Raw genomic sequence first — 57,671 nt, 5'->3', positions numbered from 1 at the left:
GCCCCCGCCGCCGTGACTCAGCTCAGTAGTAACCCTTGGCCTGCGAGTGGTTCCAGGCTGCGCAGGGCGTGCTGTAGCGACCCTTGATGTAACCGAGCCCCCACTTGATCTGGGTGACCGGGTTGGTCTCCCAGTCGGCACCGACCGAGGACATCTTGTTCCCCGGGTACGCCTGCGGGATGCCGTACGCCCCGGAGGAGCTGTTGCGGGCCTTGTGGTTCCAGCCGCTCTCCTTGTTCCAGAGCTTGTCCAGGCAGGGGAACTGGTCGATCTTGAAGCCTGCGTCGATCATGAGCGCGCAGCCGACCTTCCGGTTGCCGCTGTATTCCTCGCAGGACTCGGGGACCGGGCCGTCGTACGGCTTGGCGGCTCGCGCCGCGGCCTCCTTGGCGGCCTCCTCGGCGGCCTTCTCGGCGGCCGCCTCAGCGGCCTTCCTGCGTGCCTCCTGCTCGGCCTTGCGGGCCTTCTCGGCGGCGGCCTTGGCCTGCTTCCGCACCTCGGTGGCCTGCTGCCGCGCGGTGCGGACCTGGCGGGAGACCGTCTCTTTCTGCCGGTATTCGACGTTGACGTCGATCTCGCTGACGCTGCCGGCCACCTGAGCGCCGGGGCCTGAGCGCTGGGACTGGCGGTCCTCACTGAGGTAGAAACCGCCGGCCACGCCCGCCGAGAGCAGCGCGACGGCTGCGGTGCGGGCGGCGAACCGGCTCCACGGCCGACTCACGAAGTGATCCCTTCGTCGGGTTCAGGGACGCGGCGTGCTGCTACCGCAGAGCGGTCGTAGCGCGCCACGGGCGCCCGTGGCCGGCGTGCCGGCCACGGTGGACGCACCACGGCACCTCGCGGCGTCGCCCGCTCCGGTGTTGGAGCGACGAACGACCACCAACGATGCGTCGGGTGCGTGAGCGCCCGTGGGAAACCATCGCGCACAGTGAGGCCGATGGGAAACCACCAACCCTAATTGTGGCGTGCGTCACGCAAAAAATCAAACTCAATCCACCCAAAACGGTCGTCAGGTTGGCACGTCCTCCAACAGGTCCGTCACCATCGCAGCGATCGGCGACCGCTCCGAGCGGCTGAGCGTCACGTGCGCGAAAAGCTGATGGCCCTTCAACGCCTCGATCACCGCAGTGACGCCGTCGTGCCGCCCGACCCGCAGATTGTCCCGCTGGGCGACGTCGTGGGTGAGTACCACCCGGGAGCCCTGGCCGATCCGGGAGAGCACGGTCAGCAGCACTCCGCGCTCCAGCGACTGTGCCTCGTCGACGATGACGAAGGCGTCGTGCAGGCTGCGACCCCGGATGTGGGTCAGCGGCAGCACCTCCAGCAGGCCGCGCGAGGTGACCTCCTCCAGCACGTTCTCGTGCACCACCGCGCCGAGGGTGTCGAAGACCGCCTGCGCCCAGGGCGACATCTTCTCCGACTCCGAGCCGGGTAGATAGCCCAGCTCCTGCCCGCCGACGGCGTACAGCGGGCGGAAGACGATCACCTTCTTGTGCCGGCGACGCTCCATCACCGCCTCCAGCCCCGCGCACAGCGCCAGGGCGGACTTGCCGGTCCCGGCCCGACCACCGAGCGAGACGATGCCGATCGACTCGTCGAGCAACAGATCCAGCGCGACCCGCTGCTCGGCCGAGCGCCCGTGCACACCGAACGCCTCCCGGTCGCCACGGACCAGCCGCACGGTCTTGTCCGGCAGTACCCGGCCGAGTGCCGAACCCCGGGACGAGTGCATCACCAGTCCGGTGTGGCAGGGCAGACCGGCTGCCGCGTCCGCGTCGATGACCTCTCCCGCGTAGAGCCGGGAGATCTCGTCCTCGGCGAGATCCAGCTCGGCCATCCCGGTCCAGGTCGGGTCGCTGGCCTGACCGTGCCGGTACTCGTCCGCGCGCAGCCCGACGGATGCGGCCTTGACCCGCAGCGGCATGTCCTTGCTGACCAGGGTCACCTCCCGGCCCTCGGCGGCGAGGTTCAGCGCGACGGAGAGGATCCGAGCGTCGTTGGACTCGTTGCGGAAGCCGGGCGGCAGCACCCCGTCATCGGTGTGGTTCAACTCCACGCGCAGCGTGCCGCCGACATCGTTGGCGGGCACCGGCCGGTCCAGCCGACCGTGGCGCACCCGCAGCTCGTCCAGCATGCGCAGCGACTGGCGGGCGAACCAGCCCAGTTCCGGGTGATGCCGCTTGCCCTCCAGCTCGGAGATCACCACCAGTGGAAGCACCACCTCGTGCTCGGCGAAGCGGTGGAACGCCGCCGGATCGCTGAGCAGTACCGAGGTGTCCAGAACGAAGGACTGGCCCGCTGGTCGGGGCTCCCTGGGGTCGGCCGAACCGGCGGCCGCCGTACGGCGGCTCCGGGTGCTGCGGCGGGTCGTGGTAGTCGCGGCCGAGCCCTGGTCGGCACCGGCGGTCGTACGGCGAGTCGTCACAGGCCTGCTCCGGCGGATGGGCACCCGGCCACCCGCGGTCCGCCTCCTCCGGATGCCCGGCTGACACGGGATCGGATGCGGGCCCCGTGCGCGAGGTCGCAGGCCGGGCGGGCCGGTTGGCTCGGGACAACCCCGCGCCATGTCTAGACGCTAGCTCCCCGCACCCGTCCCGGCTAGAGGTTGTTCATGAACGGCCACTGGCCGGGGGCGCGAAGGTCAGGTAGCCGCGTGCGCCCACGACATGAACCGGCCGGGATGCATGCCCCCTGCGCGCATCCCGGCCGGTGGTACCACCGCCACCGGTCTGACGTGGCCCCGGCGGCGCCACCCGCAAGGGGTGTGCGCGCCGCGTCTGTGGACGGGTCCGGAGCCCGTCGACCGGTTCAGCCGGTCCGTCGGACGAGGGTGCCGGTCGGGTGCCGCCCGGTGACCGAGGCGGCCGGCTCCGCGAATGACGATCCGGTGTACGTGGTGCCCGGGCGAGCCGTGGCAGCCTTCTCGATCTCCCCCGGTGGACCCTCGCCGCGCAGAGCCGGAGGTGGCGCGCACGCGCCACGTGGCGTCAGTGGGTTCACGGTGGCCGGAACCCGAGCGGGAGTCGATGAGGGCGCCGTGACGGCGAGGGCGGAGGCGATGGCCGCCTGAGCCTCCCGACGACGTCGGTTCCATGCCCCGCGGTCCCCGTCGAAGTAGCCCTGCCGGTAGCCGAAGCGGTAACCGATCCGGTAACTGAGCTGCCCATGCAGCCGCCCTGCGGCGTAGCTCGTCGCGGCGAGCACGAGCACCAGGAGGATCGCCAGGAACGGGCTCATCCGGCGGCTCCGGTGCGCGATGCCCTCATCGTTCCTCCGGTTCGACAGTGGTGGGGTCGGCGACCAGCAGCCGGTCGAGGTCGTCGGTGCCGATCTCCTCCACCAGTTCCACGCTGATTCGGCAGCCGTCCATGACCACCTCCGCCATGGAGGAGCGGCGGATCTCGCCGCCGGCGTCGTAGACCCGGACACTCAGCTCCGGGCAGCCGAGATGGGTTCGCCAGGCGTTCCACTCGGCCCGGTCAGCGACGCTGAGCGACAGGTAGCGGCAGCCGCGGGCGAGGTAGAGGCGCCACGGCGCACTCAGCCCGGCGGCGACTCCCTCGGCCACCAGGCTGAACGCCTGAGCACGGGTTGCGAGTTCGGTCACCGCGTCCACCTCGCACCGGGCGCGTGACGCAGGTGAGCACTGATCGTCTCATGCACGTGACACACCGTAGGTTGTCCCATGAGCGTGACAGTATCAGCTTTTCGTTTGTTTACCTCCGCACCTACGTACATCTATCATGCCCAGGTGAAACCCCTCATTAAGAGTGCCGGACCCCCCTCCGGCCACCCGTCGATGACGTCACGCAAGCGTGACAGACGCGTGGCAGGCACCGTTACCCAGGCTCGACGGCCGTACGGTCACGAGGTGACCGAGACGGCCAACGCGCGGAAGATCGCCTTCGCCACCTTCGTCCGGCGCGCCCTCGACGAGGCCCGCGCGACCCGGGCGTGGAGCGGCACCGAGGTCTCCCGGCGTACCGGCGTCTCGCGGCAGACCATCAACCGATGGGTACGCGGCGACTGGGCCAGCGACCCGGAAGCCGAGCGGGTGGTGGCCTTCTGCGAGGGCCTCGGGCTCGACCCGGCGGTGGCCTTCGCGGCGCTGGGCTGGGACCGGACGGCCTCCCGCCGCACCCGATCGGCGCCACCACCGATGGATCCGGACGTGGAGGCACTGCTGCGTCGGCTGGTCGACCCGGACGTCTCGGACGCGGAGAAGTTCCACATCCGCGAAACTATCCGTTACCTCGCATATCGCCCGACGCTGCCGCTCGATGTCCGAAAACGAGGCGACGCCGCCAGCTAGTTCCTCAGATGGCGAAAGAACGCCAGGTCAGCCTCATTCGTTTCGCTACGGGGCGGGATCGGGCGCGCTAGCGTCCGTGTTTGTACTGCTTGGGCTCGTCGTCGGCGGGGGGACGGAACAAGGCCGAACCCAGCCCTGCGGGACAGAAAGGGGTCTCTCCATGACCCTGAAATGGTTGGCTGTCGTGGTCGCGACGGTCTCGGTGACGCTGTGCATCACCGGCAACGCGGTGACCCTGGCCCTGAACGGCGGGCAGCTTCCGCTGCTCGTCAACCTCTTCGCGCTCGCCACCGCGGGCACCGCGATCGTGCTGGCCGTCGTCGCCGAACTGCACGACCGGCTCAACGACCGGCTCACCGCGCTCACCGAGTTCCTGGTGGAGCGGCTACGGGAGATCGAGGCGCACACCGGCGACCGGAACTCCGGCTTCGTGGAGGGCTACCTGCTCAGCCACGGCCAGGAGGCGGCGGTGGTGCCGATCGGCCGCCGGGGACGTGGGGCCGCCGAACGCTGAGTCACGCTGAACCACACCTGTCGCCCACACCGGATTCACGTCAGGATTGACCGGTGGAACCCGGGGTACGCTTTCGCGCGTGCCGCCGTTGAATCTGGGCAACCAGCAGCCGAAGACCCCGCTGAACGCCGACCGGGCCTGGCGGGCAACCGCCGACCGGGCGGCCGAGACCGTCCTCTTCTTCGACTTCGACGGCACCCTCGCGCCGGTCGCCGACGATCCGACACAGGTACAGCCCGCCCCGAAGGTGCTGGCTGCCATCGAGACACTGGCCCCGATCGTGCGGCGCATCGCGATCGTCTCGGCCCGGCCGGTGGAGTTCCTGCGCGAACACTTCGGCGGGCTCACCGGCGTCGACCTCTACGGCCTTTACGGCCTGGAACACAGCCATTCCGGCGGCGACACGGTCACCGAACCGGCCGCGCTGCCGTGGGTGCCCACCATGGCCGAGCTCGCCGAGCGTGGCCGCGCCGAGCTGCCACCCGGCACCCTGGTGGAGTACAAGCGGCTGTCGGTGGCCCTGCACTGGCGTACCGCACCGCAAATCGCCGCCACCGTCGAGCAGTGGGGCCGGGATCAGGCCGAGCGACTCGGCCTGCGGGTGCAGGTCGGGCGGATGGTCCTGGAGATCAAGCCGCCGGTCGACCGGGACAAGGGCATGGTGATCGACGAACTGGTGCAGGAAGTACGCGGGGCCTGGTACTTCGGCGACGACGTCTCCGACATCAAGGCCTTCGCCGCGCTTCGGGCCCGGGCCGCCGCCGACCCGGATTTCCTCGGTGTCTGCGTCGCCGTCGCCAACCCGGAGACCGGCGACGAGGTCGCCGAGGCCGCCGACCTCACCATCGACTCCCCCGCCGCCCTGGGCGACTTCCTCACCGAGGCCACCCACCGCCTCAGCTGAACGACCGCCCCCGTCCCGCGCCGCGCTCAGACTCCGTAGCGGCGCTGGCGGGTGGCGTACGAGCGCAGCGCGCGGAGGAAGTCGATGCGGCGGAAATCGGGCCAGTTCAACTCGCAGAAGTAGAACTCCGAGTGCGCCGACTGCCAGAGCATGAAGCCGGAGAGGCGCTGCTCACCGCTGGTCCGGATGATCAGATCCGGATCCGGCAGACCCCGGGTGTACAGATGCTCGGAGATGTCGTCGACATCGAGCGACCCGGCCAGTTCCTCAAGCGTGCCGCCGTTCGCCGCATGCTCCAACAGCAGGGAGCGCACCGCGTCGGCGATCTCCCGCCGCCCGCCGTACCCGACGGCGATGTTGACCTGGGCGCTGCCGGCGCGTTCCTGGGTCCGCTCCTCGGCGGCCTTGAGCGCCGTCGCGAGGCGCGTCGGCAGCACGTCGAGCGCGCCGACCATCCGCAGCCGCCAGGGATTGCCCTCCTCGGCCAACTCGGTGGTGAGGTCCTCGATGATCTGAAGCAGCGGATCCAGCTCCGCCGCCGGGCGCGAGAGGTTGTCGGTGGAGAGCAGCCACAGGGTCACGTGCCCGACGCCCGCGGCGTCGCACCAACGCAGTAGCTCCTTTATCCGCTCGGCACCCATCCGGTGCCCGTCGTTCGGATCGACGAAGCCCATCTCCCGGGCCCATCTACGGTTGCCGTCACACATCACACCCACATGGCGGGGCACCGGCCGACCCGCGAGCTTGGCCGTGAGCCGCCGCTCGTAAACGGAGTAGAGAAGTTTCCGCAGACTCATCACCTAGCAGGGTAGCGAGCCGCCGTACAGATCAGTACGCCGGTGGCCGATGCCGAACCGACAGGCCGAGGGCGATCAGGCCGAGTGTCCGTCCGTCCAGCAGACCATCGCCCAGTCCCAGCTCCGTCACCCTGCCGAAAACGCGTTCGTCACGACCGGCCGCCCGCACCGCCGCGTCCACCACCCACCGACGCCGGGCCAGCCAGGCCGCCGTCGAACTGTGCCGCAGGTGCGTGCCGAGCCGGCGGCGCAGCGCGGTCCCGTACCGCCGCGCCGCATCCTCCGGTGCCCCGAACGCGGCGTGGCCGGCGAGTGCCCCGGAGCGCAACGCGTAGAAGATCCCCTCGCCGGTCAGCGGGTTGATCAGCGAGAGCGCGTCGCCGGCCAGCACCACTCGACCCCGCCCCGGCACCGGCCGGAAGGTGGACAGTGGCAGATGATGAGCGCGCAGCGAGCTGACCGCCGCCGGATCCGTGCCGGGCAGCAGCGCGGCCAGCCGGTCTAGCAGGTGCGCGCGGGTCAGCGACTCGCCCCGCAGCACCTCCCCGTACCCGACGTTCGCGCGGCCGTCCCCGATCGGGAACGACCAGGCGTACGCCGGCCAACGGGCGGACGAGGTGGCGATGAGCTGCGTGGGTGGCCCGGGCGGCGCGGGCGCGTACCCCCGGATGGCCAGCGCCAGGTGACGGTCCGGATTGCCCGGCTCACCCAGCGCACGACGCACGATGGACCCGGCGCCGTCGGCACCCACCACCACCCCGGCGGAGATCTCCCCGTCCAGCACCACCCGGTCGGCACGCACCTCGACCCGGCGCACCGCCCGCCGACCCAGCGGCACGCCGTTCCGGACCGCCGCCGCCACCAGGCGCGCGTCGAACACCTCCCGCGGCACGGTGTACGCGGGCCTGGGCAACGTTCGCGCCACGGCACCGCCGTCCGGCGCCACCAGCCGCAGCGCCGGCACCGGCGCGAAACCGGCCACCGCGTCGGGCACGCCCAGTTCGGCGAGTACGTCCAACGCGTGCGCGGCGATACCGTCACCGCAGGCCTTGTCCCGGGGAAACTCGGCCCGGTCCAACAGCAACACCTCGGCGCCCGCCTGGCGGGCCGCCAACGCGGCAGCAGCCCCCGCCGGCCCCGCCCCGACCACCACCACGTCGAACTCGTCCCGCACAGCCCCTCCTCCGCCATTTCCCAGCACCGGCCCCCTCTCACAGCGTTGATGGACGCCGGTACCCGTCCCGCCGCTCACACCCGGCAGGGAGGCCAGCCAGCGCGCTGACCCCCACGCACCCGACCCGCCGCACTCCACCCACGCTGCTCTGCTTCACCCAACGCACTGCGATCGTCCCGGATCCTGTGCGCCAGGTGAAGCAGAGCAGCGTGGCCGGTCCGGCAGCGTCCGCCGCACTCAAGATCCGGGCAACTTCCCTGTTGTTGCTCCCTCAGACCGGGCTCAGGCAGCAACAACCCTGATGTTGTCCGAATCTTGGGGTGGCGGGGGCGGGCACGGAGGGGGGCGGGCACGGAGGGGGGCGGGCACGGAGGGGGGTGGGGCGGGGGGGTGGGGCGGGGGGGGTGGGGCCGGGGGGGGGTGGGGCCGGGGGGGGTGGGGCCGGGGGGGGGTGGGGCCGGGGGGGGATCAGGTGGGGGTGGGGTGGGTGGCGCGGTGGATGCCGTAGACGGTGAGTCCGGCGGCGACGACCAGGGGTGCGCCGTCGCGTATCAGACCGTCGACACCGAGCAGCCACCAGCACAACGGAAGGTCGACGGCGAGCACGGCGACCGTGACGACGACGAGCAGGGTGCCCGCCCAGCGCCGGCCACGTAGCAGGAACGCCGTGCAGAAGAGCACCAGATAGCTGGTCGCGATGCCGGCCGCCAGCCAGAGCAGCACGGCGGGCACGGCGAGCAGTCGGCCGTCCAGGATCGCGGCCGTGGCGACCAGGGCCGGCACCAGCATCAGCGGGCTGTAGGTGAACGCCGCCACCCGGGCGGTCAGCAGCCAGGCGCTCGCCTCCGGGCGGCGCGGTGGCGTCTCCCGCCAGGAGATGCCGGCGCGGTCGATCACCAGCCGGGGTCGGTGCCGCACCAGGTGCTCGGCGAGCGCCGGTGACCGGTACAGCAGCCAGACCACTGTCGCGCAGAGCGCGGTGAGCAGAGCGAAACCGAGCAGACCGGGCAGCGGCGGTACGCCCTGGCGGGGCACGATCAGCCGCCCGACCGCGAAGACCGTGGTGACGGCGAGGATCAGGCCGAACGGGCGGGCCACTGTCCGGCCGCGCCGCACATGCCCGATGAGCAACAGGAAGCCGAACGAGCGCAGCATCGCCCAGCCGGTGCGTACGGCGAGTCCGAAGCCCTGCTCCGGCGCGTACCACCAGTTGAGCACCTCGACCACGACGGTGGCCGCAGCCGTCACCGCCAACAGTGCGGTCAGGGCCCGGACGGCGGACGGCCGCCGGACCTCGGTCTCGGCGGCCGTCCTCATGGGATCAGATGATGCCCGGATCCGTCGTCGATCACACCCCCTGCTGTGGCTGCTCCGCGTCGAGTCGGGCCCGCAGCGCGTCCAGCTCGGCCCAGAGGACACCGGGCAGCTTGTCGCCGAACTTCTCGAACCACTCGGTGACCAGCGGCAGCTCGTTGCGCCACTCGTCCGGGTCCACCTTCAGCGCGATACGCACGTCCTCCGGCGTCATGTCCAACCCGTCGACGTCCAGTGATTCCAGGGTCGGCACCATGCCGATCGGGGTCTCCACGGCCTCCGCCCGGCCCTCGATCCGCTCGACGACCCACTTGAGCACCCGCGAGTTCTCGCCGAAGCCCGGCCAGAGGAAACCGCCCTCCGGGTCCTTGCGGAACCAGTTGACGTAGTAGACCTTGGGCAGCTTCGACTCGTCGCCGTCGGCGCCCTTGCCCATCTCGATCCAGTGCCGGAAGTAGTCGCCACCGTGGTAACCGATGAACGGCAGCATCGCCATCGGATCGCGGCGGACCACACCTACCGCGCCGGAGGCGGCGGCCGTGGTCTCCGAGGAGAGCGTGGCGCCCAGGTAGACGCCGTGCACCCAGTCCCGGGCCTCGGTGACAAGCGGTACGGTGTCGCGCCGCCGGCCACCGAACAGGATCGCGTCGATCGGTACGCCGTTCGGGTCGTAGTAGTCCTCGGCCAGGATCGGGCACTGGGTGATCGGGGTGCAGAACCGGCTGTTCGCGTGCGAGGAGAGGTTCTCGCTCTCCGGCGTCCAGTCGTTGCCCTTCCAGTCGATCAGATGGGCCGGCGGCTCGCCCATGCCCTCCCACCAGATGTCACCGTCGTCGGTGAGGGCGACGTTGGTGAAGATGGAGTTGCCCCGGTCCAACGTACGCATGGCGTTGGCGTTGGTCTTCCAGTCGGTGCCCGGGGCGACGCCGAACAGGCCGTACTCCGGGTTGATCGCGTAGAGCCGCCCGTCCGGGCCGAACCGCATCCAGGCGATGTCGTCGCCGATCGTCTCGACCTTCCAACCGGGAATGGTCGGCTCCAGCATGGCCAGGTTGGTCTTGCCGCAGGCCGACGGGAAGGCACCGGCGATGTGGTAGACCCGCCCCTCCGGCGAGGTGATCTTCAGGATCAGCATGTGTTCGGCGAGCCAGCCCTCGTCGCGCCCCATCACGCTGGCGATACGCAGCGAGTAGCACTTCTTGCCGAGCAGCGAGTTGCCGCCGTAGCCGGAGCCGTAGGACCAGATCTCGCGGGTCTCCGGGAATTGGGAGATGTACTTGGTGTCGTTGCACGGCCAGGCCACGTCCTGCTGACCGGGGGCCAGCGGCGCGCCGATCGAGTGCAGGGCGTGCACGAAGTCGGCGTCGTCGCCCATGGCCTGTAGGACGGACCTGCCCATCCGAGTCATGATCCGCATCGAGGCGACCACGTACGGGCTGTCGGTGATCTCGACCCCGAACATCGGGTTCTCGGCCTCGACCGGGCCCATGCAGAACGGGATGACGTACATCGTCCGGCCGCGCATCGAGCCGCGGTAGAGCTCCGTCATGGTCCGCTTCATCTCGGCCGGCGCCATCCAGTTGTTGGTGGGCCCGGCGTCCGCTTCGTCCACGGAACAGATGAAGGTGCGCTCCTCGACCCGGGCGACGTCCGTCGGGTCGGTACGCGCGTAGAAGGAGTTGGGCCTCTTCTCGGGGTTCAGTCGGATGAGCGTGCCGGCTTCGACCAGCTCGTCGGTGAGGCGACGCCATTCCTGGTCGGACCCGTCCACCCAGACGACCTGGTCAGGGGTGGTCAGTTCAGCGACCTCACGGACCCAGGCGAGGAGTTTCGGGTGGGACGTAGGGGCCTGATCGATACCCCGAACGGTAGCCGGAGCAACCATGACACATCTCCTTGTGGTCGACGCTGACCGGTCTATGGAGTGCACGAGTCTCGGCGCCGCGATGCGCGTCGCCTCCGTGGAAACCTGGGATTGGCCTCAGCGTAAACCGAGGGACCTCTTCAGTCAGTGGGACTGGTTGTGAAGAACTGCACAAGGTGCGGTCATGCTGCGGTATCACGAGCCTTTACCCGCTTTCACGCGCAGTTTCACGCAAATCCTTCGGTGGACCTCCTGCTGACGGCACCCGCAGCGGCGTTTTCCAACCGGCAGCGCCGAAGCGGCGAACAACACCTGATCGCACGGATCCGGTTACCCTCCGTTCGTGCGCGTCCGTGCGCGGTGCCGGTGCACCCTGGTGCCCGTTGCTACCCGCTCCCGAGGCCGCCAACCGGTACGCTCGCACGGTGGCCGCCACGATGACCGGGGAGCCAGGCTCCCGGCAGACCCGCCCGGGTCTGGTTCACTCCCTGATCGACCGTTTCGGTCACCTCGTCCGGGAGATGGGCAAGTTCGCGACCGTCGGCGGGATCGCCTTCCTCATCGACTTCGCCCTGTTCAACTATTTGATCGGCCCGCAGGGCGTGGAGCAGATCACCGCCAAGACGATCGCCACGGTCATCGCCGCGACCTTTGCCTTCCTGGGCAACCGGTTCTGGACCTGGCGGCACCGCAAGCGCTCCCACCCGGCCCGGGAGTACGCCCTGTTCTTCTTCTTCAACACCGTGGGGCTGGGCATCGCGGTGGCCTGCCTCGCCATCAGCCACTACGGGCTCGGCAGCATCTGGCCGTCCGTCTTCCAGACCCGGCTGGCCGACAACATCGCCAGCTTCATCGTGGGCACCGGGTTCGGCACGCTGTTCCGATTCTGGTCGTACCGACGGTTCGTCTTCGTCGAAGCGGGAACGCCACCCGTCGCGGAAGCGAACCAGGACCGCCGGGCGTGACCTGCCGCCCACTCGTTCGGTCGGAGCCAGCCGACCCCGACCCACTGCCCTAAGGTGTTGCGCATGCCTCTCGTCCGTCTGCTACCTGAGCGCTGGCAGAAGTTCATCCACGAGGCACTCAAATTCGGCCTGGTCGGCGGCATCAACACGGTCATCAATTACGCCGTGTTCAACGCACTCGCGCTCACGGTTTTCGTCGATGGTCAACTGAAAGCGACAGTCGTCGCCACCATCGTCGCCACGATCACGTCGTATCTGATGAATCGGCACTGGACGTACCGTGATCGACCAAAATCGGCGATGCAGCGGGAATACGCCCTGTTCTTCCTATTCAACGGAGCCGGCCTGCTGATCGAACTCGGTGTGCTCGCCGCCGCCAAGTACGGGCTGGGCGTGACCGGGTTGCTCGCGCTGAACATCGCGAAGACCGGCGGCGTGGTGCTGGCGACGCTGTTCCGCTTCTGGTCGTACCGGACGTTCGTCTTCCAGCCCGCCACGCCGGTCGAAACCACGCAACGGTGGCACGGCCTGCCCCGCGACGAGTGGGACACGATGGCCGGGATGGACCCGGTGGCCGAACTCGCCGAGTCGGTGACGGAACTGGAGGAGGAGCAGCCCGCCGCCCAACCTGACGTGACCCCCCGACCGCTCCAGCCGAGGCCCGCGCCGCTGCCCGACGAGGCCCGACTGAACGCCGAACTGGAGGCCGAGTTGGCCGCCCAGTTGCAGCCCGCCCCGGCTCCCCGCCGTCCTCGTCGCCGCTGAACCGATCGCCCTACGGGCCGGGCCGTGCCGGATCGGGCCGGCGGTTACGCTCCGGAGCTCTTGTCCCGCTCGCCGAGTATCTCGCGCAGTTCACCGTCGCCGAGCGAGTGCCGGTCGTGGAACGCCTCCACGAGTTCGTAGAGCTTCGTCTGGACCCGGTCGACGTTGGGCACGTGGTGCAGCACGGACTGCCCACGCTCGCCGGCCGACTCGATGGTGAGGGTGCCGTAGCCCAGCACCCGTCCGGCGAACTGCTGGCTCATCGAGTGGTCGTTGACCCGACTCAGTGGGATGTCCCGGCGCTCCCGGGCGAACACGCCGTGCTGGAGCACGACCCGTTCGTTGGTGAAGAGGTAGTGCGTGCTGCGCCAGGAGACGTACGGCCACACCGCCAGCACCAGCACGGCCAGCAGGGCCAGCCCGCCGATCACCGCAAGCGTCACGGAACCGCCCCCGCCCGACGGCAGGAACAGCACGCCGGCCACCACCGCGGCAACGGCGAGCACCAGCACTGCCACCGGCCGGATCAGCCCCTTCCAGTGCGGATGCAGGTGCAGCACGACGTGCTCATCCTCACTGAGCACGTCCTCGGGAAACGCCACGGAACCCTCCTCGCCGAAACGGACGCCCAGACCGTAACCCCCACTCCCACCGCCCCGCATCCGCCACGCGGCTCGTACCCCTACCCCTACCCCGCCCCGCACCGCGCCCCGCCGATCATGAAGTCGTTGTCGCCCAGGCGCGATCCACTCGACAACAACTTCATGATCAACTAATCAGGGGTGGGAGTCAGCGGAGGTGGTGGAGGTCGGCGGCGGCTAGGGGGCGTTGGCCGGTGGGGGTGGAGAGGAGGAGTTGACCTGTGGGGTCGACGCCGGTGGCGGTGCCGGTGAGGGAGGTGCCGTCGGGAAGCAGGGCGCGGACCTCGCGGCCGATGGTGCCGCACGCCGCCAGGTATGCCTCGCGCAGACCGCTGGCGGCCGCGTCCCCACCGGCGTCACGCCATCGGGCGTACCAGTCGGCGACCGAGCGGAGCAGGGCCCGTAGCAGCGGATCCCGGTCGGTGGCGGCCGCGCCGACCAGTTGCAGCGAGGTGGCCGGCAGACCGGTCGAATGCTCGGGCAGTTCGTCGGCGCGCAGCGTCACGTTCACCCCGATACCGACAACGACCGCAGGCGGGTCGCTCAGCCCCGGCCCGGGCACCCCCTCGGCGAGGATCCCGGCGCACTTGGCACCCCCGATGAGCAGGTCGTTCGGCCACTTCAGAGTGGCCTCCAGCTCGGCCAGCAACGCCACCGCCTCGACCAGCGCCACACCGGCCAGCAACGGCAGCCAGCCGTACCCCGCCGGTGGTGCCGGCGACCAGCCACGGGCCGGCACCGCCTCGCCGGGCCGCAGCAGCATGCTGGTGGCGATGCCGGCGCGCGGCGGCGACTGCCAGACCCGTCCGCGTCTGCCCCGGCCGGCGGTCTGCCGCTCGGCCACCACGACCAGGCCCTCCGGCTCCCCGGCCCGCGCCGCCTCGGCGACGTCGGCGTTGGTGGACCCGGTCTCCGTCCGCAACTCCAGCCGGGACCACGGACCGTTCGGCGCGACCAACGCCCGACGCAGCCGGGCCGCCGACAGCGGCGGACGATCCAGATCGGTGTACGGAGAACCCGGCACGCCACCAGCCTACGGGTAGCCCGGTGAGTCGGAGTGCACAGCGGCGGCGACCTGAACCGTCGTTATATTCCCAGGGTGACTACCGAGACCGGGACCAACGTCCACAGCACCGCGGGCAAGCTGGCGGATCTGGCGAGACGGGTCGACGAGGCGGTGCACGCCGGGTCGGCGCGCGCCGTGGAGAAGCAGCACGCGCGCGGCAAGAAGACCGCCCGCGAACGCATCGAACTGCTGCTCGACGAGGGGTCGTTCGTCGAGTTGGACGAGTTCGCCCGGCACCGGTCCACCAACTTCGGGCTGGACCGGACCCGCCCGTACGGCGACGGCGTGATCACCGGTTACGGCACCGTCGACGGCCGGCAGGTGTGCGTCTTCGCCCAGGACTTCACCGTCTTCGGCGGTTCCCTCGGCGAGGTCTTCGGCGAGAAGATGGTCAAGGTGATGGACCTGGCCATGAAGATCGGCTGCCCGGTCATCGGCATCAACGACTCCGGCGGCGCCCGAATCCAGGAGGGCGTGGCCTCGCTCGGCCTCTACGGCGAGATCTTCTTCCGCAACGTCCGGGCCAGCGGCGTCATCCCGCAGATCTCGCTCATCATGGGCCCGTGCGCCGGAGGCGCGGTCTACTCCCCCGCGGTCACCGACTTCACCGTGATGGTCGACCAAACCTCACACATGTTCATCACCGGACCGGACGTCATCAAGACCGTCACCGGCGAGGACGTCGGCATGGAGGAACTGGGCGGCGGTCGCACCCACAACAGCCGCAGCGGAAACGCGCACTACCTCGCCACCGACGAGGCCGACGCGATCGACTACGTCAAGGCGCTGCTGTCCCACCTGCCCTCGAACAACCTGGACGAGCCACCGGTCTTCGAGGCGCCGGCCGACCTGGAGATCAACGACGCGGACCGGGAACTGGACACGCTGATCCCCGACTCGGCCAACCAGCCGTACGACATGCACCGGGTGATCGAGCACGTGCTCGACGACGGAGAGTTCCTGGAGGTCCAGCCGCTCTACGCGCAGAACATGGTGGTCGGCTTCGGTCGGGTCGAGGGTCGGCCGGTCGGCGTGGTGGCCAACCAGCCGATGCACTTCGCCGGCACCCTGGACATCGCGGCGAGCGAGAAGGCGGCCCGCTTCGTCCGCACCTGTGACGCCTTCAACATTCCGGTACTCACCTTCGTGGACGTTCCCGGCTTCCTGCCCGGCACCGGCCAGGAGTGGGACGGCATCATCCGCCGGGGCGCGAAGCTCATCTACGCGTACGCCGAGGCCACCGTCCCGAAGGTCACCGTCATCACCCGCAAGGCGTACGGCGGGGCGTACGACGTGATGGGCTCCAAGCACCTGGGGGCCGACCTCAACTTCGCCTGGCCGACCGCCCAGATCGCGGTGATGGGCGCGCAGGGTGCGGTGAACATCCTCTACCGGCAGGAGCTGGCTGCCGCCGACGATCCGGCCGCCGTCCGCGCCGACCGGATCGCCGAGTACGAGGACACCCTGGCCAACCCGTACGTGGCCGCCGAGCGCGGGTACGTCGACGCGGTGATCCTGCCGCACGAGACCCGTGCTCAGCTCGTCCGGGCGCTGCGGGTGCTGCGTACCAAACGGGAGACCCTGCCGCCCAAGAAGCACGGCAACATCCCGCTGTAGTCGCACACCTTGCTGCCACCAGATCTTGGTACGAAAGCGCCCCTCCGAGGGCGTTTTCGTACCAAGATCTACATGAAGGGGCTTTCGGTGGCGTTCATGGCCTGGTGGTACTGCCGTGACCGGTCAGCGGGACGTGACCAGGCCGGCCTCGGCGAGCAGCGGGCCGGCCAGCATCAGGCCGCCGGTCACCAGTACGGCGAGGTTGGCCAGACCGAACAGGACCACCCAGAAGAACGCCGGCAGCGGGGTGATCCCGGCCAGCTGGTCCGCGTCGGAGGCGGGCATGCCGCGCCGCGCACGCATCCGCTGCAACTCCACCACCGGGCGTACGCCACCGAGCAGCAGGAACCACACCCCGGTCCACGCGAAGGCCGCCTGGACCTGCGGGCTGGCGTACCAGGAGACGGCGAGCACCGCCCCGCCGGTGACCACCAACGTCAACGCGCCGTAGAGATTGCGGATCATCACCAGCATGGCGAGCAGCAGGAGCACCGCGATCCACAGCAGCAGGGTGATCCGGTTGCCGGCGAGAAGCCACGCCCCGCCCAGGCCCACCAGGGGCGGGGCCAGGTATCCGGCGAGCAGCGTGAGCACCATGCCCGGGCCGGTGGGACGGCCGGCGGACAACGTCAGGCCGGAGGTGTCCGAGTGCAACCGGATGCCGTGCAGCTTGCGTCCGGTGAGTACGGCGACCAGCGCGTGGCCGCCCTCGTGGGCGATGGTGATCGCGTTGCGGGCGATCCGCCACGGCAGCCGGGCGACCACGACGAGCAGCGCGACCAGCCCGGTGAGCACCACCAGCAGCGGCGGCGGATCCGGCTGCGCGCCGAAAAGGCGGTCCCAGAAGTCGGCCATGCCCTCGATCGACACCATGAGGCGGGAGCCTACCGCTCACGTTCCGCCACCAGCGCCGAGCCGGGCATCGACGTCTCGGGTTACCAGGGCACCATCGACTGGACGAGCGTCCGGCATCAGCGGCGGCGTCGACCGCAACTACTGGAACGGCGACCGCAGCCGGCTGATCGCGCTGGCCAACAACACCTGACGTACGCCGCGGCGGCGGGCCGACGTCCTTCGCTCGGAGCGGACGTCAGCCTGCCGTCGCGCCGTCCACCACTGTCGTCGTCGCGCTGCGCGGCTTCGGCTTCGGCTTCGGCTAGTGGCTCAGGCCCGACGCCGCGCGGTCATCGCGACCGGCACGCCGATTCCCGCGCTACGGGACACACTGCCCCGGCGGGTGAGGTGCCAGCCGGCGAACGCGGCACCGGCGAACGTCACCAGACTCAGCATGGTCGCCAGCACCGCGACTCCGACGGTGGCGACCAGCAGTACGACGTTGCCCAGCACCACGGCCGTCCACAGTGCCAGCCGGGGCCGGGCATCCCTTCCTCGGTAACCCATCTCGGGACTCCCTTCCGTCGTCGGAGATCAGATACCCCGAACGGCGGAGGGCCATGCCTGTCGATCAGTCCTGCCGGTCCGGCACGAACTCGCGGAAGATCATCTCAAAGTTCTTCAGCTGCTCGTCCCAATCGCGGTTCGCCACTTCCCAGCGCAACGCGAAGCCCCGGTTGCTGGCGGGGACGAAGGCCCGGTTACGGACCCGGATCCGGGTGCCGTCGCGGGTCTCCAGCCAGTCCCAGTCGGCGCAGGTCCGCCACTTGCACTCGAACGAGGAGATGTCGATGTACTTGTAATCGCGGACGTAGTTCTTCCGATACGGCTCTTTCGACCGCCAGTCGGCCTCGGCGTCCGGCTCCGGCGTGTCGGTGCGGTCGATGAGCAGTTCCCGTACCCCGTCCGGCTCCCGGTAGATGACCGACGTGCCGCTGGTGCTGCGTCGCCAGCCGTCGGGGATCGGAACCTTGAAGCCCACCGGGTCGGTCCGCAGCGTCCAACCTTCCGGCAGGCCACCGGCAGTTTTCGAAGGGCTGGGCGAGGCCGACTGGCTGGGCGAGGCCGACGGGCTGGGCGACGCCGACGGGCTGGGTGACGCCGACGGGCTGGCCGGCGGGTCACTCGGTGCTGGGGCGGCCGGCTCCGAGCCCGCTGACGGGGGTGCGCTGCTGGTGCCGCCCGCGGCCGGCGGAGTCCCGCCGTCCTCGTCGCCCCTGTTGAGCAGCGGCACCGCCACCACCACGCCGAGCAGCAGCAGCGCCACCACGGCGCCGACGAGCACCGCCCGCCGGGTCCGCTCCGAACGGAACTGCCCGGCCTTGAAGACATTGCCACGTCCCGGGGCCGGGCTGACCGGTGCCGCCGCCATGACCGAGGTCGACTGCTGCGTACCGTCGCGCTGATCGCGATCGGCACCGTCACCACCCGCACTCCGACCGCCCGGTCCGACTGCGCCGGCAGCGGTCCCGCTGTCGTGCGCAGCGGCCTCCGTCCTGCTCGGCCCGCCCGAGGTTGCGTCGCCCACCGTGGCCGCGCTTCCGGCCGCCTCGACCTTCGTGGCATCCTGCCCTGCCGGTGCGGCTTGACCCGCCGGCACACCCTCCGCCGGATGGGCCTCGCCGGCCGCCCCGCCGTCGTCCGTCCGGTCCGACGTCGCGTCGGCACCGGCACGCGCCCGATCCGTCGGGTCCGAGCCGGCCCGGTCGACGGCGGCGGTACCCGATTCGGCCTGCTCGTTCAGGGACGCGGGCTGCCCGTCACCAGTGTCGTCTCCGGAGGCGTCGGCTGCCGTGGCGGCGGTGCCATCCCCCGGCGCTCCGGCTGCCGCAGCTCCCGTGGCGGCGGTGTCATTTGACGACGCTCCCGCTGCTGCGGCGGCGGTCGAGGCGGTGCCGGCAGCCGCAGCCAGGGCGGCATCCCGATCGACCGTCGGCGAATCGACCCGGGGCGTTTCCTGCTCCGAGTTGTCCGGACCGGCCTCGGCCCGCCCTGCTTCCGGTGGGCTGGTCGGCGAGACCTTGGCCGTCGGATCGGCATCGGCGCGGCCGTCCGGCTGGTCGACCTTCGGCGTCGGGTCGGCGTCCGAGCCGGGCTGATCACCTGTGGAACGGTCCGCTGTGGCACCAGCAGCCGCAACACCGCCGGCCAGTAGCCCTGACGTGGGTGGCGTGCGGGGCGCGGGCGGGGTGACGGGGGTGGACGGCCGTTCACCGGAGGGCCGCGGTGCCGGCACCAACGGCGGGCGCGGCTCGCGCGGGCCGTTCGGCCCGGGCCGGCGTACGCCGCCGAGCAGTGAGATGCCCCGGGCCCGGCGGCCGCTGGCCCGGCGCAGCATGCGCTCGGCCGACTCGGCGGTGATCCGCTCCTGCGGGTCCTTGCGCAGCAGCCCGGCGAGCACCTGCTTGAGCGGCCCGGCGTTGCGGGCCGGCGGTAACGGCTCGGTGGCCAGCGCGGCCAGGGTGCTGATCGCCGAGGGGCGCGCGAAGGGGGACTTGCCCTCCACGGCGGCGTACAGGGTGGCACCGAGCGACCACAGGTCGGCCTCCGGGCCGAAGGTGCCGTCCCGGGCACGCTCCGGCGCGATGTACGCGGGCGAGCCGAGCACCATGCCGGTACGGGTGACGTTCGGGTCGCCGGGGATCGTGGCCAGGCCGAAGTCGGTGAGCACCACCCGGCCGTCGGTGCCGAGCAACACGTTGCCGGGCTTCACGTCGCGGTGCATGATGCCGGCCTTGTGCGCGGCCCTCAGGGCGTTCAGCACGCCCAGACCGATCTCCACCGCACGCGCCGGAGTCACCGGCCCGTCCTCGGCGAGGGTGTCCTGCAACGACCGCGACGCCACGTACTCCATGACGATCCACGGGTCACCGTCGGTGCGGAGCACGTCGAAGATGCGTACCACGTTGATGTTGTTGAGCCGGGCGATGGCGCGTGCCTCGCGCAGCGACCGCTCGCGCATCTCGCGACGCTCGTCGCTGGTCAGGCCCGGCGGCGGAACCAGCTCCTTGATCGCGACGTCGCGGTGCAGCACCTCGTCGCGCGCCCTCCATACCCGACCCATGCCACCCTGACCGAGCGGCGAGAGCAGCCGGTACCGGTCGGCGACGAGTTGGGGGGCAGCTTCTGACATCGCTGAGACGGTACCCGGCAGCGCAGACGGTCACACCGCCGGCACGCCACTGTGCGACGAAGGTCGGCCTCTGACCCGCGTACCCTGAGGTTATGTCTGCCGAAGAGCCGTTGTTCCGGGTGGTGCGCGGCGTGCCGACCGCCGAGGAACTGGCCGCGTTGGTGGGCGTGATCGCCGTGCGGTCCCGCCCGGCGACCCGGCCCGCGCCGGACCCGGCGTCGGTCTGGGCGCGCAGCGGCCGTCCGACGGGTGCGGCGCTGACGGCCGGCGCCGGCGCGTGGCGCACCTCCGGCCTGCCCCGCTGAACCTCTGGTGGGCGGCAGCGCTGCCGGACACGGCGGGGCTGCCGGGCTGCCGGACACGGTGGGGCTGCCGGAGGGGGCGTCCACCGTCTAACCTCACTCAGGGGAGCGAGCCCGTGACAGATTGGGAGGGCCGATGATCCCTGAGGAGGATCGACAAGCGTCCTGGCTACGCGGTTCCGCAGGCGTCGAGGCCGACATCCGTCAGCTACGAGACTTCGCCGAGCAGCTCCGCGCCGAGGTGGAAGGCAGTTACGCACCGCATCTGCGACACATCGCAGACGACATGCTCACCACCGTGCCCAACCCGGCAGACGCGTTCATCGAGCTGGTGCACTTCATGCGTACCCACTGGGAAACGCAACAGGCCACGACCAACGCGGTCTGGGGCGTCGGTGACGCCACCGGCCACCTCGCGGCGGCCGCCAAGCTCGTGGCCGAGCAGTACGCCGACACCGACGCCTTCTCCGCCGCCCGGGTCGCCGACGTCCACCGGGCACTCGGGCAGCACGGTGTGCCGCCCGCACCGGACATCAACGAGACGCGCGGACAAACCGTCCCGCAGCCACCGGCTACCGTGGCGTCACCATCGGCTGCCGTGGCGTCGCCATCGCTCGGCGACCCGACCGGCACCGACAACACTGGCTCGGTGATGGCGCCGTGAGGGAACCGGGCGTCGGCCGCAGCGGCGGCCTGACGGAGTGGCAGCTCATGAACGTGGCCGACATGTGGGCCTGCCTCCAGGACCACCACACCGACAACCACTGGCGACACGTCGCGGGCTGGCGCAAAATCGCCGAGCTGGCGGGCCAACATCTCGCAAGACTGAGGACCTACCGCGAACGCCTAGCCCAGGCGTGGCCGCCCGAGACCAACGCCGCCTCCCACGCCTACCTCGCCAAACTCGACGAGCTGATCAACCAGGTCCAACGCACCCACGACGCCGCCACCACCAACCAGACCGCGCTGTCCGCCGCCACCCAGGCCCTCACCAGCAGCCGAAGCACACTAGAAAAACTTTACGAAGAATACGCCGACAAGCTGCAACAGAAGCGATCCTGGGAACAAACCGCCGCCGACCCGAAAGCCGCCGCCGCCAGCCGAGCCATCCAGCCACCGGTGACCGAATCCGATCTGGAAAAACTGAACGTACAAGCCCGCAACATAATGTACGGCCTCAGCACCGAACTCCAACAAGCCCAAACCCAACTCCGCCAACCACCCCCCACCCCTCGGGCCAACATCCAGACGAGCGATCCTGATGTGTATGCGACGGGCACCCTGTCTCCCCTCATTCCTCCGATCGTTCCAATACCGCCGACCGAAGCAGCATCACCTGCCATAACTCGGTTCCGTTCACCCTCTCCTCCCAGAACTAGAACAACCGACACCCTGGGCCCCATTTTGGGTTCGACAGTCCCAGCTACGACCTCATCAAGTTACTCACCAGTTACCAATCCGACTACTGAACCGCCGACCCTCGCACCCGGCGCCAATCCTCATCCGACGCCCTTTTCAGGCACCGGCGGACACCCTCTGGGAAATCGCCAAAATAATCGAATCCCTTTTGATAGGCAGCCACCAAGCGCTGGTGGATCCAACTCGACACGTTCGTCACCAACCGGCGGCCTAATCGGCGGTCCGCCCGCCATGGGTAGTGGGCATCCGGCGTCACACAGTGCACCCACTAGGCCAGTTCCCCCGTTCGGTGGACTAATCGGCGGTGGAGCAGCAGGAACGGCCCCCACGGGGGGAGCCGGTTCCAGACCAGGCGGAGGCAGAAGTTTAGGGGGAGTCCCTTTGCTTCCGCCCATCGGTAGCCCACCCGGCACCCTCCAGGTGACAGGCATCAGTGAACGACAGGGCAGGTCGGCACGACCAACCCCTGGCGACGTCGGCGCCCGATCATGGGACCCAGACAATCCGTGGGTAACTGCACGTGGAGTTACACCAATAGTCACACCTCCAGAAGACGATGGACCGATCGATCCCGGCCCCGCCATCGGCTTGCAAAGATGAAAAGCCACTCGCACTTTTCCATAGCACTATCGCTTTTCACGACAGTTTGGGTTCTACATACACCGATTACACCCCCTTTAAGCTCGATGAAAATGCCGAGCCTAGATGGCGTCGATCGCGTCCGAAATGACCAGTGGCACCTTCGGTATCTCGAGGTTGAAAAGGCACACAGATTGAGCCAGGGTGCAGGTATCGTCGTCGCCGTACCCGACACCGGCGTATTTCCTCATAGCGACCTGCGGAACAATCTACTTTCTGGCGCAGATGTCATTTCCGGCGGAAAGGGCGACGGCAGGCAGGATCGAGACAGTCATGGAACAGCGATGGCCGGGCTGATTGCATCTCACGGTAGAGGCGCAGAAACGGGCGCCCTTGGCGTTGCCCCCAAAGCGAAGATTCTCCCGATTTTCTGCACGCCAGCACACGGAGTAGGCCAGCCAGACGCCCTTGCCGAGGCGATCAATTTCGCCGTCGACGAAGGGGTCGATATTATCAGCATCTCCAGCGTAGGCGGCACCAGCCCGCAGCTAATTCGGGCAATCGAGGTCGCCATAATGGCCGATATAGTAGTTGTCGCAGGCGTCGGGAATAAGCCTGGCGATTCAAGGGTGGGCTATCCGGCCTCGCATCCCGCCGTCATCGCGGTCGCCGGAATCAATCAAAAAGGTAATCACCACTCTCTCTCCGTCGCAGGCCCGGCGACGACTTTGGCGGCACCCAGTTCCAACTTATACAGCACGAGCTACGACGACCATTACTCAAGAGGCACGGGGACATCGGGAGCGGCGGCGATTGTGGCGGGGGCGGCAGCTTTGGTTCGGGCTAAGTATCCGTATCTGCCGGCTGACGAGGTGGCTCATCGGCTGACTGCGACTGCGATTGACAAGGGGCCGCCGGGGAGAGATGACCAGTATGGTTACGGGGTCATCGATCTGGTGGCGGCGCTGACGGCAGACGTACCACCGAGGGGTTTTGCGCCGGTGCCGACGGACGAGCCGGATGCAGCTGGCCCGTCCACTGCGGCGGCCGATGGGCCGCCGGCCGACGAGGGGTCGGCGGCGACTGTCCGCGGCCTGGTGACGCTGGGGGTGCTGGTGGCGGCGGGCGGCGCTTGGGCGCTGGCGATCCGTCATCGACGCCGCTCCGATGATCCGCCGCCTCGGATCACACGGTGACGCATCGGTGTCGTGCCGGTATTTCATAGCGACATGATTATGTCGGCATGAAATGTCGTCGCAGATGGTTGTTGTAGCTCGCCGGGTCGGCACGGCCGTGGGTGGCGAGCAGGTTCCAGGCGCGCGGGTTCACAGGGTGGGCAGGTGGTCGGCGCGGCGTACGTGGGCAGGTGGTCGGCGCGGCGTACGCGGGCAGGCGGTAACGTCGGCGGAGTGTCTGATGCCCTGCCGCTTCGCCTCGTGCTCGCGTCGGCGAGCCCAGCCCGCCGTAAGTCTCTCCAGGCTGCCGGGATCGAACCGGACGTGCTGGTCAGCGGAGTCGACGAATCGCTCGTGGTGACCGAACGGGCGGAGGATCTCTGCCTCGAATTGGCTCGGCTCAAGGCGCAGGCCGTACTCGGTCGGCTACGTCCGACCGACGATGAGCGCACCCTTGTGCTGGGCTGCGACTCGGTGCTCGCCTTCGACGGTGAGATTCTCGGAAAGCCCGACAACGAGGCTGACGCTACCCGCCGGTGGGAGCGGATGCGCGGGCGTAGCGGGGTGCTGCACAGCGGTCACTGTCTCGTCGACATCGTGGCCGGGCGACGCGCGGAGGCGGTGGCCTCCGCTGTGGTGCATTTCGCCGACATCAGCGACCACGAGATTTCTACCTATGTTGCCACCGGCGAACCGCTGGCGGTGGCCGGCGCGTTCACGATCGACGGATTGGGCGGGCCGTTCGTGGAGCGGATCGAGGGGGATCCGGGGACCGTCGTCGGGCTTTCCCTGCCGTTGCTGCGGAATCTGCTGGCCGAGTTGGAGCTGCGGATCACCGATCTGTGGACCAAGGTCGCGCCTGGTAACCAGATCGTCGAACCTCTCGGTTAGGTTCCGAGCATGACGCTGAAGTCGATTCCGCTCACCGATGATCTGCACCGATACCTCGTGGCGCACAGCGCCCCGCCGGACGAGGTCATCAACGACCTGGCGCGGGAAACCCTGGCGCTGCTTCCCGAGCACGCATCGATGCAGGTCGCGCCGGAACAGGCCGCCTTCCTGACGTTTCTGACCCGGCTGCTCGGTGCCCGGCAGGCGGTGGAAGTAGGCACCTTCACCGGGCTGTCGTCGCTGGCGATCGCCCGCGGGCTGGCCGAGGGCGGGCGGTTGACCTGCTTCGACATCTCGGAGGAGTACACGAGCGTAGCCCGCCGGTACTGGGCGCGAGCCGGCGTCGACGACCGGATCGACCTGAGGATCGGGCCGGCCGGTGACACGCTGCGTGAGTTGCCGCACGAACGGTACCTGGACTTCGCATTCATCGACGCCGACAAGACCGGGTACCCGGTCTACTGGGCCGAGTTGGTGCCTCGGATGCGGCCCGGTGGTGTGATCGCCGTCGACAACGTGCTGCGTAACGGTCGGGTGGTGGCACCGCAGAGCGCCGACGACCGGGCGATCGCAGCGTTCAACGAGGACGTGCTGGCCGACGTACGGGTGGATGCCGTGATGCTGCCGATCGCCGACGGGCTGACTCTCGCCCACGTGCACTGACAACCGAGGACGGAGGGCGTCGGTCCGCTCCGGTTGCGGCATGTCGGGGCATCAAGCCGACGGGAAGCCCCAACATGCCGCAACTCGTTCGCCGCGCCACCCGGCCGGACAGCACGGAGCCGGGTGGGACGGAAACGGGCAGGGGTCAGCGGACGCTGCGGGCGAACTGACGGGCGGCCCAGTACACGCCGGCCGCGGCGAGCACCGCGATGATGGTCAGCCCCTGCCAGACCCGGTCGTCGCCAATGTCGCCGTTGAACAGGGCCCGGGTGCCGTCGACCGCCCAGGAGAACGGGTTCCACTTGGCGACGCCCTGCAACCAGCCCGGGGCGAAGGCGAGCGGCAGCAGGATGCCGGACAGCAGCAGCACCGGCTGCGCCACCGTGTTCATCAGCGGCGCCAGGGCGTCCTCGCTCTTCACCTTCAACGCGACACCGTAGGAGACCGCCGAGGTCATCAGCGCGATCAGGGCGAGCATCAGGTACGCCAGCAACAGGTCACCGATGAACACGCGCAGGTCGAACAGGAGCGCGAGCAGCGTGATGATGACGGCCTGGGTCATCAGCGACACCACGTCGCGCAGCGACCGGCCGAGCAGCAGGGCGAGTCGGCTGACCGGGGTGACCCGGGAGCGTTCGATGACCCCGGCCCGCAACTCGGCGATGAGGCCGAACCCCTGGAACAGGCCACCGAAGATGGCCAGCAGGACCAGCAGACCAGGCACGAAGATCTTGTACGCCTCGGCCTGGGTGGGCGCGTTCAGCGCGGGCTTGAGCAGCGGGGCGAAGAGCAGCAGGTACATCACCGGCTGGAAGACGCCGACGAAGACCCACACGGGGTTGCGCAGCAGCAGATTCAGCTGCCGTTGGAAGATCAGCCAGGTGTCGCGAGCGAGCTTCATGAGATCTCCGGATCGGGTCAGGACTCGCGCAGCGAGCGGCCGGTCTTGGTGAGGAAGACGTCGTCGAGGCTGGGGCGATGCAGTTCGATCGACCTGAGGTCGAGCCCGGCCGCGTCGACCCGGCGCAGGATCCGTGGAATGGCCGTGGCGCCCTCGTCGACGAAGAGCCGCAGCCCGCCCTCGTCGAGCAGCTCCAGCCGGTTCACGTACGCCTCGCCGTCGAGCAGCTTCTCGGCCTCGCCGGTGGCGGTGACGTCCAGGCCGACCTGGACCACGTCGCCGGAGATCTCCCGCTTGAGGTCGGCCGGCGTACCCTCGGCGACCACCTCGCCATGATCCATGATCGCGATGCGGTCGCAGAGCGCGTCGGCCTCGTCGAGGTAGTGCGTGGTGATGAAGACGGTCATCCCGTCGGCACGCAACCGGCGGATCTCGTCCCACATGTGTGCGCGGCTCTGCGGGTCCAGCCCGGTGGTGGGCTCGTCCAGGAAGACGATCTTCGGCTCGTGGATGATGCCGAGCGCGATCTCGACCCGACGCCGCTGGCCACCCGAGTACGTCTTGCACTTACGGTCGGCGAACTCAGCGAGTTGGAAAGCCTCCAGCGCCCGGGTGGCCCGTCGCTGCGCCTCGGTCTTGCGGATGCCGTACATCCGGGCCTGGAGCACCAGTTCCTCCCGGCCGGTGGATTCGTCCCAGGTGCTCCCGCCCTGGGCCACGTAGCCGATCCGGCGACGCACCTCGCCCGGATCATTCAGCAGGTCGGCGCCGGCGATGGTGGCTTGGCCCCCGTCCGGCTCGATAAGTGTCGCCAGCATCCGCAGCGTGGTGGTCTTGCCGGCACCGTTCGGGCCCAGGAACCCGAAGATCTCACCGGCCGGGACGTCCAGGTCGACGCCGCGTACCGCCTCGACGGTCTTCGTCTCCCGACCGGCCCGGCTACGGAACGACTTCCGCAGCCCTCTGGTCTCGATCATGTCCTGCTCCCCGCTCGTGGCCTTCGTCGGCCATCATCGTCACCGGCACTCGACCACATCGACACGACACCACGCCGCTCAATTACCTTTGGCGGACAGTGCACCATCCCGCACTGAGCGATCGTTAAGGCCATCGGGGTGCCCGATAAACTCCCGGTCAGTAACCCGCCGGGAGGAGCCACCAGGTGCGCAAGGTACTCATCGCCAATCGAGGCGAGATCGCCGTCCGGGTCATCCGCGCCTGCCGGGACGCAGGATTGGGCAGCGTCGCGGTGTACGCCGACTCGGACCGGGACGTCCTGCACGCCACGCTCGCCGACGAAGCGTACGCCCTGGGTGGTGACACCGCCGCGGACTCCTACCTGCGCATCGACAAGCTGATCGACATTGCCGGCCGCTCCGGTGCGGACGCGGTGCATCCCGGGTACGGCTTCCTCTCCGAGAACGCCGACTTCGCCCAGGCGGTCATCGATGCCGGCCTGACCTGGATCGGTCCGGCCCCGCAGGCGATCCGCGACCTGGGTGACAAGGTGACCGCCCGGCACATCGCCCAGCGGGCCGGCGCACCGCTGGTCCCCGGCACCGCCGACCCGGTCGGCAGCCCCGACGAGGTGATGGCCTTCGCCGTCGACCACGGCCTGCCGGTGGCGATCAAGGCGGCCTTCGGCGGCGGTGGGCGCGGGCTGAAGGTGGCCCGCACGATGGAGGAGATTCCGCAACTGTTCGAGTCGGCGACCCGGGAGGCGGTCGCCGCGTTCGGGCGGGGCGAGTGCTTCGTCGAGCGGTACCTCGACCAGCCCCGCCACGTGGAGGCGCAGGTGCTGGCCGACCAGCACGGCAACGTGATCGTGGTGGGCACCCGGGACTGCTCGTTGCAGCGCCGACACCAGAAGTTGGTCGAGGAGGCCCCGGCGCCGTTCCTCACCGCCGCGCAGCGGGCCCAGATCCATGACAGCGCCAAGGCGATCTGCCGGGAGGCCGGCTATCACGGCGCCGGCACCGTCGAGTACCTGGTCGGCAACGACGGCACCATCTCCTTCCTGGAGGTGAACACCCGGCTCCAGGTGGAGCACCCGGTCACCGAGGAGACCGCCGGCATCGACCTGGTCCGCGAGCAGTTCCGCATCGCCGACGGCGAGAAGCTGCGGTTCACCGAGGACCCGACCCCACGCGGACACTCCATCGAGTTCCGGATCAACGGCGAGGATCCGGGCCGCAACTTCCTGCCCGCCCCCGGTGTGGTCACCGCGCTGCGGCTGCCCACCGGCCCCGGGGTGCGGGTGGACGCCGGCATCTCGGCCGGCGACGTGATCGGCGGCAACTTCGACTCCCTGCTCGCCAAGGTCATCATCACCGGTGAGACCCGGACCGAGGCGTTGGAGCGGGCTCGCCGGGCGCTGGACGAGATGGTGGTCGAGGGGATGGCCACGGCGCTGCCGTTCCACCGTCTGGTGGTGCGCGATCCGGCGTTCACCGCCGAACCGTTCAGTGTGCACACCCGATGGATCGAGACGGAGTTCGACAACACCGTGCCGCCGTTCACCGCCGCCGGGGCTCTTGCAGGCCCGGCGGAGCGCGAGACCGTCGTGGTCGAGGTGGGCGGCAAGCGGTTGGAGGTGAGCCTTCCCGCCGGTCTCGGCGCCGGTACGGTCGGTGCCGCGCCAGCCGTACGTCAGCCCGCCCGTCGGGGTCGCGGGACCACGGCCGGCGCGGTGGCGAGCGGTGACTCGCTCACCTCGCCCATGCAGGGCACCATCGTCAAGATCGCGGTTGCCGACGGCGACACGGTTGCCGAGGGCGACCTGGTGGTGGTGCTGGAGGCGATGAAGATGGAGCAGCCGCTGCACGCCCACAGGGCCGGTACGGTCAGCGGCCTGTCGGCTGAGGTCGGCGCGGTGATCACCGCTGGCGCGGCGATCTGCACCATCGCCTGAGGTGTGACGGGCGTCGGTCCCTCCGAGACGATGGCCGCGAGCGTACGGAGCTGGGTGGAGTCGAGCCCGCTCACGTAGCTGAGCTCAACCAGCTGACGAATCCCTAGCTGGACTCAGGTCATCGGCGCTTCTACCGTCGGCCGCATGCTCACCTCCGTCGTTGCCGGTTTCTCCCTCTCCGTCGCCCTCATCGTCGCCATCGGCGCGCAGAACGCCTTCGTGCTGCGTCAGGGCCTGCGCCGGGAGCACGTGGTGCCGGTGGTGTTGACCTGCGCGCTCTCCGACGCGTTGCTGATCGGCGTGGGCATCGCCGGGGTGGGCTCGATCGTGGCCGGTCGCCCGGTCCTGCTCACCGCGATCCGTTGGGGTGGGGCGGCCTTCCTCCTCGGATACGCGGCACTCGCCGCCCGCCGGGCGTTGCGTCCCGCCGCGCTCGCGCCGGCCGACCGGCCACCGGCACCGGCCCGGCTCGGTCCGACGCTGCTGGCCTGTCTCGCCTTCACCTACCTCAACCCGCACGTCTACCTCGACACGGTGCTGCTGCTCGGCGGCATCGCCCAGCAGCACCCGCACCGGTGGCTGTTCGGCGTGGGCGCGACGACGGCAAGCGTGCTCTGGTTCGCCGCACTCGGTGCGGGCGCGTACCGGCTCGCTCCACTGCTCGCACGCAGCCGGGTCTGGCAGGTGCTCGACGGCGTGATCGCGGTGGTGATGATCGCGGTGGCGGTGGCACTGGTGCTGGGCTGAGTCATGATGGCCGGGTGCGGTTCCTCAATGGCGCGACTCCCGGGTACGACCTGACCTACAACGACGTCTTCATGGCCCCGGCCCGCTCGGAGGTGGGTTCGCGGCTCGACGTGGATCTGGCCACCGGCGACGGCACCGGCACCACCATCCCGTTGGTGGTGGCGAACATGACGGCGGTCGCCGGCCGGCGGATGGCCGAGACGGTGGCCCGACGCGGCGGCATCGCGGTGATCCCGCAGGACATCCCGATCGACGTGGTGGCGGAGGTGGTCGCCTGGGTCAAGCAGCGGCACCTGGTGCACGACACGGCGATCGCGTTGGGCCCGAACGACACCGTCGGTGACGCCATCCACCTGCTGCCCAAGCGGGCGTACGGTGCGGTGATCGTGGTGGACGACGACGGCCGCCCGATGGGGGTGGTGACCGAGGCCGACACCGTCAGCGTGGACCGGTTCACCCAGCTGCGGCACGTGATGTCGACCGAGCTGCACACCGTGCCCGTCGACGCGGATCCGCGTACCGGCTTCGACCGGCTCTCGGCGGGCCGGCGGCGGCTGGCGCCGGTGGTGGACGACGCGGGCCGGTTGGTCGGCGTGCTCACCCGCCCCGGTGCGCTGCGGGCGACGCTCTACAAGCCGGCGGTGGACGCAAACGGTCGACTGCGGATCGCGGCGGCGGTGGGCATCAACGGCGACGTGGCGGGCAAGGCGAAGGCACTGCTGGAGGCCGGGGTGGACACCCTGGTCGTGGACACGGCGCACGGCCACCAGGAGCGGATGATCTCCGCCCTGCGGACGGTACGCGGTCTCGACCCGGCCGTGCCGGTGGCGGCCGGCAACGTGGTCACCGCCGACGGGGTACGCGATCTGGTCGATGCGGGTGCCGACATCATCAAGGTCGGGGTCGGTCCGGGCGCGATGTGCACCACCCGGATGATGACCGGGGTCGGTCGGCCACAGTTCTCGGCGGTACTGGACTGCGCGGCGGCCGCCCGGGCCCTGGGCCGCCACGTCTGGGCCGACGGCGGGGTGCGGCACCCCCGGGACGTGGCGCTGGCGCTGGCCGCCGGGGCGTCCAACGTGATGATCGGCTCGTGGTTCGCCGGCACCTACGAGTCCCCCGGTGACCTTTTCACCGACGAGGAGGGCCGGCGCTACAAGGAGAGTTTCGGCATGGCCTCGGCGCGGGCGGTCAGCGCGCGCACCGGCGACGACAGCCCCTACGACCGCGCCCGAAAGGCGATCTTCGAGGAGGGCATCTCGTCGGCCCGGATGTATCTCGATCCGGTCCGTCCCGGTGTGGAGGACCTGATCGACGAGATCATCTCAGGTGTGCGGAGCGCCTTCACCTACGCCGGTGCGCGCACCCTCGACGAGTTCCACGAGCGGGTGCTGATCGGCGTCCAGAGCACCGCCGGCTACACCGAGGGAATGCCGCTGCCGACCAGTTGGTGAGGTCGGGGCGGGCACCGGCTGACAACGTTCAGTCGGTGCCCGGGGCCGGTGTGAAGAGATGCCGGATCACCGACCGGGCGGCGTCACCCGGGTCCTCGCCCAGCCCGGCGGGGGAGTGCGCCGGCCAGCCAGAGGGTGGCGAAGGGACTCACCCTGGCCGGACGCCCGGTCACTCCGCTCGGCATCCGTACCGCGCTGCAACTGGTGTTCCTCGCCGCCACGGTCGCGGTCGCGGTCGGACCGTGAGCCGGACCCCGCCGCCGCCGTCGCGGTCGTGAGCCGGACCCGACCGCGACCCGGCGGCCCCTCAGCGGGTCGGCAGCAGATCGCCGGAGCGAGCGGCCACCACGGCGTTGATCAGCCCGATCGCCTCCGCCACCGGCTGCGGCTCCAGCGAGCGGCCGTCCCGCAACCGCAACGCCACCCGGCCGTCGGCCGCCTCCCGGGCGCCCACCACGCCGGCGTACGGGATCCGGCGGCGCACCGCGTCGCGGACCCGGGCACCGAGCGACCCGCTGTGGTCGACCTCGGCCCGCAGTCCCGCCTCGGTGGCCCGCCGGGCCAGGTCGGCGGCGGCGTCGGCCTGACCGTCGCCGACCGGCAGGACGACCAGTTGCACGGGGGCGTACCAGGGCGGGAAGGCGCCCCCGTGCACCTCGATCAGGTACGCGAAGAGTCGCTCCATGCTGCCGGCGAGGCTGCGGTGCACCATCACCGGACGCCTTCGTTCACCGTCGGCGTCGGTGTACGACAGGTCGAAACGCTCCGGCTTGTCGAAGTCGAGCTGCACGGTGGAGAGGGTGTACTCGCGCTCGGCCGCGTCGCGCACCTGAATGTCGATCTTCGGGCCGTAGAAGGCGGCCTCGCCGGGCGCCTCGGTGTACGGCACCCCGTCGAGGCCGGCGCGGAGCAGATCCTCCGCCCGCGCCCACTGCGCGTCGTCGCCGACGTACTTCTCCCCCGACCCGCGCAGCGACAGCCGTACGCCGGCCGGCCGCACGCCCAGCGCCGCGTGCGCGGCCCGGATCAGCCGCAGGATCTCCGACACCTCCTGGCCGACCTGCTCCAGGGCGCAGAAGTTGTGCGCGTCGTTGAGGGTGATGGCGCGTACCCGGGAGAGTCCGCCGAGCACTCCCGAGCGTTCCGCCCGGTACATGCCCCCGATCTCCGAGACGCGCAGCGGCAGATCCCGGTAGGAACGCCCACGGGACCGGTAGACCAGGGCGTGGTGCGGGCAGAGCGCCGGGCGGAGCATCAGCTCGTCGTCACCCTCCCCCAGTCGCATCGCCGGGAACATCTCGGCGGCGAAGTAGCCGAGATGCCCGGAGACCTCGAACAGCTCCCGCCGGCCCAGCGGCGGGGTGTACACCTGCTGGTAGCCGGCCCGGCGTTCCAGGTCACGCAGGTACTCCTCGACGGCGTGCCGGGCGGCGGCGCCGGCCGGCAGCCAGATCGGCAGGCCGGCACCGGAGAGCGGATCGGTGGCGAACAGGTCCAGGTCCCGGCCCAGCCGGCGGTGGTCGATCATGTCAGGGCTCCTTGGTCGTACGCCCCGACACGACCCCTGACCCACGACGCACGAGTGCCCCGGGCGGATCGCCCGGGGCACTCGGCAGACGAAGACGTCAGTGCGGCGCGCCAGGCTTCCCCGGCGTCGTCGTCAGCACCGCACTGCACATGTGCGGGAGCGTACGCCCGTCCGGCGCACCGCCGCACCTGAATTGACCGGGCCGCTGGCACGGGACCTGCCAGCGGCCCGGCGGCGACCCGGGCATCAGGAACGGGGGACCTGACGCTCGCCGGGCCGCGCGCCGACAACGGTACGCCGCCGAAGGAGATTTCGGCGACCGCGCCTCGCCGTCGACGTTTATCGATACGTCTCGGGTACACCGCATGCTTGCGCCGCACCGGCCAGGAGTGGCGCCGAGTGCGTGTCCGACCACCCGGAGCAGCCGGTCACCCGGGGAAATCCGGATAGCCCGTCGGGGTGGTCCCGGGGTCGGATTTCGGTGCTCGTCCCGGATCCGCCTGAGGTGCCCGCGACGACAGGCTGAAGCATGCCTGGAATCCGGAACAGCGGTGCACTGCCCCTCGGAGGGATCGTCCTGGCGGCGGTGCTCACCGTCATCGGGCATGCCGGAGTCAGCGACCTCGACCCGGTCAGCCTGACCGTCAGCGACTATGCCGTCTCCGACTCCGGCGAGATCATCCACGTGGCCATGCTGCTGCTCGCCGCCGCCTCCGCCGTACTCATCCCGACACTCGACCGGCTCAGCCCGCCGGGCGGTCGGCGAACCGTCGCCGCCACGCGGCGTGCCGTCGGCCCGGCCGGCCCCACGGCAGGCACCCGGGAGTTCGGCACCGCGACGAGCGACGGTGGCCGGGGCCGGGCCGCCGAGTGGCTGTTGGCGGTCTGGGCGGGCGGGCTGCTGGTGTCGGGCCTGGTGCCGACCAACCCGCCGGGCACCGAGATGGGTACGGCCGCCTACGTGCACCGGTACGCCTCGGTGGTGGCGTTCGTGGCGCTGCCGATCGCCGGCTGGTTGCTCGCCGCCCGGCTGCCCGTCGGTGCCCGCGCCGGGCGCTGGCTGCGCGCCCTGACCGTGACCAGCCTGCTGCTCGCCGCCGCCATGGCCTGGTCCGCCTACCCGGGCGACCGCGCCTACTACGGCCTGATCGAACGTGCCCTCATCGTCGCCGAGGTGGGCCTGCTCACCGTGGTCGCCGCCTACTCCAGCTCGTGGAGCATCAGTTGGCGACCCGCTTCCGTGACGGAGCCGGAGAGGCTGGGGTAGATGGTGATGGTCTGCGCCAGTTCGTTGACGGTGAGGTTGTTCTCCACGGCCAGCGTGATCGGCATGATCAGTTCGCTGGCCTTCGGTGCGACCACCACTCCGCCGATCACCTGGCCGCTGGCGGGGCGGCAGAACAGCTTGACGAAACCGTCCGGGATCTCGTCCATCTTCGCCCGGGCGTTGCCGCCCAGCGTCAACATCACCTGACGCGCCGGCACCTTGCCGGCCTCCACCTCGTCCTGCGAGACCCCGACACTGGCCAACTCCGGGTCGGTGAAGACGTTCGCGGAGACGGTACGCAACCGCAGCGGCCGGACCGCCTCACCGAGCGCGTGCCACATCGCGATCCGGCCCTGCATCGCGGCAACGCTGGCCAGCGGCAGCACTCCGGTGCAGTCGCCGGCCGCGTAGATGCCGGGCACGTTGGTGCGGGAGACCCGGTCCACCGTCACGGAGCCGCCCCGGGCCAGTTCGACGCCGTACTCGGCCAGGCCCAGCTCGGCGGTGTTGGGGATCGAACCGACCGCGATCAGCGCGTGGGACCCGGAGACCGTACGGCCGTCGGACAGCTCGACCTCGACGCCGTCGCCGGTGCGGCGGACGCTCTCGGCGCGGGAGTTGTTCAGAATGCTCATGCCCCGGGTCCGGAAGACCCGCTCGATCGCCTGCGCGGCGTCGGCGTCCTCGTGCGGCATCACCCGGTCGCGGCTGGAGACCAGGGTCACCTCGATCCCCATCGCGAGGTACGCGCTGGCGAACTCGGCACCGGTGACGCCGGAGCCGACCACGATCAGATGCTCGGGCAGCTCGGGCAGGTCGTAGATCTGTCGCCAGGTCAGGATGCGCTCACCGTCGGGCAGCGCGGTGGGCAGCTGGCGGGGGGTGGCACCGGTGGCGATCAGCACGGTCGAGGCGTCGATGGCGTACGCGGCCTCCTCACCGTCCGGCGTGACGATCACCCGGTGGGTGTGACCGAGCGTGTCCTCGCCGAGGCGGGCACGCCCGGACACGAAGGTGACACCGGCCTTGGCCAGCTTCGCGTGGATGTCGGCGGACTGCGCCAGGGCGAGCCGCTTGACCCGGTCGTTGACCGCCTGGGCGTCGACGGTGACCGCCTCCAGCCCGTCGGAGTGCACCCCGAACACCTCGGTGTCGCGGTAGCCGGTCACCACCTCGGAGCTGGCGATGAACGTCTTCGATGGCACGCAGTCTGACAGCACGCAGGCGCCACCGGCGCCCTCGGCCTCCACGACGGTGACGTCGGCGGCCAACTGGGCCGCGACCAGTGCCGCCTCGTAGCCCGCCGGCCCCCCGCCGATGATCACGATCCGGCTCACCACGACCGCCCCTCCTCCATGCTCACAGTGACTTTCTTCTCCCCGACGCGTCCGACACGCACCGTCGTATTCTCCCGCACGTGCCGGCCGGGCTATCGTCATCGCCGTGCGTCATTACGCCGCCTACGGCTCGAACCTGGACCCCGCGCGAATGCGTGCCTACTGTCCGCATTCCCCGATGGTGGGCATCGGCTGGCTGGAAGGCTGGCGGCTCACCTTCGCCGGTGAGGACGTCATCGGCTGGGAGGGCGCGGTCAGCACCGTGGCCGAGTCCCCCGGCGACCGGGTGTTCGTGGCGCTCTACGACATCCACCCGTACGACGCGGCCCAACTCGACGAGATCGAGGGCGTCACCTCCGGCACGTACCGGAAGCTGACCGTCCGTGTCTCGACCCTCGACGGCGACGTGACCGCCTGGGTCTACGTCTTCGACGGATACGAGGGCGGCCTGCCCACGTCCTGGTATGTATCCGAGATCGCCAACGCCGCCGAGAAGGCGGGCGCGCCGGACGACTACGTCATCGATCTGCGGTCCCGACCCACCGGCACCGCCTCGGCGTAGCTCGTCTCCCACCTCCCCAGTCTGCTCCTGAGCGTGGTGGCCGCGGGCAGCGACCCCGGGTCCCGGGAAGATCGTCCCAGGATGGGCGGGTTCTCAGCCCCACAGGTGGGTCCGCGCCACGGTCAGCAACTCGACCAGTTCCGCACCGTCGACCGGACCGAGCGCGGTGAAGGCGGGCGCGACGAGCCGGTCGGTCATCGCCTCGGCCCACAGCCGCCGCCGGACCAACGGTCCGACCGGCGGGTACGGCGGCGGCCAGCCACAGGCCATCGCGCCGCTGGCTCCCTCGGGACCGGCCAGCACCGCCTCCAGCGGAGTCATCCCGCTGGCGCGTACGGCCACCAGGTGCGCACCGGTGAAGTGCTCACGCAGCAGACGTAGGCCGGCGGCCACCCGGGCACCGGCGGTCGCCGCGTCCGACGGCATGGCCCGCCACGCCGCGAACAGTGGCATCGCGCTGGCATCGGCCGCCGCGACGGCCCGTTCCACGAGCACCGCGAGTCGGTCGACGCGGGGCAGGTCCCCGAGCACCTCCTCGCCCCAGCGGCAACATTCGGCGAAGCTGGCGGCGGCCACCTCGGACGGGCGGACCGCACGGGCGGCGGCGTCCCAGCCGTCGGCGACGGCGTCGGGGGCGATGAAGCCGAGGGCCGCCGCCACGGTCTCGGCGCGGACGTCACCCAGCGCGCCGGCCCGACCGGTGACGTAGAAGGCCCACCCGGAGATGCCCAGCAGCCGGGCCCGACGCAGCGTGGTCGGACACCGGTTGTACGCCTCGCCGAGGGCGAGCACCGTGGGTTTGCTCGCCGCCGCGACCTGCTCCGGCGTCATCCCGCCCTGCCCGGCAGGGGGCCACCCGAAGGTCCGTACGTGAGGGATCCGCCCGACGGTCCGTCCATGAGGGATCAGTCTGCCGGTCGGCCGCCGGAGTCGGCATCCCCCTCCTCGGCGTCCAACGCCTCCATTGCGGCCTCGACCTCGCCGGCCCGTCGCCGGGCGGTGCTGACCGACCGTTCGGCGGCCCGCCGGGCCAGCCGGGATCGGCTGAGTTCCTGCTCGGCGACGGCCCGGCGACGTTCCAGTTCGGCCAGTTCCGCCTCGACGGCATCCAGCGCGGCCTGCCCGTCGCGCTCGGCCACCACCGCGCCGGCCAGGTCCGTCTCGGCCCGTTCCTGGTCGGTACGCGCCCGGTCCAGCTCCTTCTCCACTGCCCTGCGGCGGCGGGACCGTTCGGCGCGGGCGGCCCGCTGCGCCTGTTCGGCCCGCAGCGCTCCCCGGTCCGGGGGACGCTGCCGGACCGGAGCGGCGGGCGGCGGTTCCTCGCCGCCGGTCACCAGACGCAACTGCGGCCGGGGCACCTCCCCGAACCCGGCGTAGTGGGCCGAGCGCAGCAGTCTCCCGGAGCGCACCTGCTCGGCCACCTCGACGTCGGAGAGCGCGGCGTTGAGAGTCGCCTCGACCTCGGCCAGCGGCAGCCTCCCGCCCGACGGGGCGCCCTCGACGCCGGCGGCTAGCCGGCGTACCTCGGCGACCAGCGCGTCGACCACCGCCCGCCGCTGCGCGGACAGCTCACGCAGACGCGGGCCGCGCAGCTCGCGCTGGGCCTGGCGGAGCGCTTCGGCCAGCTGCGCCAGCTCGGCCACCAGCTCCGGCCGCTCCAGCGTCAGCAGGTTGACCAGCCAGGCGGCGACGGTGGGCCGGCGCAGCCGGGCGATCTCCCGGGCGGCACGCGGGTCTCCGGCCTGGCGGGCCTGCGCGGCGGCGTCGTCCCGGGCGGCGACGAACCGGTCCGGCGGCGTGCGGTACAGCTGCTCGACGAGGTCGGGTGGGGGTTCGGGCATCGGCTCAACCGTCGATCCGGCTGCCCGGCTCCAACCGCTGGTACTCGCTGCCGGACAGGGCCGTGTACTGCCGGTCGAGCACCGCGTAGCCGTTGTCGTTGAGCAGGGCGTCGTGCAGCGCGAAGACCCGACGCGGTGCCACCGCCCGGATGAAGTCGACCACCTCGGAGAACTTCGACCAGGGGGCGTGAATGGGGGCGAAGAGGGTGTCGACCTGGACGTCGTCCGGGACGTACAGGGCGTCGCCCGGGTGGTAGACGACGTCGTTGAGCAGGTAGCCGAGGTTGTCGATCACGGGAATGTCGGGATGGATCACCGCGTGCCGGCCGCCGTGGGCGCGTACCGGAATCCCGGCGGCGGTGAACGACTCCCCCGGGGTCACCGGGCGCAGCACGTCGGCCGCGTCGCCGAGCGCGCCGGCCAGCGACGCCGGGCCGTGGATGACGAAGGGACGCCGCTCCAACTGCCGGTTCACCGCCGCCGCGTCGAGGTGGTCCGGGTGCTCGTGGGTGATCAGCACCGCGTCGGCACCGTCCAACGCCACCGCCGGCGCACTGAACATTCCTGGATCGATGACCAGCACGCCCCCGTCGTGCTCGACCCGCAGGCACGAGTGGGCGTACTTGGTGAGCCGCATCGTGATGCCTCCCATATCGATTCGTGACGTCCTGAGCGCAGTCTGCCGGAACCCGCGCGCTGGTGTGTGGCGTCCGAGCCATTGCCTGTTCGGGCAGCAGAGGGGCCGCTGCGCCCGGCGAGGCCGCCGCGCCCGACAACGCCCAGGGCGGTGCCGGTGCGGCGACGGACACCCGGGTCGATCAACGCTCCATCATCTACACCGGGTCCATCCGGGTGCAGAGGGACGACGTGGGCACCGCCGGCCCGGGTGCCCGCCGCGGCGGCCACCGGCGCGGGCGCCACGCGCGCCCCCCCCCCCCCCCCCGCCGGCGCCGCCCCCCCCCCCCCCCCCCCCGCCCGGCGGCTTCGTCGGTGCGGACCAGCGCCGCAGTTCCGACGCCGACGCGGTGGCCGACCGCCGCCGGGTGTCAGCGCGTCGCCGCGAGTGCCTGGAGCGCGGTCTGCACCATGAGCCGTACGCCCACCGGGATGGCCCGTTCGTCCACATCGAACGACGCCCGGTGCAGGTCGACGTTCGGCCCGGAGCGACCGACCCCGAGACGGGCCAGCGCGCCGGGGACGTACTCCAGATACCAGGAGAAGTCCTCACCGCCCATGCTCTGCGGGGTCTCCGCGATGCCCTCCGGCCCGAGCGCGGCGGCGGTGGCCGCGTCCAGCACCCCGATGGCCCGCGCGTCGTTGCAGACCGGTGGGCGGCCACGCAGGTACTCCAGGTCGACGGTGGCACCGGTCGGTGCGATGACGTCCCGGACCACCTGAGAAACGATCTTCGGAGCCATTTCCCAGGTGTCGCGGTCCATCACCCGCAGGGTGCCGGAGGCGGACGCCTCCGACGGGATGACGTTGTACCGGGTGCCTGCGGAGGCGTGGCCGAAGACCAGAAGCAGTCCGCTGTTGGCCGGCACCCGACGGCTGACCAGGGCCGGAACCTCGGTGATCAGCCGACCGAGCGCGTCCACCAGGTCGACGGTCAGGTGCGGGCGGGCGGTGTGGCCGCCCGGGCCGGTGAGCCGGACGGTGACGTTGTCGGCGGCGGCGGTGATCGGGCCGACCCGCAGGCCCACCTGGCCGACGGGCAGGTTCGGGTCGCAGTGCAGCGCGAAGATCTGCACCACGTCGTCGAGGCCGCCGGCCTCGATCACCTCCAGCGAGCCGCAGGGCAGGATCTCCTCGGCGGGCTGGAAGATGAGCCGGACCCGGCCGGGTAGTTCGCCCAGGTCGGCCAGCTGCGCGAGCAGCATGCCGACGCCCAGCATGATCGTGGTGTGCACGTCGTGACCGCAGGCGTGGCAGACCTCGTCGACCGTGGAGCGGTACGGCACGTCCTTGACGTCGGTCAGCGGCAGCGCGTCGATGTCGGCGCGCAGCGCGATCACCGGACCGTCCGGCCGGCCGTCGATGTCGCAGATCACCCCGTTGCCCTTGGGCAGCAGCCGGGGCTGCAACCCGGCCAGGGAGAGTTCCCGGGCGACCAGGGCCGCGGTCTCGAATTCCGCGCCGGACAGCTCGGGGTGCGAGTGAATGTGACGGCGCGTGGCGATCAGGCCCGGTACCCGGAGGGCGAGCAGGTGGTCCAACTCGAAGGGCAGGGGCTGGGAACCGGTCGGCGCCTCCGGCAAGGACGGCGCGAGATGGTGACCGGTCGGCATCGTCAACGCACTCGTCACGTCGAATTCTCTTCGATCACTAGAAATGGACGGATCATTGGGAACAGCAGACAGCGTAGACCCCCGACGGTGACTCTGCGCAACCTCGTTCCGGTGATTATCGGACCGCGCAGCGTCACGTACGCCCTGCTGAGAGCGTCCGTAGGTGAGCGGGACAGCAGGTAGATCGTGGTCATGCGCCGCCATCCACCCCTCACCTCCTACAACGCGTAATCGTTCGCCGGGCATCGCGAATCTTCCCGAAGCTATCGTCGCTGTTCCGAATTGTCGCATTAGTCGTGCCGATGAACTGACGGTAGGACAATTACCCGACCACCGACGGCAACGATCACCCGTGGACGTTCACACGCACGGAAGCCGTCCGACCGCACACCGTGTGCGTCCGCGTGATCACCATGAGCGGAGTACCCGGCCAACTCCGGTTCGACACGCTGCGCGACGACGCTGCCGTGGCGTCCCCTCGACAACGGCTGTGCATCCGCCAACGGCGGGCCGTCGCGTGCGGGCAACGACCCGGACCGGGGTCAGAACCGGTCAGTGGGCTGGTAACGGCCCCAGACCTCGCGGAGCGCCCCGCACACCTCACCGACGGTGGCGCGCTCGCGCAGCGCCGCCTTCATGGGGTAGAGGACGTTGGCGGTGCCGGAGGCGGTCTCCCGCAACTCGACAAGCGCCCGCTCCACGGCGGCGGAGTCCCGCTCGGCCCGCAGCTTCGCCAGCCGGTCGGCCTGAGCCGCCTCGATCGTCGGATCGACCCGCAGCGGCTCGTACGGCTCCTCGGCGTCGATCGCGAACCGGTTCAGCCCGACCACCACCCGCTCGCCCGAGTCGATCTCCTGCGCGATCCGGTACGCCGACTGCTCGATCTCCCGCTTCTGGAAGCCGACCTCGATCGCGTCCACCGCCGACCCGTGCTCGAAGACCCGGGCCATCAGCGCGTCGGCAGCCGTCTCGATCTCGGCGGTCATCGCCTCCACCACGTACGAGCCGGCGAACGGGTCGACCGTGGCGGTGAGATCGGTCTCGTACGCCAGCACCTGCTGGGTACGCAGCGCCAGCCGGGCCGCCTTCTCGGTGGGCAGGGCGATCGCCTCGTCGAAGCTGTTGGTGTGCAGCGACTGGGTGCCGCCGAGCACCGCGCCGAGCCCCTGCACCGCCACCCGAACCAGGTTCACCTCGGGCTGCTGGGCGGTCAACTGCACGCCCGCGGTCTGGGTGTGGAAGCGCAGCATCATCGACTTCGGGTTCTTCGCCCCGAACTCGTCGCGCATCAGGCGGGCCCAGATCCGTCGGGCCGCCCGGAACTTCGCCACCTCTTCGAGCAGGGTGGTACGCGCGACGAAGAAGAACGACAGCCGGGGGGCGAAGTCGTCCACGGCCAGCCCGGCGGCGATCGCAGCCCGGACGTACTCCACGCCGTTGGCCAGCGTGAACGCGATCTCCTGCACGGGCGACGCGCCGGCCTCGGCCATGTGGTAGCCGGAGATCGAGATGGTGTTCCACTTCGGCACCTCGCTGCGGCAGTAGCCGAAGGTGTCGGCGACCAGCCGCAGCGACGGCTTCGGCGGGAAGATGTACGTGCCCCGGGCGATGTACTCCTTGAGGATGTCGTTCTGGATGGTGCCGTTGAGCGCCGAACCCGGCACGCCGTTCTCCTCGGCGACGAGCTGGTAGAGCAGCAACAGCACCGAGCCGGGCGCGTTGATCGTCATCGAGGTGGAGACCTTGTCCAGCGGGATGCCGTCGAAGAGCAGCCGCATGTCCTCGATGGAGTCGATGGCCACGCCGACCTTGCCCACCTCGCCGTGCGCGATCGGGTCGTCGGAGTCGTACCCCATCTGGGTGGGCAGGTCGAAGGCGACCGACAGGCCCATCGTGCCGGCCCGCAGCAATTGGTGGTAACGCGCGTTGGACTCGGTGGCGGTACCGAAGCCGGCGTACTGGCGCATGGTCCACGGACGGGAGGTGTACATGGTGGGATAGACCCCACGGGTGTACGGGAACTCGCCGGGCACGCCGAGGCGGGAGTCCAGGTCACCGGGAAGGTCGTCGGCCGCGTAGACGCCTCTGATCGGGAAACCGGACTCGCTTGACCGCCGCTCGCTCATCACCGGATGGTAGGACGGGTGGAACGGGCGGCGGGTGAGGGATACCGCACATCGCCTCGCCGGCCGCGACAAGGCGCGACAAGAGGTGAGCACCTGCACACATACCGTCGAGTAGTGGAAACGTCCGCCGCGCCGGCTTTCGCATCGGGCGTCTGAACCAGCAAGATAGGGGGGTTGTGTCCCAGCCCTCTCGACTTCCCCCGGTGGCCTTTCTGTGACTCAGATCCCGACGTGGAGCGGCGGACCAGTCAGCACTCCCACCAACGGACGCGCGACGCCCGGCACCGTCATCGGTGACCGGTACTCGCTGCGCTCGGCGGTGGGCAACGGCGGCATGGGTACGGTCTGGCGGGCCACAGACACCCTGTTGCGCCGTGACGTGGCGGTCAAGGAGGTCGTCCTCCCACCCGGCCTGGCACCGAGCGACCGCGACTCGATGTACGAACGCACCCTGCGCGAGGCCCGTGCCGCCGCCGCCATCGCCCACCCGGCGGTGGTCCAGGTGTACGACGTGGTCACCGAGGCCGGCCGCCCCTGGATCGTGATGGAGTTGCTGGACGCCCGCAGTCTCGCCGACATGGTGATCGAGGACGGTCCGATCGCCCAGCGGGTGGTTGCCAAGATCGGCATCGCGTTGCTCGGCGCGCTCGAGGTGGCGCACGCGATCGGTGTGCTGCACCGCGACGTCAAGCCCGCCAACGTGCTGATCTGCTCGGACGGCCGTTGCGTGCTCACCGACTTCGGCGTCGCCCGGATGCCCACCGACGTGCAGCTCACCACCCCGGGGATGGTGCTGGGCTCACCGCACTTCATTTCGCCCGAGCGGGCGATGGGGCAGGATTTCGGCCCGCCCAGCGACCTGTTCTCCCTCGGCGTGACGCTCTACACGGCCGTGGAGGGCCGGCCGCCCTTCGACCGGGGCGACCCGATCGAGACCATGCACGCAGTGGTCGAGGATCCCCCCGCCCCGCCACAGCGCAGCGGCCCGCTGACCCGGGTGATGATGGGTCTGCTGGAGAAGGACCCGGCCCGCCGACTCGACGTGCACACCGCCCGCGCCATGCTGCGCGAGCTGCTGGCCGGCCCGCTGAGCAGCAACGCCGCCGGGGTCAACTCGATGACCGACCAGTACTCCGTGATGCCGGTGCCGCAGCCCGCACCGATCACCGCGCCGGCCGCCCCGGCCAAGCCGGCTCCGTCCGGGCAGATCGGCGGCCGGGCGATGCTGGGCCCCGGTGAGTCGCTGACCGACCGGCTGGCCGCGCTGCGCCGGGGCGAACGTCCCGGCCAGGCTGCCGCGGCCAGCGCCGCCGCGATGGAGGACACCAGCGCCGACGCCCTGGCCCGACCCGGCCAGCGGGGCGCCGCGATGTCCTCGCCCGCCGGCCGCACCTACGGTGGCGACGCCGACGCGACCCAGCGGGTCGGCGCGGACACCACCCCGCGGGTCGGGCCGGAGATCTTCGGCTACGGCGGCCAGCCCGACGCCACGCAGCGGATCGGCGGCTACGGCGCCGGGCCCGACGCCACCCAGCAGCTCGGCGGCTACGGCGCCCAGCCCGACGCGACGCAGCAGGTCGGCGGCTACGGCGCTGCCCAGTGGCCGGCCGCGCCGAAACAGCCGTATGGCACGCCGGCCCCCGCTACCGGCGGCGGCAACAGCCCGGTGGACCGGGCGAAGGCCGCCGGCACCCGGGTGGTCGACACCGTGCAGGGCTGGCCACGCAAGATGCAGCTGGCGGCGGCCGGTGGCCTCGCGGTGCTGCTGCTGATCGGCATCGTGGCCTTCTCCAGCGGCGGCGACGATACACCCACCACCCCGGTCGCCGAGCCGTCCAGCTCGGCGGACGAGGACCCCGGCCTCGAGATGCAGGAGCATTCGGCGCGCGGGGTACAGGTGCTGGTGCCCAAGGGCTGGAAACGGGCCGCGCCCGCTGGCGGGGTCTACATCGACTACACCGACCCGGAGGACAGCGGCCGCCGGGTGCGCATCCTCAACGAGGAGTGGAGCGGTACCTCGGCCCGCTGGGCGCAGGTCGCCGAGAACGGCCTGAAGACCCGGTCAAAGTCCTGCGCCAAGCCGTACACCCAGATCGCCATGGCGGAGAAGGAGTTGGCCGGGAAGCCCTCGGCCGAGTTCGAGTACACCTGCGGCGAGGGCGACGAGATGCGGCACGGCATCTGGCACGGGGTGGCCCACGACGGCCAGCTCTACTCGTTCTACCTCACCTCGACCGACGCCCGCTTCGAGGAGAGCAAGCCGATCTACGCGGAGATGCTCAAGTCGTTCCAGCTCACGGCGGCCGGCTGAGCCAGGGCACACGCCCATGGAGATCCGCGCCGTGCTATCAAGAGGCCATGGCGGCGGAGACCACTGACCTCGACAACATCCGTGAGCGGGCCGAACGCTGGCTCGCCGACGACCCCGACCCGGCCGGTCGGGCGGAGCTGCGGGCGGTGCTCGACCAACTGCCGGGTAGCGCGCCGGACCTGGCCGACCGGTTCGCCGGACCGCTGACCTTCGGCACGGCCGGGCTGCGCGGGCCGCTGCGTGCCGGCCCCAACGGGATGAACCTCGCGGTGGTCACCCAGGCCGCCGCCGGCCTGGTCTCCTGGCTCGCCGCTCAGGGCGGCACCGGCCCGCTGGTGATCGGGTACGACGCCCGGCGCGGTTCCCGCGAGTTCGCCGAGCGGACCGCCCAGGTGGCCACCGGCGCGGACCGTCAGGCGCTGCTGCTGCCCCGCCCACTGCCCACCCCGGTGCTCGCGTACGCGGTGCGTCACCTGTCGGCGGTGGCCGGGGTGATGGTGACCGCCAGCCACAACCCGCCGCAGGACAACGGCTACAAGGTGTACCTCGGTGCCGAGCTGGGCGGGGAGCTGGGCGCCGGGGCGCAGATCGTGCCGCCGGCCGACGCCGGCATCGAGGCCGCCATCCGCGCGGTCGGCCCGCTGGCGCAGGTGCCGCTCGGCCCCGCCGGGCAGGTGCTCGGCCACGACCTGGTCGCCGCGTACGTGGCGCGGGCGGTCGATGTCGTCTCCCCGGGCGGCCCTCGGGAGCTGACCGTGGCGTACACCCCGCTGCACGGTGTCGGTGCGGCGGTGCTCACCGCCGTGTTCGCCGCCGCCGGCTTCCCGACGCCCGGCGTGGTGCCCGACCAGGCCGAGCCGGACCCGGACTTCCCCACCGTCAGCTTCCCCAACCCGGAGGAGCCGGGCGCGGTGGACCGGCTGGTCGCGCTCGCCGAGCGCACCGACGCCGACCTGGCCATCGCCAACGACCCCGACGCCGACCGCTGCGCCGTCGCGGTCCGGAAGCCGTCCGGCCGAACCGATGCGGCTTCCGGCGAGGATGAGGCGGGCGGACCGGGTGCGGGTGCGGCGGAAGGGCCGGGCTGGCGGATGCTGCGCGGGGACGAGGTGGGTGTGCTGCTCGCCGATTACCTGATGCGACGCGGGGTCACCGGCCGGTACGCCACCACGATCGTCTCGTCGTCGTTGCTACGGGCGATGTGCACGGCGCGCGGACTGCCGTACGGGGAGACGCTCACCGGATTCAAGTGGATCGTCCGGGCCGGTGACGGCAGCGAACCACTGGTCTTCGGCTACGAGGAGGCGCTCGGCTACTGCGTCGCCCCGGACCACGTACGGGACAAGGACGGCATCACCGCGGCACTGACCGTGGCCGAGTTGGCCGCCGGCCTCAAGGCACAGGGCCGGACGCTCACCGACCGGCTCGACGAGTTGGCCGCCGAGTTCGGCGTGCACCAGACCGACCAGCTCTCGGTACGCGTCGACGACCTGCGTTTGATCGCCGACGCGATGGCCCGGATCCGCGCCGCCACCCCGACCACCCTGCTCGGCCAGCCGGTCACCGAGACCCAGGACCTGCTCCCCGAGGCGGACGTGGTGATCCTGCGTACCGCGGCGGCCCGGGTGGTGGTCCGCCCCTCCGGCACCGAACCGAAGCTCAAGGCGTACCTCGAAGTGGTGGAACCGCCCACCGACGGCGACATAGCGGCGGCCCGCGCCCGCGCGGCGGCCGCCCTCACCACCCTCCGCACCGAAATCGCCCACGCCCTCGGCGTCTGACGCCCAACCGCCCACCTGATCCACTGACGCTCCCGGGCCGATCAGCTGGCCCGGCGGGCACCCCGATCCACGACTTTTCACGCACGGCCAGCGAACGGCTCCGCGCTACACCGCCGCGCCCTGGGAATGCGGCGACTCAAGCCCCGCTTTGGCCCGACGAAACTGCCGACTCAAATGTCGCGGTCCGGCTCACCCGAACTATCCGCTTACCCACGCCGTCGTCGCCTGATCACGAAGTCAGCCAGCAAGACAGGGACCACGGCCGCCACACCCACCAGGACCTTGACGCCGCCGGGGGGCGTCCCAGGCGAAACCCAAGACCACGAGTGCAAGCAGAACGAAGGGCTGCTCTGTCACATGATGCCCTGGAGGCGATGCGTATCCGGCCCTGGCGAGCCGGTGACGAGCGGCGGCGAGCCGGCCGGTCAGCGGCGGGGGCCGAGGGCGTGCTCGACGGCGCGGCCGAGGGCGGCCACCACCAGGGCGACCGACGGACGGATCACCGAATTCTCCAGGTTCACCTCGCCGGAGAAGCCGGCACCGCTGGCGATCTCCTCCAGCCGACGGCGGGCGGCGTCGGCGTCCTCACCGGGGACCCCGAGTGCGGACTCCATCCGCAGCACGGCGACCAGGGTCGCGAGCGCGGCGGTCCGCTCGTCCGGAGCGGCGCCGGTGAGCACCACGGCGAGCCGCTGCCGGGTCTCCTCCTCCACCGTCGGGTCCACCACCGGATAACGGTGCACGTGGATGAAGCCCAACTCGGTCTCGTCGACGTCGCGGACGACGCCCTGCTCGCAGAGGTCGCCGAGGATCCGGTCGCGCAGACCGTGCCGCAGCCGCTGCACCCAGGACGAGGGGCTGTGCGGCGTGTCGGCAACGATCTTGGCCAGCACCGCGTCGGTGACCGGTTCGCCGGTCGGCGTCGGGTCCACCGCGGTCAGGGCACCGTCGGTGTACGCGATCCGCCCGGCCAGGGCCAGTTCGATGAGGACGGCGGCGGCCATGCCCAGGTCGAGGCTGATCCGGGGCAGGGTCGCCTTGCCCGTTTCGTCGTCGTACGCGAGCAGGAGCAGTTCCTCGGCGAGCGGGACACCAGTCATGGCCCGAGACGCTAGCCGCTGGACGCCACCGTCCGCAGCACAAACCGCCGCCGGGTCTGCGGTGGTCGTCCGCTCAGAAGCGGGGCATGCCGCCGAACTGCCGGTCACCGGCGTCGCCGAGGCCCGGCACGATGAACATGCTGTCGTTGAGGCTGTCGTCGATGGCGGCGGTGACCAGGCGCAGCGGCAGTCCGGCACGTTCCAACCGCTGGATGCCGGCCGGCGCGGCGAGCACACAGAGCACGGTGATGTCGGTGCAGCCTCGCTCGGCCAGCAGTCGACAGCAGTGCTCCAGTGAGCCGCCGGTGGCCAGCATCGGGTCGAGGACCAGCACGGGCAGGCCGGCGAGGTCCCGGGGCAGGGACTCCAGGTAGGCGCGCGGCTCGAAGGTCTCCTCGTCGCGGGCCAGGCCGACGAAGCCCATCGAGGACTCGGGCAGCAGCCCCAGCGCGGCGTCGGCCATGCCGAGACCCGCCCGCAGCACCGGCACCAGCAGCGGCGGGTTGGCCAGGCGGGTGCCCTCGGTGGCGGTCACCGGCGTCTGCACCGGGTACGTCTCCACGGGGAAGGAGCGCGCGGCCTCGTACACCAGCATGGTGGTGAGTTCGTGCAGCGCCGCCCGGAACGTAGAGGAATCGGTGCGCTCGTCCCGCATGGCGGTCAGCCGGGACTGGGCGAGCGGGTGATCAATGACGAGTACGTCCACGATCGCTCAACCTACCCGGCCCGGATATCGGCGCGCCGATCCCGGCCGGGACCGGCGACCTCGCTCACCCGTGCGCGCTCCGGCCAGCCCAGTGACCAAGATCACGCGACGTCAACCTGCGTAGACTTCGAGACATGACGGCGACAGCGACGTCGGCCCGCTCGGACCTCTCCGAGCTGGGACGATCCGAGACCGCTCTGCGGACCTTCCTGCACGGCCTACCGGGCGTGGACCAGGTCGGCGCGGAGCAGCGGGCAGCCCAACTCGGTACCCGATCGATCAAGACCACCGCCAAGGCCGAGGCGATCGACCTCGCCATCCGGATGGTCGACCTGACCACGCTGGAGGGCGCGGACACCCCGGGCAAGGTGCGGGCGCTCGCCGCGAAGGCGCTGCGACCCGATCCGGCCGACCCGTCCTGCCCGCACGTCGGCGCGGTCTGCGTCTACCCCTCGATGGTCCCGTACGTGGCCGAGGTGCTACGCGGCAGCGACGTGCACCTGGCCAGCGTGGCCACGTCCTTCCCGTCGGGCCAGGCGCCACTGGAGATCAAGCTCGCCGACACCCGCGCCGCCGTCGAGGCGGGCGCCGACGAGATCGATATGGTGATCAACCGGGGCGCGTTCCTGGCCGGCCGCTACGCCGAGGTGTACGAGGAGATCGTCGCCACCAAGCAGGCCAGCGGCGGTGCCGATGCCGGTCGCCAGGGGCGACCGCGAGCCCACCTCAAGGTGATCCTGGAGACCGGCGAGCTGGCCACCTACGACAACGTGCGCCGCGCTTCCTGGCTGGCGATGCTCGCGGGCGCCGACTTCATCAAGACCTCCACCGGCAAGGTGCCGGTCGCCGCCACCCTGCCGGTGACCCTGGTGATGCTGGAGGCGGTCCGCGACTTCCGGGCCGCCACCGGGCGGCAGGTCGGCGTGAAGCCGGCCGGCGGCATCAAGACCACCAAGGACGCGATCAAGTACCTGGTCATGGTCAACGAGACCGTCGGCCCGGACTGGCTGCACCCGGACTGGTTCCGCTTCGGCGCGTCCAGCCTCCTCAACGACCTGCTGATGCAGCGCACCAAGCTGACGACCGGCGTCTACGCCGGCCCCGACTACTTCACCCTGGACTGACCGCGATGTTCGAATACGCACCCGCACCCGAGTCACGCTCGGTGGTAGACCTCAAGCCCTCGTACGGGCTCTTCGTCGACGGCAAGTTCGTCGACCCGGCCAACGGTGGCAGCTTCAAGTCGATCAACCCGGCCTCCGAGGAGGTGCTGGCCGAGATCGCCGAGGGCGGTGCGCAGGACGTGGACCGGGCGGTCCGGGCCGCCCGCAAGGCGTACGACAAGGTCTGGGGTCCGATGCCGGGCCGGGACCGGGCCAAGTACCTGTTCCGGATCGCCCGCATCATTCAGGAACGCTCGCGTGAGCTGGCCGTGCTGGAGTCACTTGACAACGGCAAGCCGATCAGGGAATCCCGCGACGTAGACCTGCCGTTGGTCGCCGCGCACTTCTTCTACTACGCCGGCTGGGCCGACAAGCTGGAGTACGCCGGGTTCGGCCGGAGGCCGACGAGCCAGCACAGCGGTGCGTATCCTCAGCCTCTTGGTGTGGCGGCGCAGGTCATCCCGTGGAACTTCCCGCTGCTGATGCTGGCTTGGAAGATCGCCCCGGCGCTGGCCGCCGGCAACACGGTGGTGCTCAAGCCGGCCGAGACCACCCCGCTTACCGCGCTGCTGTTCGCCGAGATCTGCCAGCAGGCCGACCTGCCGGCCGGTGTGGTCAACATCGTCACCGGCGCCGGCGAGACCGGCCGGGCGTTGGTCGAACACGCCGACGTGGACAAGGTCGCCTTCACCGGCTCCACCGACGTCGGCCGGGCCATCGCCCGCGCGGTCGCCGGCAGCCGCAAGAAACTCACCCTGGAACTCGGCGGCAAGGCCGCCAACATCGTCTTCGACGACGCCCCGGTCGACCAGGCGGTCGAGGGCATCGTCAACGGCATCTTCTTCAACCAGGGGCACGTCTGCTGTGCCGGCTCCCGGCTGCTGGTCCAGGAATCCGTGGCCGAGCAGGTGCTGGAGTCACTCAAGCGGCGGATGGCCCAGCTGCGTCTCGGTGACCCGCTGGACAAGAACACCGACATCGGTGCCATCAACTCCGCCGCCCAGCTCTCCCGGATCCGGGAGCTGACCGAGGCCGGCGCCGCCGAGGGCGCGCAGCAGTGGTCGCCCCCCTGTGAGCTGCCCGAGCGCGGCTTCTGGTTCGCGCCGACCATCTTCACCGGAGTCACCCAGGCCCACCGGATCGCCCGCGAGGAGATCTTCGGCCCGGTGCTGTCCGTGCTCACCTTCCGCACCCCCGCCGAGGCCGTGGAGAAGGCCAACAACACGCCGTACGGGTTGTCGGCCGGGATCTGGACCGAGAAGGGCTCCCGGATCCTGTGGACGGCCGACCGGCTGCGCGCCGGCGTGGTGTGGGCCAACACGTTCAACAAGTTCGACCCGACCTCGCCGTTCGGCGGCTACAAGGAGTCGGGCTACGGTCGCGAGGGCGGCCGGCACGGACTGGAGGCGTACCTCAATGTCTGAGCGGGTCGCGGTACGCAAGACGTACAAGCTCTTCATCGGCGGGAAGTTCCCGCGTAGCGAGTCGGGACGGTCGTATCTCGTGCAGGACTCCAACGTGTCGCTGGCCTCCCGCAAGGATGCGCGGGACGCCGTGGTGGCCGCCCGTGCGGCGGTGAAGGGGTGGGCCGGGGCGACCGCGTACAACCGGGGTCAGATCCTCTACCGGGCCGCCGAGATGCTGGAGGGCCGGCGCGAGCAGTTCGTCGCGCTCGGCGTGCCGGCCGACGAGGTGGACGCGGCCACCGACCGCTGGGTCTGGTACGCCGGCTGGTCGGACAAGCTCCCGCAGGTGTACGGGGGCGCGAACCCGGTCGCCGGTCCGTACTTCAACCTGTCGGCACCCGAGCCGACGGGTGTGGTGGCGGTGGTCGCCCCCGAGACACCGGCCCTGCTCGGCCTGGTCAGCGTGATCGCCCCGGCGATCGTCACCGGCAACACGGTGGTGGTGGCCGCCTCGCCGACGGCGCCACTGGCCGCGGTGACCCTGGCCGAGGTGCTGGCCACCTCCGATCTTCCGGGCGGGGTGGTCAACATCCTCACCGGCCGGCTGTCGGAGACCGTGCCCGCGCTGGCCGCGCACATGGACGTCAACGCCATCGACCTGACCGGCGTGACCGACCCGGAGCTGGCCGCCGACCTGGAGATCAAGGCGGCGGAGAACCTCAAGCGGGTGCTCCGGCCGGTACCGGCAGATCACGACTGGTCGACGGATCCCGGTCTCGGCCGGATGACCGCCCTGCTGGAGACGAAGACGGTCTGGCACCCCAAGGGGGTCTGACTCTCCCTGCTCTTGGATTTCCGGGGAGCCCCGCCCGCTCCGGGCGGGGCTCCCCCGGAAACCCTGACCTGGGCACGGCCGTCCGTAGGTCACGGCTCACGGGGAGCTGCCCGGCGTCGGTTGCCCGGCCTGCCGTCTCCCCGCCCGCCCCTTCCCCTTCCGCCCTCTGTCGCCTGTCGCCCTGGGTGCTCGCTCAAGATCCGGACAACTTCCCGGAAACTGCTGGGTCGAGGGGTGACGAAGCAGCACTATCCCGGAAGTTGCTGGGATGGCCGGAGGGGGTGGGGTGGGGTGGGGTGGGTGGGGTGGGACGTCCGGGGTGGGGGTGGGTCTACTACGGGGGGTAGGATTGCGGGGTGACTCGGCTGGGAGATCTTGAGCGTGCAGTGATGGACGTGCTGTGGGACACGGTTCCCGCCACGTCGGGCGGGGTCACCGTGCGCGAGGTGGCCGAGGCGCTGGACGGACGCGAGTTGGCGTACACCACGGTGATGACCGTGTTGGACCGGCTGGCCGGCAAGGGCATGGTGCAGCGCGAGCGGGAAGGGCGGGCGTGGCGTTACCGCGCCGCGGCCAGCCGTGAGGCGTACATCGCCCGGCTCATGCTCGATGCGCTCGACCTGGGCGGCAGTCGGGACGCGGCGCTGGTCCGTTTCGCCCGCTCGGTGACCGGCACCGAGGCCGACGTGCTGCGCGCCGCGCTCGCGGCGGAGGCCGGGCTGACGGTCGATCCGACCGGGCACGGTCGGCCGGAGGGCGACATCCGAGGCGATGCCGGGAACAACCCCGATCGCGGGCTGACCGATCGGGTCGAGTCGCCGCCGGCCAACCGGACGTCGCGCGCCGGCCTGGCCGACGAGGCCGCGGAGCGGTAGGGGCGACGCCATGGCGCACACTTGGCACTTCGCCGCCTCGATGGTGGCGTGCTGGCTGATCGCTCAGGTGCTGGCCCGTTCCACCTGGACGTGGCGCAGCCCTCGGGTGGCGATCCTGTGCTGGCAGGCGATCGGTCTGGGGGTCGGTCTCTCCGCGATGGGTCTGCCGATCGCGCTGGGTCTCGCGCCGTACCGGCGGGGCACCGGCAGCGCACTGCTGGCGCTCGCTGACGACCTCTGGCACGGCACCCTGCCGGCCGGTCTCGATGCCGTGCACCTGGGGTTGGTCGGCATCGGTCTCGGCATCGGGGCGGTGCTGCTGACCACGACGGTACGCAGCATCCACGGCGCGGTGCGCGCCCAGCGCCGGCACCGGGATCTGCTCACTCTGGTCGCCCGACGGGATCCGACCGTGCCGGGCGCGCTGGTGCTCGACCATCCGGGCGCGGCGGCGTACTGCCTTCCCGGGGTGAGGCCCCGGGTGGTGGTCAGCGCGGGCACGCTCAGCCTGCTCGACCGGGCCGAACTGGCGGCGGTGCTGACCCACGAACGGGCGCACGCGCAGGAGCGACACGACCTGGTCCTGCTGCCGTTCACCGCGCTCTGCCGGGCGCTGCCCTGGTTCCGCTGGGTCCGCGAGGCACACGAGCGGGTCTCGTTGCTGGTCGAGATGCGCGCCGACGACAAGGCCCGCGAGTTGCACGCCGAGGCCCCGCTGGCCGGTGCGCTGCGCCGGTTCGCCGCCGCCGGGAACCGGATCACCCCGGCCGGCGCGCTCGGCATGGGCGACCGGGATCTGGACGTACGGGTGCAGCGACTGCTGGTCACCGCACGCCCGGCCCGGCTGATCGGCGCCACCGCGCTGTCGGTGACCGTGACGGTGGCCGCCCTGCCCGTCTTCCTCTTCCTCAGCTGACCGACCCTGAACTAACCCTGATCTTGCCGGCCCGACTCGTTCGCCGAGCAATATGTAGTTTCTCTACGTGTAGGCTCCATATCTACATCGATCCCCGTCCCCGGGAGAGCCGATATGGACGCCCTGCTCCTCGCTCGCCTGCAGTTCGCCACGACCGCCTCGATCCACTTCCTCTTCGTGGCCGTCACGCTGGGCCTGGTCACCCTGCTGGTCGGGATGCAGACCGCCTGGGTGCTGACCGGCGACCATCGCTGGGAGCGGCTCACCCGCTTCTGGGGCCAGCTCTATGTGATCAACTACGTGCTCGGCATCGCCACCGGCATCGTGATGGAGTTTCAGTTCGGGTTGAACTGGAGTGGGCTGTCCCGCTACGTCGGCAACGTGTTCGGCGCGCCGTTGGCGATCGAGACCCTGGTCGCCTTCTTCCTGGAGTCGACCTTCCTCGGCATGTGGATCTTCGGTTGGCACCGGCTTCGCCGCGGCACGCATCTCGCACTGCTCTACGGGGTCGCGATCACCGCGTACGCCTCGGCTTTCTGGATCATGGTGGCCAACTCCTGGTTGCAGAACCCGGTCGGCTACGAGGTACGCGACGGCGTCGCCCACCTCACCGACTTCGCGGCGCTGCTGACCAACCCAGCCCTGTCGATGGCGCTCGGGCACGTGGTGTCGGCGGCGCTGCTCACCGGCGGCCTGCTGATGGCGGCGGTCAGCGCCTGGCACCTCAACCGGCGTACCACCGACCATGCGCTGTTCCGCACCTCGCTGCGGATCGGGCTGGTCACCGCCGCGCTGGCGATCACCCTGGTGCAGGGGTTCGGCTTCGCCCAGTTCGGGCCGGTGGGCGGGGTACAACCCACCAAGTTCGGCGGCAATCCCGAAGCCGATGCGCTGATCGCCGACTGGACCACCAGGTTCGGCCCCGGCGACTACCTGCCTCCCCCGCTGTCCAACGTCGGGCTCGGCTTCATGATCCTCATCGGTTTCACCCTCGGCCTGCTCTGGCTGCTCGTCCCACTGCTCTGGCGGGACTGGATCATCCGCCTCCGGTTCCCGCTCTGGCTGATCATGCTCACCCTGCCGCTGCCGTTCGTGGCGCTGATCCTCGGCTGGATCGCCCGCGAGGTCGGCCGCCATCCCTGGGTGACGTACGGGTTGCTGCCGGTGGACCAGGCGGTCTCGCCGATCGGCCCGTGGTTGATGGCGACCTCGTTGGTCGGCTTCACCCTGCTGCTCGGCACGCTCGCCGTCACCAACTGGACGCTGCTCGCCCGGCACGCCGTCCGGGGTGCCGCCGACCCCGCGCTCGGCCGCCCGCCGACCCAACCGCCGGCCGACGATTCCCGCCCCGAACCCGCGTTCGTCTGAGGAGCCGGAGATGGAACTCGCCTGGTACGCCCTGCTCGGCCTCTTCTTCGCCGGCTACCTGGTGCTCGGCGGCTACGACTACGGCGTCGGGCTGCTGCTCGCCCGCGGGGCCGACGCGCCGCGCCGACGCGCCGCCCTCAACGCGGTAGGACCGTTCTTCCTCGGCAACGAGGTGTGGCTGGTGGCCGCTGTCGGCATCCTGTTCGGTGCGTTCCCCGTACTGGAGGGCGAACTGCTCGCCGGCAGCTACCCGGCGGTGGCCGTCGCGCTCGCCGGGGTGATCCTGGTGACCGCCGGAGTGCAGCTGCGCAGCCGGCCGGGCGGCGGATCGGCCCGGACCGCGTGGGACCGGGTGATCGTGCTCGGCAGCCTGCTCGCCGCGCCCGGCTGGGGCGTGGTGCTCGCGGGGCTGCTTCAGGGGGTGCCGCTGCGGACCGACGGACACGTGACCGGGGTGACACACCTGTTCACCCCGTTCGCCGCCGCCACCGGACTGGCCGTGCTGGCAATGGTCGTGGCGCACGGTGCGACCTTCCTCACTCTCCGGCTACCTACCGTAGAGGGCGACCGGCTTCGTCCGTTGGCTCAACGCCTGCTCCTCACCGCGATCGTCGCGGTCGGCACGGCCACCGCCGTCGCTCTGCTCTCCGACCGGGTACGCACCGCCGCACAGCGTCCCGCGGTCGGCGTACTGTTGGCGGTGTTGCTGGTCACGACCCTGCTGGTGGCGCGGGTGGCGCTCGGGCGACGTCGGCCCGGCGTGGCCTTCGCCGCCACCGCGACCGCGCTCGCACTGCCGGTGCTGCTGGTCGGGGCGACGCTCTGGCCGTTCGTGCTGGTGTCGACCGCGGAACCGAACGCGTCACTGACAGTGACCGATGCGGCCGCCAGTGGGCCAACCCTGCGGCTGTTGGGCTGGCTGGCGGTACCGCTGCTGCCGGTCCTACTAGGCTTCCAGGCGATGTGCTGGTGGATTTTTCGAGGACGAACCGACGGAAGGGCACCGGTGTACTGGTGAACCGTCGCCCCTTCGACCCGCGGCTGCTGCGCCGGGTTCCCGCGGCCCGACGCGATCTCGCCCTGCTCGCGCTGCTCGGCGTGCTCGCCGCCGGGCTGGTCGTGGCGCAGGCCACCGCCCTGGCCGTGCTCCTGGCCACGGCCTTCACCGGGCGACTCGGCGGCGCCGCGCTGATCGGGCTGCTGGCCACGGTCGCGGCCCGCTCGCTGGTGGTCTGGGCGCAGGGCGCGGTGTCCGCGCGGGTGTCCGCCACGGTCAAGGCGGCGCTGCGAGCCGACCTGCTGGGTGCCGTCGCCCGGCACGGACCCGGCTGGGTGGCCGGCCAGCGGGCCGGGCAACTGGCCACGCTCGCCGGTCGGGGTCTGGACGCGCTGGACGCATACTTCACCGGCTACCTGCCGCAACTCATGCTGAGCGTGACCGTGCCGGTCGCGGTGCTGGGCCGGATCCTCTTCGCCGACTGGAGTTCGGCGGTGATCATCGCGCTGACGCTGCCGCTCATTCCGATCTTCGGGGCGCTGCTCGGCTGGCAGGCCCAAGCCGCCACCGAGCGCCAGTGGCGGCGGCTCTCCCTGCTCGGCGGGCACTTCCTGGACATGGTGGCCGGGCTACCCACGCTGCGCGCGTTCGGCCGGGCACGGGCGCAGACCGAGGCGGTTCGGCGGATGGCCGACGGGCACCGCATCGCCACCATGAAGACGCTGCGGATCGCCTTCCTCTCCGCGCTGGTGCTCGAACTCGTCGCCACCCTGTCGGTGGCGCTGGTCGCCGTGCCGGTCGGCATCCGGCTGCTCGGCGGCGCGCTGGCCCTCCAGACCGCGCTGCTGGTGCTGCTGCTGACCCCGGAGGCGTACCTGCCGCTGCGGGCGGCCGGCAGCCGCTTCCACGCCAGCATGGAAGGGCTCACCGCGCTGGACGAGGCGCTCACCCTCTCCGGCGCGGTGCCGCCGGCACCGGCGGGCCGGGTGATCGCGCGACCGGACGGACCCGCCGAGATCCGCTTCGAATCGGTGACGGTGGCGTACGAACGCACCACGGCGTTGCGCGACGTGACGCTGACCATCCGGCCCGGCGAGCGCATCGCGATCATCGGGCCGAGCGGCGCTGGCAAGAGCACCCTGCTCAGCCTGCTGCTCGGCTTCGTGCGCCCGACCGAAGGCCGGGTCACCGTCGGCGGGATCGACCTGACCGACGTCGACCTGGACGGCTGGCGGCGACAGGTGGCGTGGGTGCCGCAGCGGGCCCACCTGTTCGCCGCGTCGCTGGCCGACAACATCCGGCTCGGCACCCCCGACGCCACGCCAACCGCCCTCGCCGCCGCGGTCCGTGCCGCCGCGCTGGACGAGGTGGTCGCCGCCCTGCCCGACGGGCTGGACACCCTGCTCGGCGAGCGTGGGCACGGCCTGTCCAGCGGCCAGCGACAACGGGTGGCGCTGGCCCGGGCGTTCCTCCGGGACGCGCCGGTGGTGCTGCTCGACGAGCCCACCGCGCGCCTCGACGCCACCGCCGAGGCGGTGGTGCTGTCGGCCACCCGCAAGCTGGTCGCCGGCCGTACCGCCCTCCTGGTGGCCCACCGGCCCGCGCTGCTTACCGACGTCGACCGCATCCTGCGGGTCGAGGACGGCCGGGTCTCCGAACTGACTCCGGTACCGGCCGGTGAGCGCCCATGAGCGCGCGCAGCGAGGTGGCCATCAGCGACGGACACCCACCCGAACTGGTTGTGCTGCGGTTGGCCCGGCCCTACCTGAGACGCCTGATCGGTGCCGGGCTGCTCGCCGCGGCCACCGAGTTCGCCGGGCTGGCCCTGATGGCGACCGCGACCTGGCTGCTGATGACCGCCGCCGGTCAGCCCCCGCTGGATCGGCTCACCGTGGCGATCGTGGCGGTACGGGCCCTGGCGGTGAGCCGGGGCGTGCTGCGCTACACCGAACGCCTGGCCGGGCACGACGCGGTGCTGCGCCTGGTCACCGATGTCCGGGCCCGGGTCTTCGACACCCTGGCGATCCGACGCGGCGAGCCGCCGCGCAGTGGGGACGCACTGAGTCGGCTGGTCTCCGACGTGGACGCGGTGCAGGACCTGCTGCTGCGGGTGCTCGTGCCGGCCGCCGCGGCCGGGCTGGTGAGTGTACTGGCCTTCGGGCTGGCCGCGCTGGTCTCGCTGCCGGCCGCGCTGGCGCTCGCCGTCGGGCTGCTGGTGGCCGCCGTCGCCCTGCCGGCGCTGGCGACCGCGCTGACCCGGCG

Annotated in this window: 49 protein-coding genes and 3 pseudogenes; 28 read left to right on the top strand and 24 right to left on the bottom strand. The window is 70.9% G+C overall.

The genetic code is table 11. The features are described 5' to 3' along the window. Positions 1 to 22: 22 nt before the first annotated feature. The 4 genes from AC2CHE_RS12905 to AC2CHE_RS12890 form a co-directional block, all read right to left on the bottom strand. Positions 23 to 721, bottom strand: a complete 699-nt coding sequence (locus AC2CHE_RS12905; RefSeq protein WP_484505146.1) for an aggregation-promoting factor C-terminal-like domain-containing protein — start codon at positions 719 to 721, stop codon at positions 23 to 25. Positions 722 to 1,009: 288 nt separating this feature from the next. Further along, positions 1,010 to 2,425, bottom strand: a complete 1,416-nt coding sequence (gene phoH2 / locus AC2CHE_RS12900; protein WP_484505145.1) for an RNA 5'-3' helicase PhoH2 — start codon at positions 2,423 to 2,425, stop codon at positions 1,010 to 1,012. 383 nt (positions 2,426 to 2,808) lie between these two features. Further along, positions 2,809 to 3,237: a hypothetical protein gene (locus AC2CHE_RS12895; protein WP_484505144.1), complete on the bottom strand. Its 429-nt coding sequence runs from the start codon at positions 3,235 to 3,237 to the stop codon at positions 2,809 to 2,811. A gap of 25 nt (positions 3,238 to 3,262) precedes the next feature. Next, positions 3,263 to 3,607 carry a hypothetical protein gene (locus tag AC2CHE_RS12890; protein WP_484505143.1) on the bottom strand — a complete coding sequence of 115 codons (345 nt, stop codon included), beginning with the start codon at positions 3,605 to 3,607 and terminating at the stop codon, positions 3,263 to 3,265. A 264-nt stretch (positions 3,608 to 3,871) separates the two neighbouring features. Between AC2CHE_RS12890 and AC2CHE_RS12885 the strand changes: the two genes are divergently transcribed. The 3 genes from AC2CHE_RS12885 to otsB all read left to right on the top strand — a co-directional run bounded on the left by AC2CHE_RS12885 (position 3,872) and on the right by otsB (position 5,730). Then, positions 3,872 to 4,312, top strand: a complete 441-nt coding sequence (locus tag AC2CHE_RS12885) for an XRE family transcriptional regulator (protein WP_484505142.1) — start codon at positions 3,872 to 3,874, stop codon at positions 4,310 to 4,312. Positions 4,313 to 4,472: 160 nt separating this feature from the next. Beyond that, positions 4,473 to 4,826, top strand: coding sequence for a hypothetical protein (locus tag AC2CHE_RS12880; RefSeq protein WP_484505141.1), 354 nt, complete (start codon positions 4,473 to 4,475; stop codon positions 4,824 to 4,826). A 79-nt stretch (positions 4,827 to 4,905) separates the two neighbouring features. After that, positions 4,906 to 5,730 (top strand): trehalose-phosphatase, encoded by an 825-nt coding sequence (gene otsB / locus AC2CHE_RS12875; RefSeq protein ID WP_484505140.1) that lies wholly within the window; start codon positions 4,906 to 4,908, stop codon positions 5,728 to 5,730. 26 nt (positions 5,731 to 5,756) lie between these two features. On the opposite strand, the gene AC2CHE_RS12870 is transcribed toward otsB, so the two are convergent. The 4 genes from AC2CHE_RS12870 to AC2CHE_RS12855 form a co-directional block, all read right to left on the bottom strand. Then, complete coding sequence (locus AC2CHE_RS12870; RefSeq protein ID WP_484505139.1) at positions 5,757 to 6,527, bottom strand: isoprenyl transferase; 771 nt, start codon at positions 6,525 to 6,527, stop codon at positions 5,757 to 5,759. Between the two features lie 31 nt (positions 6,528 to 6,558). Beyond that, positions 6,559 to 7,728: an NAD(P)/FAD-dependent oxidoreductase gene (locus tag AC2CHE_RS12865; protein WP_484505138.1), complete on the bottom strand. Its 1,170-nt coding sequence runs from the start codon at positions 7,726 to 7,728 to the stop codon at positions 6,559 to 6,561. A 441-nt stretch (positions 7,729 to 8,169) separates the two neighbouring features. Beyond that, complete coding sequence (locus AC2CHE_RS12860) at positions 8,170 to 9,018, bottom strand: hypothetical protein (protein ID WP_484505137.1); 849 nt, start codon at positions 9,016 to 9,018, stop codon at positions 8,170 to 8,172. Between the two features lie 31 nt (positions 9,019 to 9,049). Then, positions 9,050 to 10,900, bottom strand: a complete 1,851-nt coding sequence (locus tag AC2CHE_RS12855; RefSeq protein ID WP_484505136.1) for a phosphoenolpyruvate carboxykinase (GTP) — start codon at positions 10,898 to 10,900, stop codon at positions 9,050 to 9,052. 416 nt (positions 10,901 to 11,316) lie between these two features. On the opposite strand from AC2CHE_RS12855, the gene AC2CHE_RS12850 reads away from it, so the two are divergent. Both AC2CHE_RS12850 and AC2CHE_RS12845 read left to right on the top strand, forming a co-directional pair. Beyond that, the gene (locus tag AC2CHE_RS12850; protein WP_484505135.1) at positions 11,317 to 11,844 is read left to right on the top strand and encodes a GtrA family protein; all 528 of its coding nucleotides are present in this window, start codon (positions 11,317 to 11,319) and stop codon (positions 11,842 to 11,844) included. Between the two features lie 63 nt (positions 11,845 to 11,907). Next, positions 11,908 to 12,609, top strand: coding sequence for a GtrA family protein (locus tag AC2CHE_RS12845; RefSeq protein WP_484505134.1), 702 nt, complete (start codon positions 11,908 to 11,910; stop codon positions 12,607 to 12,609). Between the two features lie 44 nt (positions 12,610 to 12,653). On the opposite strand, the gene AC2CHE_RS12840 is transcribed toward AC2CHE_RS12845, so the two are convergent. Together AC2CHE_RS12840 and AC2CHE_RS12835 are read right to left on the bottom strand one after the other, a co-directional pair. Then, a complete protein-coding gene (locus AC2CHE_RS12840; protein WP_484505133.1) occupies positions 12,654 to 13,211 on the bottom strand; it encodes a PH domain-containing protein in 558 nt (185 codons plus the stop codon). A 187-nt stretch (positions 13,212 to 13,398) separates the two neighbouring features. Beyond that, positions 13,399 to 14,274 carry a biotin--[acetyl-CoA-carboxylase] ligase gene (locus tag AC2CHE_RS12835; RefSeq protein WP_484505132.1) on the bottom strand — a complete coding sequence of 292 codons (876 nt, stop codon included), beginning with the start codon at positions 14,272 to 14,274 and terminating at the stop codon, positions 13,399 to 13,401. A 75-nt stretch (positions 14,275 to 14,349) separates the two neighbouring features. Between AC2CHE_RS12835 and AC2CHE_RS12830 the strand changes: the two genes are divergently transcribed. Then, positions 14,350 to 15,933 (top strand): acyl-CoA carboxylase subunit beta, encoded by a 1,584-nt coding sequence (locus AC2CHE_RS12830; protein ID WP_484505131.1) that lies wholly within the window; start codon positions 14,350 to 14,352, stop codon positions 15,931 to 15,933. A gap of 123 nt (positions 15,934 to 16,056) precedes the next feature. Here the strand turns inward: AC2CHE_RS12830 and AC2CHE_RS12825 are convergent, their stop codons facing one another. The 3 genes and pseudogenes from AC2CHE_RS12825 to AC2CHE_RS12815 form a co-directional block, all read right to left on the bottom strand. Continuing rightward, positions 16,057 to 16,806 (bottom strand): M50 family metallopeptidase, encoded by a 750-nt coding sequence (locus AC2CHE_RS12825; protein WP_484505130.1) that lies wholly within the window; start codon positions 16,804 to 16,806, stop codon positions 16,057 to 16,059. Between the two features lie 291 nt (positions 16,807 to 17,097). After that, positions 17,098 to 17,334 carry a hypothetical protein gene (locus AC2CHE_RS12820; protein WP_484505129.1) on the bottom strand — a complete coding sequence of 79 codons (237 nt, stop codon included), beginning with the start codon at positions 17,332 to 17,334 and terminating at the stop codon, positions 17,098 to 17,100. Positions 17,335 to 18,541: 1,207 nt separating this feature from the next. Beyond that, positions 18,542 to 19,960, bottom strand: a pseudogene (locus tag AC2CHE_RS12815) (serine/threonine-protein kinase); the annotation flags it as partial. A 92-nt stretch (positions 19,961 to 20,052) separates the two neighbouring features. On the opposite strand from AC2CHE_RS12815, the gene AC2CHE_RS12810 reads away from it, so the two are divergent. The 5 genes from AC2CHE_RS12810 (at position 20,053) to AC2CHE_RS12790 (ending at position 24,989) form a co-directional block, all read left to right on the top strand. Next, entirely contained in the window at positions 20,053 to 20,265 is a 213-nt protein-coding gene (locus AC2CHE_RS12810) for an acyl-CoA carboxylase subunit epsilon (protein ID WP_484505128.1), read from the top strand. 133 nt (positions 20,266 to 20,398) lie between these two features. Further along, positions 20,399 to 20,926: a hypothetical protein gene (locus AC2CHE_RS12805; RefSeq protein ID WP_484505127.1), complete on the top strand. Its 528-nt coding sequence runs from the start codon at positions 20,399 to 20,401 to the stop codon at positions 20,924 to 20,926. Positions 20,927 to 22,277: 1,351 nt separating this feature from the next. Then, the gene (locus AC2CHE_RS12800; RefSeq protein ID WP_484505126.1) at positions 22,278 to 23,456 is read left to right on the top strand and encodes a S8 family serine peptidase; all 1,179 of its coding nucleotides are present in this window, start codon (positions 22,278 to 22,280) and stop codon (positions 23,454 to 23,456) included. Between the two features lie 213 nt (positions 23,457 to 23,669). Further along, the gene (locus AC2CHE_RS12795; protein WP_484505125.1) at positions 23,670 to 24,326 is read left to right on the top strand and encodes a Maf family protein; all 657 of its coding nucleotides are present in this window, start codon (positions 23,670 to 23,672) and stop codon (positions 24,324 to 24,326) included. 9 nt (positions 24,327 to 24,335) lie between these two features. Beyond that, entirely contained in the window at positions 24,336 to 24,989 is a 654-nt protein-coding gene (locus tag AC2CHE_RS12790) for an O-methyltransferase (protein WP_484505124.1), read from the top strand. A gap of 145 nt (positions 24,990 to 25,134) precedes the next feature. On the opposite strand, the gene AC2CHE_RS12785 is transcribed toward AC2CHE_RS12790, so the two are convergent. Together AC2CHE_RS12785 and AC2CHE_RS12780 are read right to left on the bottom strand one after the other, a co-directional pair. Next, positions 25,135 to 25,890: an ABC transporter permease gene (locus AC2CHE_RS12785; protein WP_210940995.1), complete on the bottom strand. Its 756-nt coding sequence runs from the start codon at positions 25,888 to 25,890 to the stop codon at positions 25,135 to 25,137. A 17-nt stretch (positions 25,891 to 25,907) separates the two neighbouring features. Beyond that, positions 25,908 to 26,867 (bottom strand): ATP-binding cassette domain-containing protein, encoded by a 960-nt coding sequence (locus AC2CHE_RS12780; protein WP_484505123.1) that lies wholly within the window; start codon positions 26,865 to 26,867, stop codon positions 25,908 to 25,910. Between the two features lie 185 nt (positions 26,868 to 27,052). Between AC2CHE_RS12780 and AC2CHE_RS12775 the strand changes: the two genes are divergently transcribed. From AC2CHE_RS12775 to AC2CHE_RS12760, 4 genes and pseudogenes are all read left to right on the top strand, one after another. Further along, positions 27,053 to 28,801 (top strand): acetyl/propionyl/methylcrotonyl-CoA carboxylase subunit alpha, encoded by a 1,749-nt coding sequence (locus AC2CHE_RS12775; RefSeq protein ID WP_484505122.1) that lies wholly within the window; start codon positions 27,053 to 27,055, stop codon positions 28,799 to 28,801. A 144-nt stretch (positions 28,802 to 28,945) separates the two neighbouring features. Continuing rightward, a complete protein-coding gene (locus tag AC2CHE_RS12770; RefSeq protein WP_484505121.1) occupies positions 28,946 to 29,548 on the top strand; it encodes a LysE/ArgO family amino acid transporter in 603 nt (200 codons plus the stop codon). Positions 29,549 to 29,562: 14 nt separating this feature from the next. Further along, positions 29,563 to 31,002 carry a GuaB1 family IMP dehydrogenase-related protein gene (locus AC2CHE_RS12765; protein WP_484505120.1) on the top strand — a complete coding sequence of 480 codons (1,440 nt, stop codon included), beginning with the start codon at positions 29,563 to 29,565 and terminating at the stop codon, positions 31,000 to 31,002. Positions 31,003 to 31,149: 147 nt separating this feature from the next. Continuing rightward, positions 31,150 to 31,248: pseudogene (locus AC2CHE_RS12760) on the top strand (DoxX family protein); the annotation flags it as partial. Positions 31,249 to 31,309: 61 nt separating this feature from the next. Here AC2CHE_RS12760 and thrS read toward each other — a convergent pair. After that, positions 31,310 to 32,530, bottom strand: a complete 1,221-nt coding sequence (gene thrS, locus AC2CHE_RS12755; protein WP_484505119.1) for a threonine--tRNA ligase — start codon at positions 32,528 to 32,530, stop codon at positions 31,310 to 31,312. Between the two features lie 529 nt (positions 32,531 to 33,059). Between thrS and AC2CHE_RS12750 the strand changes: the two genes are divergently transcribed. Beyond that, positions 33,060 to 33,797, top strand: a complete 738-nt coding sequence (locus tag AC2CHE_RS12750; protein WP_484505118.1) for a DUF998 domain-containing protein — start codon at positions 33,060 to 33,062, stop codon at positions 33,795 to 33,797. Here AC2CHE_RS12750 and AC2CHE_RS12745 read toward each other — a convergent pair. After that, positions 33,731 to 35,134 carry an NAD(P)H-quinone dehydrogenase gene (locus AC2CHE_RS12745; protein WP_484505162.1) on the bottom strand — a complete coding sequence of 468 codons (1,404 nt, stop codon included), beginning with the start codon at positions 35,132 to 35,134 and terminating at the stop codon, positions 33,731 to 33,733. The two genes, AC2CHE_RS12750 and AC2CHE_RS12745, sit on opposite strands and share 67 nt — an antisense overlap. A gap of 106 nt (positions 35,135 to 35,240) precedes the next feature. Here AC2CHE_RS12745 and AC2CHE_RS12740 point away from each other — a divergent pair, with 106 nt between their 5' ends. Continuing rightward, entirely contained in the window at positions 35,241 to 35,696 is a 456-nt protein-coding gene (locus AC2CHE_RS12740; protein ID WP_484505117.1) for a gamma-glutamylcyclotransferase, read from the top strand. A 93-nt stretch (positions 35,697 to 35,789) separates the two neighbouring features. Here the strand turns inward: AC2CHE_RS12740 and AC2CHE_RS12735 are convergent, their stop codons facing one another. The 5 genes from AC2CHE_RS12735 to AC2CHE_RS12715 form a co-directional block, all read right to left on the bottom strand. Continuing rightward, a complete protein-coding gene (locus AC2CHE_RS12735) occupies positions 35,790 to 36,527 on the bottom strand; it encodes an SCO6745 family protein (RefSeq protein WP_484505116.1) in 738 nt (245 codons plus the stop codon). Positions 36,528 to 36,601: 74 nt separating this feature from the next. Continuing rightward, a complete protein-coding gene (locus tag AC2CHE_RS12730; RefSeq protein WP_484505115.1) occupies positions 36,602 to 37,537 on the bottom strand; it encodes a hypothetical protein in 936 nt (311 codons plus the stop codon). A gap of 4 nt (positions 37,538 to 37,541) precedes the next feature. Beyond that, positions 37,542 to 38,174, bottom strand: coding sequence for an MBL fold metallo-hydrolase (locus AC2CHE_RS12725; protein ID WP_484505114.1), 633 nt, complete (start codon positions 38,172 to 38,174; stop codon positions 37,542 to 37,544). Between the two features lie 409 nt (positions 38,175 to 38,583). Beyond that, positions 38,584 to 39,843, bottom strand: a complete 1,260-nt coding sequence (locus tag AC2CHE_RS12720; RefSeq protein ID WP_484505113.1) for an amidohydrolase — start codon at positions 39,841 to 39,843, stop codon at positions 38,584 to 38,586. Positions 39,844 to 40,367: 524 nt separating this feature from the next. After that, positions 40,368 to 41,951 carry an acyl-CoA mutase large subunit family protein gene (locus tag AC2CHE_RS12715; protein ID WP_484505112.1) on the bottom strand — a complete coding sequence of 528 codons (1,584 nt, stop codon included), beginning with the start codon at positions 41,949 to 41,951 and terminating at the stop codon, positions 40,368 to 40,370. A gap of 214 nt (positions 41,952 to 42,165) precedes the next feature. Between AC2CHE_RS12715 and AC2CHE_RS12710 the strand changes: the two genes are divergently transcribed. After that, the gene (locus AC2CHE_RS12710) at positions 42,166 to 44,262 is read left to right on the top strand and encodes a serine/threonine-protein kinase (protein WP_484505111.1); all 2,097 of its coding nucleotides are present in this window, start codon (positions 42,166 to 42,168) and stop codon (positions 44,260 to 44,262) included. Between the two features lie 47 nt (positions 44,263 to 44,309). Next, entirely contained in the window at positions 44,310 to 46,043 is a 1,734-nt protein-coding gene (locus AC2CHE_RS12705; RefSeq protein WP_484505110.1) for a phospho-sugar mutase, read from the top strand. Between the two features lie 425 nt (positions 46,044 to 46,468). Here AC2CHE_RS12705 and AC2CHE_RS12700 read toward each other — a convergent pair whose 3' ends face one another. Next, positions 46,469 to 47,143 (bottom strand): GOLPH3/VPS74 family protein, encoded by a 675-nt coding sequence (locus AC2CHE_RS12700; RefSeq protein ID WP_484505109.1) that lies wholly within the window; start codon positions 47,141 to 47,143, stop codon positions 46,469 to 46,471. A gap of 73 nt (positions 47,144 to 47,216) precedes the next feature. Beyond that, positions 47,217 to 47,849, bottom strand: coding sequence for a uracil phosphoribosyltransferase (gene upp / locus AC2CHE_RS12695; protein WP_484505108.1), 633 nt, complete (start codon positions 47,847 to 47,849; stop codon positions 47,217 to 47,219). Positions 47,850 to 47,983: 134 nt separating this feature from the next. Between upp and deoC the strand changes: the two genes are divergently transcribed. From deoC to AC2CHE_RS12650, 9 genes and pseudogenes are all read left to right on the top strand, one after another. Next, on the top strand, positions 47,984 to 48,973 hold the full coding sequence (gene deoC, locus AC2CHE_RS12690; protein ID WP_484505107.1) for a deoxyribose-phosphate aldolase: 990 nt from the start codon (positions 47,984 to 47,986) through the stop codon (positions 48,971 to 48,973). Between the two features lie 5 nt (positions 48,974 to 48,978). Further along, entirely contained in the window at positions 48,979 to 50,436 is a 1,458-nt protein-coding gene (locus AC2CHE_RS12685; protein ID WP_484505106.1) for an aldehyde dehydrogenase family protein, read from the top strand. Continuing rightward, a complete protein-coding gene (locus AC2CHE_RS12680) occupies positions 50,429 to 51,253 on the top strand; it encodes an aldehyde dehydrogenase family protein (RefSeq protein ID WP_484505105.1) in 825 nt (274 codons plus the stop codon). Before AC2CHE_RS12685 ends, AC2CHE_RS12680 begins: the two co-directional genes overlap by 8 nt. Positions 51,254 to 51,609: 356 nt before the next feature. Next, on the top strand, positions 51,610 to 52,128 hold the full coding sequence (locus AC2CHE_RS12675; RefSeq protein WP_484505104.1) for a BlaI/MecI/CopY family transcriptional regulator: 519 nt from the start codon (positions 51,610 to 51,612) through the stop codon (positions 52,126 to 52,128). Positions 52,129 to 52,138: 10 nt separating this feature from the next. Next, a complete protein-coding gene (locus tag AC2CHE_RS12670) occupies positions 52,139 to 53,044 on the top strand; it encodes a M56 family metallopeptidase (protein WP_484505103.1) in 906 nt (301 codons plus the stop codon). Between the two features lie 114 nt (positions 53,045 to 53,158). After that, positions 53,159 to 54,412 carry a cytochrome ubiquinol oxidase subunit I gene (locus tag AC2CHE_RS12665; RefSeq protein WP_484505102.1) on the top strand — a complete coding sequence of 418 codons (1,254 nt, stop codon included), beginning with the start codon at positions 53,159 to 53,161 and terminating at the stop codon, positions 54,410 to 54,412. 10 nt (positions 54,413 to 54,422) lie between these two features. Continuing rightward, positions 54,423 to 55,430, top strand: a complete 1,008-nt coding sequence (gene cydB / locus AC2CHE_RS12660) for a cytochrome d ubiquinol oxidase subunit II (protein ID WP_484505101.1) — start codon at positions 54,423 to 54,425, stop codon at positions 55,428 to 55,430. Further along, a complete protein-coding gene (gene cydD, locus AC2CHE_RS12655) occupies positions 55,427 to 57,100 on the top strand; it encodes a thiol reductant ABC exporter subunit CydD (RefSeq protein WP_484505100.1) in 1,674 nt (557 codons plus the stop codon). The genes cydB and cydD overlap by 4 nt, the downstream gene beginning before the upstream one ends. Continuing rightward, positions 57,097 to 57,671 (top strand): annotated as a pseudogene (locus AC2CHE_RS12650) (thiol reductant ABC exporter subunit CydC); the annotation flags it as partial. The gene cydD and the pseudogene AC2CHE_RS12650, both read left to right, overlap by 4 nt.

Source organism: Micromonospora sp. ATLC16 (assembly GCF_057196645.1).
The sequence above is the reverse complement of the archived record's forward strand: the minus strand, read 5'-3'. Positions and strand labels throughout refer to the sequence as shown.

Coding starts and splice junctions, on each gene's coding strand:
- AC2CHE_RS12895 (WP_484505144.1), bottom strand. CDS start 3,237: ATGAGCCCGTTCCTGGCGATCCTCCTGGTGCTCGTGCTCGCCGCGACG.
- AC2CHE_RS12880 (WP_484505141.1), top strand. CDS start 4,473: ATGACCCTGAAATGGTTGGCTGTCGTGGTCGCGACGGTCTCGGTGACG.
- AC2CHE_RS12870 (WP_484505139.1), bottom strand. CDS start 6,527: ATGAGTCTGCGGAAACTTCTCTACTCCGTTTACGAGCGGCGGCTCACG.
- AC2CHE_RS12860 (WP_484505137.1), bottom strand. CDS start 9,018: ATGAGGACGGCCGCCGAGACCGAGGTCCGGCGGCCGTCCGCCGTCCGG.
- AC2CHE_RS12855 (WP_484505136.1), bottom strand. CDS start 10,900: ATGGTTGCTCCGGCTACCGTTCGGGGTATCGATCAGGCCCCTACGTCC.
- AC2CHE_RS12850 (WP_484505135.1), top strand. CDS start 11,317: ATGACCGGGGAGCCAGGCTCCCGGCAGACCCGCCCGGGTCTGGTTCAC.
- AC2CHE_RS12845 (WP_484505134.1), top strand. CDS start 11,908: ATGCCTCTCGTCCGTCTGCTACCTGAGCGCTGGCAGAAGTTCATCCAC.
- AC2CHE_RS12825 (WP_484505130.1), bottom strand. CDS start 16,806: ATGGTGTCGATCGAGGGCATGGCCGACTTCTGGGACCGCCTTTTCGGC.
- AC2CHE_RS12820 (WP_484505129.1), bottom strand. CDS start 17,334: ATGGGTTACCGAGGAAGGGATGCCCGGCCCCGGCTGGCACTGTGGACG.
- AC2CHE_RS12810 (WP_484505128.1), top strand. CDS start 20,053: ATGTCTGCCGAAGAGCCGTTGTTCCGGGTGGTGCGCGGCGTGCCGACC.
- AC2CHE_RS12805 (WP_484505127.1), top strand. CDS start 20,399: ATGATCCCTGAGGAGGATCGACAAGCGTCCTGGCTACGCGGTTCCGCA.
- AC2CHE_RS12800 (WP_484505126.1), top strand. CDS start 22,278: ATGAAAAGCCACTCGCACTTTTCCATAGCACTATCGCTTTTCACGACA.
- AC2CHE_RS12790 (WP_484505124.1), top strand. CDS start 24,336: ATGACGCTGAAGTCGATTCCGCTCACCGATGATCTGCACCGATACCTC.
- AC2CHE_RS12785 (WP_210940995.1), bottom strand. CDS start 25,890: ATGAAGCTCGCTCGCGACACCTGGCTGATCTTCCAACGGCAGCTGAAT.
- AC2CHE_RS12780 (WP_484505123.1), bottom strand. CDS start 26,867: ATGATCGAGACCAGAGGGCTGCGGAAGTCGTTCCGTAGCCGGGCCGGT.
- AC2CHE_RS12770 (WP_484505121.1), top strand. CDS start 28,946: ATGCTCACCTCCGTCGTTGCCGGTTTCTCCCTCTCCGTCGCCCTCATC.
- thrS (WP_484505119.1), bottom strand. CDS start 32,530: ATGATCGACCACCGCCGGCTGGGCCGGGACCTGGACCTGTTCGCCACC.
- AC2CHE_RS12750 (WP_484505118.1), top strand. CDS start 33,060: ATGCCTGGAATCCGGAACAGCGGTGCACTGCCCCTCGGAGGGATCGTC.
- AC2CHE_RS12735 (WP_484505116.1), bottom strand. CDS start 36,527: ATGACGCCGGAGCAGGTCGCGGCGGCGAGCAAACCCACGGTGCTCGCC.
- AC2CHE_RS12730 (WP_484505115.1), bottom strand. CDS start 37,537: ATGCCCGAACCCCCACCCGACCTCGTCGAGCAGCTGTACCGCACGCCG.
- AC2CHE_RS12725 (WP_484505114.1), bottom strand. CDS start 38,174: ATGCGGCTCACCAAGTACGCCCACTCGTGCCTGCGGGTCGAGCACGAC.
- AC2CHE_RS12715 (WP_484505112.1), bottom strand. CDS start 41,951: ATGAGCGAGCGGCGGTCAAGCGAGTCCGGTTTCCCGATCAGAGGCGTC.
- AC2CHE_RS12705 (WP_484505110.1), top strand. CDS start 44,310: ATGGCGGCGGAGACCACTGACCTCGACAACATCCGTGAGCGGGCCGAA.
- AC2CHE_RS12700 (WP_484505109.1), bottom strand. CDS start 47,143: ATGACTGGTGTCCCGCTCGCCGAGGAACTGCTCCTGCTCGCGTACGAC.
- deoC (WP_484505107.1), top strand. CDS start 47,984: ATGACGGCGACAGCGACGTCGGCCCGCTCGGACCTCTCCGAGCTGGGA.
- AC2CHE_RS12685 (WP_484505106.1), top strand. CDS start 48,979: ATGTTCGAATACGCACCCGCACCCGAGTCACGCTCGGTGGTAGACCTC.
- AC2CHE_RS12680 (WP_484505105.1), top strand. CDS start 50,429: ATGTCTGAGCGGGTCGCGGTACGCAAGACGTACAAGCTCTTCATCGGC.
- AC2CHE_RS12670 (WP_484505103.1), top strand. CDS start 52,139: ATGGCGCACACTTGGCACTTCGCCGCCTCGATGGTGGCGTGCTGGCTG.
- AC2CHE_RS12665 (WP_484505102.1), top strand. CDS start 53,159: ATGGACGCCCTGCTCCTCGCTCGCCTGCAGTTCGCCACGACCGCCTCG.
- cydB (WP_484505101.1), top strand. CDS start 54,423: ATGGAACTCGCCTGGTACGCCCTGCTCGGCCTCTTCTTCGCCGGCTAC.